Source organism: Streptomyces sp. NPDC048436 (assembly GCF_043200355.1).
Lineage (GTDB): Bacteria > Actinomycetota > Actinomycetes > Streptomycetales > Streptomycetaceae > Streptomyces.
The window spans coordinates 1-57671 of the sequence record NZ_JBICXP010000006.1 but is presented as its reverse complement, the minus strand read 5'-3'; the positions used below and the strand labels follow the sequence as shown (position 1 = coordinate 57671).

Sequence of the window (57671 nt, the reverse complement as noted above, 5' to 3'; positions counted from 1 at the left end):
CCTCGGTGAGGTCGGTGACCGTGTTCCGGTAGAACTCGTCGACGTCCCACGCGTCCCACATGTTCGGGAAGTCGGCGTGGATCTGCGGCAGGTTCGCCGCCTGGCCAGGTGCGACGGTCTCCCGGTCGGCCACGATGTCGTACGCCGAGACGATAAGGCCGCGCGCGTCGATCTCGACCCGCAGCAGACCGTTGTCGAGAACGTAGCCGCCCTCGGCCCGCGAGGCGATCGCCGACTGCCCGTCGATCGCGGCGGGGCGCGCGCCACCGGCGGGGACGCCGTCACGGGTGTGTGGGGTGGAGTTGAAGACAAGAGTGGCCGTGCCGCCCCCGCCCTCCCCCGCAAGCGCGCGCTGGGCCGCATCGATGATGCCGTTCAGCTCCTCGGCGACCGCCGCGTACGTCGCGCGCGCCTCCCGGTGCACCCAGGCGATGGACGAGCCGGGCAGGATGTCGTGGAACTGGTGGAGCAGGACCGTCTTCCAGATGCGGTCCAACTCCTCGTAGGGGTACGAGAATTCGGGTGCGCGGACCGCCGCCGTCGCCGCCCAGAGTTCGGCCTCCCGGAGCAGGTGCTCGCTGCGGCGGTTGCCCTGCTTGGTGCCCGCCTGGCTGGTGAGGGTGGCGCGGTGCAGCTCCAGATACAACTCGCCCACCCAGACGGGGGCGTTGGGGTACTCCGCCTCTGCCTTCTCGAAGAAGGCCGCCGGGGTCTCCCACTTGACGGTCGCCGAGCCCTCCAGGTCACGCAGGCGTCCCGCCTTCGCGATCATCTCGCGGGTGGTGCCTCCGCCTCCGTCACCCCAGCCGGTCGGGGCGAGGGAGTGCCGGGCGACTCCCTTGTCCTTGAAGTTCTTCGCCGCGTGGGCGATCTCGCTGCCCTTCATCGAGCAGTTGTAGGTGTCGACGGGCGGGAAGTGCGTGAAGATGCGGGTTCCGTCGATGCCCTCCCAGTTGAACGTGTGGTGCGGGAAACGGTTGGTCTGCGACCAGGAGATCTTCTGCGTGAGCAGCCACTTGGAGCCCGCCGCCTTGATGATCTGCGGCAGGCCCGCGGCGAACCCGAAGGTGTCGGGCAGCCACGCCTCGTCGTTCTCGATGCCGAACTCGTCGAGGAAGAACCGCTTGCCGTGCACGAACTGCCGGGCCATCGCCTCCGAGCCCGGCATGTTCGTGTCCGACTCGACCCACATGCCGCCCGCCGGCACGAACCGCCCGTCGGCGACCGCCTTCTTGACCTTCGCCCACACCTCGGGCCGGTGCTCCTTGACCCACGCCCACTGCTGGGCCTGCGACATGGCGAAGACGAAGTCCGGCTCGTCCTCGATGAGCGCGGTCATGTTGGACGTCGTACGCGCGACCTTGCGCACCGTCTCGCGCAACGGCCACAGCCAGGCGGAGTCGATGTGGGCGTGGCCGACGGCGCTGATGCGGTGCGCCGAGGGCTCGGCCGGGGTGGCGAGGACGCCTTCGAGCTCGGCGCGGGCCGCGGCCGCCGAGCCGTTCACGTCCTGGAGGTCGACGGCGTCCAGGGCGCGGCCGATGGCGCGTACGAGGGCGTAACGGCGCCCGGAGTCCTCGGGGAGTTCCAGCATCAGCTCGCCAAGGACTTCGAGGTCGATGACGAGCTGCCACACGGTCTCGTCGAAGACGGCGAGGTCCATACGGGCGAGCTTGTACTGGGGCTCGCTGCCTGCCGTCTCCTTGTCGCCGAGCTGGGTGGGCAGGAAGGGGTGGTAGTCGAGGATCACGGGGTTGGACGCGGCCTCGATGTGCAGGCGTACGTCTTCGCCGCCGGTCGCGGGGGTGGCGATGCGCACCCACTGGTTGCGGGGGTTGAGGCCCTTCACCGGGGTGCCGTCGGGGCGGTAGACCAGGCCTTCGCACTGGAAGCCGGGCATGTTCTCGTCGAAGCCGAGGTCGAGGATGGCCTCGACGGTCTTCCCCGCCCATTCCTTGGGCACGGTGCCGGTCACCTGGAACCAGCTGGTGGACCAGGGGGCGCCCCAGGGGGTGCCGACTTCGGTCGGCTGCGGGGTGGCGGCGAGGCCCTCTTCTACCGGCACAGGCTCACCCGGGGCGGTCCAGACGGCGACGTCCAGGGGGACGGATTCGGGGTAGACGGCGGGGCGGATCCGCTCGTCGAGGACGCGCTTGAGGCGGGCTTCTATGAGGGTGCGGTCGTCGTGCATGGTGCTCTCCGTGGTGTTGGTGCGGGTGGTGAGGCTGTGGTGGGTGGGGGTTCTTTCCCCAACCCCGCCCCTTCCCGAACTGGGGCTCCGCCCCAGACCCCGGTCCTCGAACGCCGGACGGGCTGAAAGATTCTCCCGGACCGGCGGGGCTCTCAGCCTGTCCGGCGATTGAGGACGAACTCGGCGAAGCCGGTGATGGCGGCACGCAAGGCCCCCGCGCCAGCGGGTTTTCGGGAAGGGGCGGGGTTGGGGAAAGATCTCGTTCCTAACCGACCTCCCCCGGCCGCACAACCTCCGTAATGCCCCGCGCAGCCAAATGCGCCGAGTCACCGACCCGACCGGCCAGCACGGTGGTAGGCCGCACCCCGTCCGCCACAAGTCGGACGAACGCCTCGAACACCGCTCCCCCAGGAGCACACGCCGACCGCGCGGAAGGCGAGTCCTCGACCACCACGGCGGTGGACCGAACCGCAGGCTCATACCGGCGCCCCCGCCACTCCTTGGCGATCCGAGCCAACACCTCACCCCCCGGCTTGACCCGCCCCTCGTTGGTCAACAGGCCCAGGCTGTACTCAAGTTCGGGGAAGTCCACCAGCGACCGCGACACATCGTGGGAGCACCACCACGTCACCCCCCACACATCCGCGCAGTCCAGCGCCGCCTCCACCGTCGCCTCGGTGAAGGAAGCCGCGTACTCGGCGGGAATGAGAGGAGCGGGAGCGCCGACCTCCTGGAGCCAGACGGGGCGGTGCGGGTCGTCCGCCCAGGCCTTGGACAGCTCGATCATGTACGCCGCGTGCTGCACGGTGGCGACCCCCTCCCGCCCGTGCCGCTGGGCCGTGCCGTTGAACACCCAGGAGTGCACGGCGGTCGCACCGCCGAGCCGGGTGGCCTGGGCAGGGGTGAAAGGCTGGTCGTCCTGGTACCAGGCGGCGTCGTACTCGGCGTGCAGATGCAGCTTGCCGGGAGCGCCCTCCTCGCACGCGGCGAGCACCCGCCGCAGCCACTGCTCCGCCTGCTCCTGGGTGATGCGGTCGGGATCGGGGTGCGGGCCCGCCGAGAACTGGTTGACCTCGTTGCCGATGGTCATGCCGATGAAGTTCGGCCGGTCAGCGAGCGCGGCGGCGAGCGTACGAAGGTACGTGACCTCCCCCTCCACCACGTCGGGGTCGGTGAATATGTTCCGCCGGTGCCAGGTCTGCGTCCACGCGGGCAGGAAGTCGAAACTGGACAGGTGCCCCTGGAGTCCGTCGACGCTCACGTCGAGCCCACGCTCACCGGCGGCATCCGCGAGGGCGACTAGCTGCTCCACCGCGCGTGGCCTGATCAGGGCACGATTGGGCTGGAAGTACGGCCAGATCGGGAAGACCCGGATGTGGTCGAGGCCGAGCGCGGCGATCGCGTCGAGGTCGGCGCGCACGGCGTCGAGGTCGAAGTCGAGCCAGTGGTGGAACCACCCTTGGCTCGGCGTGTAGTTCACGCCGAAACGCGGCGCGATCGAAGGCACATAGGGCACACGAGTCGTACGAGACATGCGAGTCCTGGTTCTCGGGGATGTGGGGGTCCGGTGCGGGTACGGGCGGGGCCGCGTCGGTTCAGCCCTTCACGGCGCCCTCGCCCACCCCGCGGAAGAAGTACCGCTGCAGACAGGCGAAGAGCACGATCAGCGGGAGTACGGCGATGACCGTGCCCGCGGCGACGAGCCGTTCGTCGTTGGCGAAGGTGCCGTGCAGATAGTTCAGGCCGATGGTCAGGGTGAACCTGTCGGGGTCGCTCAGCACGATCAGCGGCCACAGGAAGTCGTCCCACGCGCCCATGAAGGCGAAGATCGCCACCACGGCGAGGGTTCCCTTGACCGCGGGCAGGGCGATCCGCAGGAAGCGTTGCCATACGTTCGCGCCGTCGACGTACGCCGCTTCCTCGATCTCGTACGGCAGATTCAGGAAGGCGTTGCGCATCAGCAGGACGTTGAGCGCGGAGACGCAGCCGGGCAGCAGCACCCCGATGAGGGTGTTGTTCAGGCCCAGCTCCCGCATGGTCGTGAACTGGGCGATGATGATGCCCTCCACGGGCACCAGCATGGCGAGGATGAAGACGACCGTGGCGGCCTTGCGGCCCCGGTAGCGCAGGCGCGCCAGGGCGTAGCCGGCGAGGGTGGCGCCCACGCAGTTGGTCACCACGTTGGCGGCGGCCACCTTCAGGGAGTTGAGCGCGTAGTCCCAGACGGGGATGGTGTCGGCGACCCGCTCGTAGTTGTGGAGCGTCGGGCTGCTCGGCAGGAACTTGGGCGGGGAGCTGAAGATGTTCTCGTGCGGGCCCTTGAGGGAGGTGGAAAGCTGCCACAGGAAGGGGCCGATCATCAACGCCAGTACGGCGAGCAGGAGTCCGTAGCGCAGGACGATCTCCCACACCGGCATCCGGCGGCCGTTCTCGTCGGTGACCCGCCCGCGCTTGCGGGCGCCGGTTTTGCGGACCTTGCCCGCTGCCTTCCGCCCCGCCTGCTCGGTCTTGCGCGTGTCCGTCGCGATGCTCACGCGTCCTCCTTCCGGTCCGCGCGCAGCACCAGCAGCATCAGCGCGACGGTGACGACGAAGACGACGACCGAGATGGCCGACGCGTACCCGACGCGGCCGGTCAGGCCGGTGCCGACGCGCTGGACGAGCATCACGAGCGTGGTGTCCTCGCCCGCGGGGCCGCCGTTGGGCCCGGCCATCAGATAGACCTCGGAGAACACCTTGAAGGCGGCGACCGAGGACAGGGCGGCGACCAGGACCATCGTGGAGCGCACGGCGGGGACGGTGACGGTGAAGAAACGGCGTACCGCCCCCGCGCCGTCCACCGCGGCGGCCTCGTGCAGCTCGCGCGGCACGTTGGCGAGCGCCGCCAGATAAATGATCATGTAGTAGCCGAGGCCCTTCCAGACCGTGACCGCCATGGCGCTGAACAGCAGCAGCCACTGATCGCTGAGGAAGCCGACCGAGCCGACGCCCACCGCCTCCAACACCGCGTTGACCAGGCCCCGTTCATCCAGCATCCACACCCAGATCAGGCCCACCACGACGATGGACGCGACCACCGGCGTGTAGAACGCCGACCGGAAGAAGGTGATGCCGGGGATGTGTTTCTGGACGAGCATCGCGAGCAGCAGCGGCAGCAGCACGAGCGCGGGGACGACACCGACGATGTACAGCGTCGAGTTGCGAAGGCCGATCCAGAACATGTCGTCGTGCAGCAGCTCCCGGAAGTTGTCCAGGCCGACGTACTCCCCCGGGATCAGGGTCCGCTTGTCGGTGAAGGAGTTGATGAGCGTGCTGACGAACGGATAGAGGATGAAGATGCCGACGATCAGCAGTCCGGGCGCGGCGAACAGCCAGGGGCTGTGCGGCAGTTGGCGCCTGATGCGACCGCGCGGGGCGGCGTCACGAAGGGAGGCGGCGGCGCTGGAGCTTTTCATGGTGGTGGTCCCGTGTCGTCTTCTCAGCTCTGCTTCAGCAGCCGGTCACAGCTCTTGACAGCGTTGTCAAGCGCTTCCTTGGGACTCTCCTTGCCTTGCAGCGCCCGGGCGACCGCGTTGCGCAGCTCGATCTTCATCTGCTCGCTGAACAGCACGGGCGTGTAGTTCACCGCGGTCTTGATGGACTTGGCGGCGGCGATCCGCACGCGGGTGTCGTCGGTGCCGTCCTGCTTGGTGAAGTACGGGTCGTCGAGCGAACCCTGCGTACTGGGGAAGATCGCCACCTTCTTGGCGAAGGACATCTGGTGCTGTGCGTCCGTCACGTAGTGGGCGAAGGCCACGGCGGCGGGGGTCTGCTTGGTGCGGGTGTTCACCATCACCCCCATCACGTACATGTTGTCCTTGCCGGTGTTGGTGATCTGCGGCGTGATCCCGATGTTCTTGTAGAGGCCGGGGGCCTCCTTCTTGAACTTGCCGAGGTCCAGGGCGCTTCCGGGGTTCATGGCGACGGCCTCGGTGAGGAACTTCTTTCCCGTCGACTCGGGCGTCGCGGTGAGCGCCTGACCGTCCAGGGCCTTCTTGTCGTACAACTTCTTGTACTTGGTGAGGAGTTCGACGCCCTTCGCGCCGTTGAAGGTGAACCTGGTGCCGTCCTTGTCCATCAGCGGCACGCCGTAGCGCCCGAAGTCCTCGATGGTGGGGACGTTGGCGAGCGTGGCGGTCCTGCCCTTGCTCTTCTCCGCCAACGTCAGTGCGTCGTCGAAGAGTTGGCCGTACGTCTTCGGGGGCTTGTCGGCGTCGAGCCCCGCGTCCTTGAAGAGCCGCTTGTTGTAGAAGAGCGGCCCGGTGTTGAGGTACCAGGGGAAGGCGTACGTCCCTTCCGTGCCCGGTATCCGGTGGCTCTTCCACGCGCCCGGCAGGTACTCCTTCTCGTACTTCCCTGCGGCCTTGTCGAGATCGAGCGCGAGTCCGGCCTTGGCGAGCGGGGCGACCAGGTCGGGCGAGACGTTGACGACGTCGGGGAGGGTTCCGGCGGCGGCGTCGGCGCTGATCTTGTCGGCGTAGCCCTCGCCGGGCTGGTCGACCCAGTGCACCTTCGTGCCCGGGTACTTCTTCTCGAAGCCGTCGACGACGCCCTCGAAGTACGACTTGAAGTTGGCTTTCAGGTTCCAGGTCTGGAAGGTGATCTCGCCCTCGACCTTGCCGGAGGCGTCCGTGGAACCGCCTCCGTCACCTCCGTCGCCACAGGCGCTCAGCGGCAGGAGCACGGCGAGGACGGCGGCAGCGGCGGCTGCCCTTCGGGGGATGCGGGGATGGTGGGAGATGCGCACGGTGAAACGGCTCCTTTGCTCGGCCCAGCGTGAGGCAGACCTTGCATGGAAGTCCGGTAAAAAGTCAATGGATTAGCTGAACATTCGCTGCCGTACCCACCAACTGTGCAGGTCAGAGAGGTGCGTTGAACTTCTTGCAAGGATCGACTAATGCGCTTTAGAGTGGCTGGGCTCAAGCGCATTAGTCTGCGCGCACGAGGAAAGGGGCAACACGGGTGCAAGGCAAGCGGTCCCCGGCACGTCGGCCGACCATGAAGGACATCGCGCGCCGCGCCGGAGTCTCCGAGAGCGCCGTGTCCTTCGCGCTCAACGACCGGCCCGGAGTCTCCGACATCACCCGCGACCGGGTCCGCAGAGTCGCCGAGCAGCTGGGCTGGCACCCGAGCACGGCGGCGCGCGCGCTGTCCGGCGAGGGCTCGGCGACGGTGGGCCTCGTGGTGGCCAGGCCTGCCGGGACGCTCGGCGTCGACTCGTTCTTCCTGCAGCTGATCTCGGGCATCCAGGAGGTCCTGGCGGAGCGTCAACTGGGCCTGCTCTTCCAGGTGGTGGAGGATGTGGCCGCCGAGTGCGCGGTCTACCAGCGGTGGTGGGCCGAGCACCGGGTGGACGGCGTCCTGGTCGTGGACCCGCGCACGGACGACCCACGGCCGGCGCTCCTGGACGAGCTGGGGCTGCCCGCGGTGGTGACGGGCGGCGTGCCGGACCCCGACGCGTGCCACCCCCACCTCTCCACGGTCTGGGCGGACGACGCGGGGGCGATGGCATCGGTCGTGGACCATCTGCACGCCCTCGGTCACCGCCGCATCGTGCACATCGCGGGGCTGCCGGGCCTCGCCCACACGGAGCGGCGCATGCGTACGCTGCGGGCCGAGGCGAAGCGGCGCGGCCTGTCCGAGGTCCGCTCGGTGACCACGGACTACTCGGACGCGGAGGGGGCTGCGGTGACCCGCCGGGTGCTCTCGGCCGCGTCGCCGCCGACGGCTCTCGTGTACGACAACGACGTGATGGCCGTGGCGGGGGTCGCCGCGGCGGCCTCGCTCGGGTTCGGCGTGCCCAGGGACGTGTCGGTGATCGCGTGGGAGGACTCGGCGCTGTGCCGGATGGTGCACCCGTGGCTGACGGCACTCTCGCGCGACACGGTGTCCTTCGGCCGGACGGCGGCGCGCGAACTCCTGTCACTCCTGGACGACGGCCCCGCGGCCACGGTCCAGGTTCCCCTGCCGACGTTGATCGAGCGGGAGAGCACCGGCTCCGTACCGGGCTAACCGGCACCGGGCGGGGGCTTGTGCGACGCGCTGCTGGGGAGGGCCTCGCGCGCCGCGGGAACCTCGACCTCGCCTGGTGGCGGCGGGGTCGGCGGGCGTCCCCTGATGACCCGCGTCATGGGGAGTTCGACCAGCCGGTAGAGGGCCCAGGCGGTCAGAGCGGCCGCGGCGAGATAGCCGAAGAAGAAGCCGATGTTCGCCCAGACGGGCAGCGCCTGGTCCGGCCGGGAGATCAGACCGAGGTCGACGAGCCATGGCCGGATGCGGTCACGGGTGTGCAGCACGAAGAGCATGTGCACGGCGTAGAAGCAGAAGGAGATCTTGCCCAGGAACACCATGCGCGGCCCCCGGAAGGGCGTCCACTTCCCGGCCCGGTCCGCGGTGGCGAGCGCGGCGATCAGCAACGCGAACGGGATGAGCATGCCGGCCGCACGCTGCATGTGCGCCGGCAACTCCCGGTTCAGCACGAAGCCGACGACGCAGATGGCCAGCGAGAGGGACACGCCGGGCCCCGACCAGGCGTTCCGCCGGATCAGCAGCGCGATGATCACGCCGAGTGCGAATTCGGTCAGGCGCATCGGCGGGAAGATGTAGGTGAACCAGTACATGAACTGGTTGTCGAAGCCGTCGAGCGACACGAACATCGCGGGTTCGGGCGTGCGCAGCGCCAGAACCTCCCCCGCGAGGCCGGGCAGCACGAAGGTCAGCGCCACGCAGACCACGGCCGAGATCCACAGCGTCCGTGTCGCCGCGCGGGAGAGCACCAGGAGCAGGGCCGGGAAGCACAGGTAGAAGAAGGCCTCGCAACTCAGTGACCACATCACCGGGTTGATGCCGAGGAAGTAGGACTGGTCGGGAACCCACGCCTGCACCATGAACACCTGCGCGAGGACGACGCGCCAACTCGGCCACATCTGGGCGGTGATGATCAGCAGCAGGGCCGCGGCGAGCGAGCTGACGACGTACACCGGGAAGATCTTTGCCAGTCGCTTGCGCCAGAACTCGCCTGCCTTGCGGCCCTGCGGCGTCGACCAGGTCAGCACGAAGCCGCTGAGGACGAAGAAGAAGGAGACGCCGATGAATCCGGTGCGGAACAGGTCGTAAAGGGCACGGTCGAACGGCGCGGGGCTCCGCGCCCCGAGCTCCGTTCCCAGCCGCAGAGCGGTGAAGTGAAGCCCGAAGACCAGGAGCGCGGCGATCCAGCGCAGTCCGGTCAGGGACGGGAGTGTGTCACGCCGTGGAGGTTCGACCCCGTGTCCGCTGCTCATGCCAATGGGCCCTTTCCTGTACGACGTTCTTGCCCGAGGGCTGCCGGCCCGGCGAAGGAGCGCAAACTCACCGGCAGAAGTCGTGAACCAGACAGCTCGCCACAGAACCCCCGAGACCGGGAGTATCCTCTTCACGGCCGATCAAGCAGTCAAGGCGGCGCGCTCGCCCGGCGGCCGAAGGGGGCCTGATTACGACTGTGGACGAAATGCCGTGCCCCGCCGCCGACTTGACCGCGATCCCGCTGCCGCACACCTCCCCCTCCATATGCTCACGGAACGCCAACTCCCCGGCCATTCCACTCAATTTCGGCGTGAAATCGCCCGGCCCCGGATTCACACCGCCGACCGGTACAGGCCGAACCGCGCCACGCGCACCGCGCGCCGCGACCGGGTGACGCGCAGCCGCCACACCCGTGCCGTCACGGGAGCGGCGAGCAGCAGCACGCGGCTCGCTCCGACCGTGCCCACGTCGGCCACCCGCCGCCAGCCGTCGCCGGTCCTGACCTCGACGACGGCGTCCTCAAGCCGCTGGCCGTGCCGGATGTCCTCGGCGATCCTGATCCGGTCGACCTCATGGGGGCTGCCGAGATCGACCGTGACGGTGCCGCTCGCGTCATCCCTCCGAAGCCGCGCGCCCCGCGCCAGGTCCTTGGGCAGTTCACGCTGGACGCGCTCGTGGAATTCCCTCAGGCGCGCCACGTCGGCATCGGGCAGCAGACCCCGCTTGTCCGGCGGGATGTTCAGGAGCAGTACGGAGTTTCTGCCCACCGAGCGGAACCAGATGTCCGTCAACTCCTCGACCGACTTGGGCTGTTCATCCTCGTGGTAGAACCACCCGGGCCGGATCGAGACATCGCACTCCGCCGGCCACCACTGCACGTACTGGGCGACCGACCTCGCCTCGGCCAGCGCCTCCCTGCTCCCCTGGTCGGGTGCGTCGTACTTCAGGGCGTAGTCGATGCTCCCGTTGCCCGAGTCCCTGACCGGGACGACGCTCCACTCGTCCTCGCGTGCGAGCCCGCCCTCGTTGCCGACCCACCGGACGTCCGGGCCACGCACGGCGACGGTCGCGTCAGGGGCCAGGGCGCGGATGACCGCGTACCAGCTGTCCCAGTCGTACGTCTCGACCTTCTCCGGCGGGATGCGCCCCTGCGCCCCGTCGAACCACACCTCGTCGATGGGCCCGTACTCGGTGAGCACCTCGTACAGCTGGTTGAGCATGTGCGCGCCGTAGTCGGTCGCGTCGAGCGTGAACGACCGCGCGGCGCTGTCGTCCGCCCGGTCGTCGCCCTCCACCGGCGTGGGAATGGTCCGCTGCGAGCGCGCGCTGCCGTTGGCGTAGACGCCGTGCAGATACTGGTTCTCGTCGGCGGGCGAGATGTAGACGCCCACCTTGACCCCGTACCGCCGCAGCGAATCGGCGAACGAGCGCAGCACGTCACCCTTGCCGCCCCGCCAACTGCTGCTCACCACACTGTGCTTGGTGTAGCGCGACGGGTAGAGGACGAAGCCGTCGTGGTGCTTGACGGTGAGGATGGCCAGCTTGAAGCCGCCGTCGCGCAGGGCCCGCGCCCACTGGTCGGTGTCGAGTCCTGAGGGCTGGAAGACGTCGGGGTCCTCGTCGCCGGTGCCCCATTCGAGGCCGGTGAACGTGTTGACGCCGAAGTGCAGGAAGGCGGTCTGTTCCAGCCGCTGCCAGGCGATCTGCCGCTGAGTCGGCCGGACTTGGGCGGCCTTGGCGACGACTTCCTCCGGAGAGTCATCGGGGCTGATCGGGATGCGGTAGGGCGGCTCCGGAGCGGCGGCGGCACCTGTATCTGTGGCGCCTTGTGCCGCGAGCGCGAAGGAGCTGCTCGACGCGGCGACCGCCGTGGTGACGGCCGCGGTCACGAAGAGACGTCTGCTGACTGTCATGGGGGTGCGGGTCTCCCTGTCGGATCTCGGCGATGGGGCCAGTGGGGTTGCGGGGTCAGCGGGCGGTCAATGTCCAGGTCGCCGGAGGCCGTTGATCCGCCGGGTACTGCTGAAGCCGCCCGTCCTCGGTGACGTATACGGACATCCGCGTGATCGCGTTCGTCAGCCGGTAGCCGTCCGCCGCCTTCACCAGCTGCCACCTCTGCAGAGTGTTGGCCGCCTCGCAGGTCTCCCGTGTGACCGAACTTCCGGGCTCCAGCGGTACGTTGAGTGTGAGCTTGCCGCTGCGGGTCTCCAGGCAGGTACCGTCCGCCTCCGACCGCAGCGTGACGTAGCCGTCGGCGGTGCCCTTGATCGCGTAGGCCATGGGCTCCACGCGCCCCTCGGTGTCCCGCAACGTGTACGCCCCGTCGGCGATCGGCGACCGCGTCAGGTCCCGCCAACCAGGCGCGTGGCCCACAGACTTGGCGCGCGCGGTGAAGTCGCCGTACGTCGGGTCGGGGTGTGCGGCGCCCCAGGTGACCTGGGCGATGTGACTGAGCGGCATCGCCATGGAGGCCGCGACCTCGTTCTCGGTCTCGCCCCGGCCGTTGTCGGGCCACAGGCTGATCTTCGCCCCGGTGATGCCGTCCCGCGAGGCGAGCTTCTCGCCCTCGAAGCTGCGCGGGTCCCACGCCTTGTCGTACAGAGCCTTGGTGTCGGTGTGGAAACCGCCGCGGACCAGGTAGAGGGAGTAAGCGGCGTTCTGCAACGGGTAGCCCTGGGCGATGAGCCGGCTGGGTTTGGTCTTCACGTCGAGCCAGTGCTCCACGGTCGTCCCGGCGGCGACGGGGACAGTGTTGGCGCCGGTGAGCCCGTCGTTCCAGACGCGCAACCGCTTGCCCTTGCCCGCCGCGTACGCGTGCACCCGGTTCACGAAGTCGACGAAGGCGTCCTGCGGGGTGGCCGTCTCGCCGTACTTCTCCTTCGCGTAGCGCAGGATCTGCGGGTACTTGGCGAAGTCGGAGCCGAGCATGTACTCGTCGGCACCCATGTGCCAGCTCTTGGCGGGGAACACCTCGCCGTACTCGTCGATGAGGCTCGCGTAGTACGCGAAGGCCTCGTCCTTGGTGATGTCGAGGCGGGACGGCTGGCGCTTGCCGTCGGAGTCCGTGAGCTGGAGGTCGGTGCGGTTCTCCAGCCAAGGGTCCATATGGCCCGGTGAGTTGATCTCGGGGACGATCGTGACGTGGTACTTCTCGCCGAGGGCGACGAGGCGGCGTATCTCGCTCTTGGTGTAGTAGCCCCAGCTGTTGGCCTCGGGGTGCTTGTCGCTCTTCACCTTCAGTTCGAGGAGCAGCTGGTTCTGCTTGTTGTACGCCATGTCGCGTACGAGGTTCTCCAGCCAGGGCGTCGAGATGTGGATGTAGCAGGCGCAGACGCCCACCCCGCGCTCCTTGTACCGCGGCACGTCGACCGTGCGCCCTGCCGGTACGCGGTCGCTCCGGGCGAGGAGCTGGAGAAGGGTGCGGGTGCCGTAGAAGGCGCCCGCCTCGGCAGCTCCGGTGATCTCCAGGCGCTCGCCGGCGCGGAGTTCGTACCCCTCGGAGCCGAGCCGCTTTTGCGCGGGGTCCACGTCGATCACGATGTCGCCGTCGTGCGAGGCGCCGCCGGTGACCGGGACGCGGCCCCCGCCCGCCGCGCGCAGATCGTCGGCGAGAGTGCGGGCGACCTGGCGGGCCGCATGCCCGCGCGCGACGAGGCGGGCGCCGGGCCCGTAGGCGTAACTCCCCTCCCCCGGCGTCCAGTCGGTGAGCGCGGGGACGGTTCGGGGCGGCTCCGCGGCGGCCTGAGGCGTGGCGGACGCCTGAGCCGCCGGGGCGGGTACCACGAGCAGCAGCAGGGCCACCACGGAACCCGCAAGACGCCGCCGACCCGGGCGGGGCGCGAAAATCGAGCGCAGGTCAGTCATGACATCCGATGATTCAAGTGCCCCGGTGGGGTGTCAATGCATAGGTGACGCTGGGGACTTGGACATTTGCGCCGATCCATCGGATGAATGAACGGTCACGCCTTGCGGCCCCGGCGCACGAACCGACGTGCCAGCATATGGGCCCCGGCCGTGGCCGCCGCGGCGAGCACCAAACCCTGCACGGCATCGCGAGGGCGTGCGGGACGCAGGACCCCCGCGTCCCGCAGTCGGCCACGAGCCCAGAGTGTGAAGGGGATCACCACCAACGGCGAGGTGACGGAGCCAGGCGTATACCCCCGGACGGCGGCGGCCTGCGCCAGATGCACCAGGCCGTGCAGCCCGAACCCGTTGAGAGCGGCCTGGTAGAAGGCAGAGCGCCCACCGGTACGGTGTCCGTCAGCGGCCGCCGCGGCGACCACGATGCCCATCCCGGCGACCGCGGCCGTGAACTCACGCCGGTCGATGGAGTCCAGCTGCCGCCATATTCGCTCCGGCACCCGCGGGAACCGCTCTCGTAGCTCAGGCACCCGGCGATGGGCCAAGACCGGCACCAAGGCCACTTCCTCCGCGTCATGCAGGGTCCACGCGGCCAGCAGCCCGAACGTCACGCCGGCACCAACTCCGCTGCCCCCGGGGCCCGCTCCGTATCCGCTCATGGTCACGGAGTCTGCCAGTACGGGGCAGCGCCCGTGCCCCCCGACCGGAGCGGACGGGGGGCACGTGGCGAAGCGGTGGGATCAGTCGATTCCGGGGAGGATGTGCGGCTCCGCGAGGTCGTCCTCGTAGCCGGCGAGGCGAATCGGGGCCGCCTTGGCCCACGAGTCCAGGTTGCTGAGTTTGCCGGGTCTGCCGGGCCCGCCGGCCCGCTCGCCGCCGCGTTCCGCCGGTCGCTTTTCCTGCTTCGTCAAATCTGGTGTCACCGCGCACTCCTTTGTGTCGCGTAACGGAAGGACAAGGGCAGTTCGGTCGCGGTGGCGCCGTCGTTCGGGCGGGATCGCGACCGCGGTTGCGTGCCTGTCCCAGGGCGGCTGAGGGGCGTTTGTGGACCCCTTTGACGCCGTCCGTCCGCCCAGGTTAACCAAATGAGCGCGCCCGCGCTCGATGGGGGTCGGCGAAGCGGTGGATTTCAGACAGTTGGTGATGGTGTGGGCGTGACCAACGGGCAGCCAACGCCCCGGTGGTGTCGGCCCCATGGGCCTTTAGGGCACTTCATGGCACCGTACGAGGATGACGTCAGGGCAGGTGCGCGAGGGTGCGGTGGCTCTGGTGACCGGGGCATCGCGAGGGATCGGACTCGCCGTCGCGCGGGCCCTCGCGGAGTCCGGACACCGCCTTGTCATGACCGCCCGCGACCCGGACACACTGGCCGCGGCGGTGGCCGCACTGCGCGCGGACGGCGCCGAGGCGCTCGGATGCGCGGGCGGCGTGGCTGATTCCGGTCGGGCGGAGGCCTGCGTGGCCCTCGCCGTACGGGAGTTCGGGCGGCTGGACGTCCTGGTGAACAACGCCGCGACCAACGCTCCTTACGGCGCGCTGATGGACGTCGACCTCGCCCAGTGGCGCGCCGCCTTCACCGTGAACGTCGAGGCCGCGCTGCGCCTGACGCAACTCGCCTGGCGCGCCTGGATGGGCGAGCGCGGCGGCGCGGTGGTGAACATCTGCACCGAGGGCGCTTCCCACGTGGGCCCGAACGTGGGCGCGTACGGCACCAGCAAGGCGGCGCTCCTGCACCTGACCGCCCAACTGGCGGGTGAACTGGCGCCCTTGGTACGGGTCAATTCCGTCTCCCCGGGGCTCGTCCGCACCGAGATGGCCCGCTTCGTCTGGGACGGCGCCGAGGAACAACTGGCAGCGAGCCTGCCCCTTGGCCGCATCGGCGAACCGGAGGACGTGGCGCGGGCCGTGGCATGGCTGGTCTCGGATGCGGCCGAATGGGTGACGGGCGCGGATGTGCTGGTGGACGGCGGGACGAGAGTGCGGGCAGCATCCGGTGCGGCCTCCTCGTACGCCGTACACGAGCGGCTGCGGTCGACGACGGGCGAGGCCTGACGCTCCGGCCGGACGAACACGACGAGCCGCAGCACCACGAACCGGCCGAGCCCCGCGAGCCCGGAGGCCCCCAGATACACCGCCTGCTCGCCCAGCGCGCCGGGCTCCGGGCGGAGCCACTGCAGGACGCCCATCGCGAGGGTCGTCACGGCGTACGCGGCCGCCGCCGTCCCGGCGCTCTGCAGATGTGTCCGGACGCGGCTCGCACCCAGTACCCCGAAGGTGAACCGCCCGTGCAGCTCGGTGGCGAGCACCGTCGAGGCGAGGGTGATGAGCGCGTTGGCCACAGCCCACGGGATCACGGAGGCCAGCAGGAAGACCGCGCCGCCGGCGACGACGCCCACCCCGCCACCGCAGAGCGCGAAGCGCGCGAAGGTGGCCAGGGGGCCCGGCGATGCGGGGAGTCGGCGTGCCGCTGTCTGCGTCATGACGGCAACCATACGGTTGTCTATGACGCTTGTATAGGTCGCCCGTATAAGACGTCCGTTTATCCGCGGTGGACGGCCATCGGCCGCCCCCGCCCTACCACTTGCCGGGTGCGTAATCCTTCAGGAAGACGCCGTACAGGTCCTCGCCCGCCTCGCCCCGGACGACCGGGTCGTAGACACGCGCCGCGCCGTCGATCAGGTCGAGCGGGGCGTGGAAGCCCTCGTCGGCCAGGCGCAGCTTGTCGTAGTGCGGGCGCTCGTCGGTGATCCAGCCGGTGTCGATGGAGGTCATGAGGATGCCGTCGGTCTGGAACATCTCCTGGGCGCTGGTCCGCGTCACCATGTTCATCGCGGCCTTCGCCGCGTTCGTGTTCGGGTGCCCCGCGCCCTTGTAGCCGCGGCCGAAGACGCCCTCCATCGCCGACACGTTGACGACGTAGGAACGGCCGCTCGCCGCCTTCTTCGCGGCGTCGGCCATCGCCCGACGCAGCGCGCTGATCAGGATGAACGGCGAGGTGTAGTTGCACAGCTGGGTCTCGAGGAGCTCCACCGGGGAGATCTGCTCGATCGTCTGCACCCAGGTGTTGCTGTCGACGACGTCAGGGACCAGGCCGCCCGCGTCGATGGCGGTGCCGTCGAGGTGCCGGGCGACGCTGGCGTTGCCCGCGACGAGCGCGAGGTCGGCGACCTGTTGGGCGTCCAGGCCGCTGGTGCCGACGGGCAGCGCGGCCAGGCCGTCCACCGCGCCGGAGTTGAAGGCGCCGATGACGGAGTGGGCGGGCAGCTCCCCCGCGGGCAGCGGCGCGCCCTCGCCGTCGACCAGGGCGGCGTACGCGGAGGGCAGGCGGCGTACGGTCTGGGTCGCGTTGTTGATCAGGATGTCGAGCGGTCCCGCCGCGGCCATCTGCTCGGCGAGCGCGACGGACTGGGCCGGGTCGCGCAGGTCGATGCCGACGACCTCCAGGCGGTGCAGCCAGTCGGCCGAGTCGTCCATCGCCTTGAAGCGGCGGATGGCGTCCTTGGGGAACCGCGTCGTGATGGTGGTGTGGGCGCCGTCGCGAAGCAGCCGCAGCGCGATGTACATGCCGATCTTCGCCCGGCCGCCGGTCAGCAGCGCGCGCTTGCCGGTGAGGTCGGTGCGGGCGTCACGCTTGGACCGGTTCAGGCGGGCGCAGTCCGCACAGAGCTGGTGGTAGAAGTAGTCGACTTCCACGTACCGGGTCTTGCAGGTGTAGCAGGAGCGCGGGCGCTGGAGTATCCCCGCGATCCGGCCCTCCTCGGTCTGCGAGGAGGGCAGAAGACCCTCGGTCTCGTCGTCGATCCGCTCGGCGGAGCCGGTGGCGGTGGACTCGGTGACTGCCTTGTCGTGCGCGGTCTTGGCGGCCCTGCGCTCCTGGCGGCGGCGCTGCTTCACGGTCCGGTAGACCCCGGCCGTGGCCCGGCGCACCGCGATCGCGTCGGGGTGGTCGACGTCCAGCTTGTCCAGCTCGTCGAGCACGCTGAGACAGACGGCGAGCCGGTCGGGGTCGACCCCGGGGCCGAAGGTGTCCGAAGGCTCCACCGACCCGGCCTCATGGGATTCGGCCGAACCGGCAGCCTCCAGGCTGTCCTCTGTCACCGTCATCGCCGCTGTCCTCGCGTCACTCATGCCGCGGCTCGTCGATATGACCGCGGAAGCTCCAAAGAAGAGAACTTTACGTAGCGACGGCCCCCTCTACCAAACTCGAACGTTCTACGCACGCTCCGACGAGCCCCGCGAGCTCCTCCCGCACGCTCTCGGCGAGGAGATCCAGGTCCGGCACGGCCACCGCGTCGGCGACCAGACCGAAGTGCACCCGGCCCTGGTACGTGGACACCGCGACGGCGAGCGCCTGCCCCTGGGCGAGCGGCGCGAAGGGGTACACCTCGGTGAGCGGGCAGCCCCCGAGCCGCAGGCCGAGGCTGGGCAACGGCACGCTGGTGACGAGGATGTCGAAGAGCAGCCGGGCGGCCTGCGCGACGACGGGACCGCCGATGCGGTGCCCGAGCGGCGGCACGTGATCGGCGAGCAGGGCGACCGCACCCGCGCCGCGGCCCGGCCCCGCGTCCTTGTTCCGGTCCATGGCGGCCCGCACCGTCCGCAGCCGTGCGAGCGGGTCGGGCTCCCCCACGGGCAGCCGGACCAGATAGCCGGAGAGCCGGTTCCCCGGCGGCTGCGCGGTGCGAGGCCTGCGCCGCGAGACGGGGACCAGGGCGCGCGGCTCCACTCCCTCGCTGCCGTCGCCCCGCTCGTCGAGCCAGCGGCGCAGGGCTCCTGCGACCAGGGCGATCAGTACGTCGTTGACGGTGCCGCCCACGGTCTTGCGTACGCGGTGGACGTCGTCCAGATCGAGCAGCACCCCCGCGGTGCGCCGGGTGCCGGTGGCGTCCGACGTGAGGGCGGCCGAAGAGCGCGCGCCCCAGGTCGCGCGGGCCACCGACGAGCCGATGTCGAGGGCCTGCCCCACGTCGGTGACCGTGTCGCGGACAAGACCCGGCAGCTTGCGCGGGTCGGGCAGCCAGGACCACGGGGAAGCCTCGGGCACCGCGGGCGCCGGGCGCGGGGCGGGCAGATCGGCGGGGTCGACGGGATCCATGACCGCCGCCGCGAGCATCAGGGCGCGCAGCCCGTCCGCGAGGGCGTGGTGGAACTTGAACAGGACGGCGAAGGAGCTGCCGTCCTCGGCCGGCAGCACATGCGCCTCCCACGGCGGCCTGTCGCGCTCCAGGGGGCACTGCATGAGCGCGCCCGCCGCCGTGTGGAAGTCCTTCACCTGCGGGGCGAGGCGCACGTGGTCCTGCGGATCGAAGTCGGGCGTCGGCGTACGGACGGCGCCGCCGACCGGCAGCCAGACCGGACGTATCCGCAGCCGCAGTCCGGGCACATCGGCCGCCCGGGAGGCGAGGAGGCGGGCGGCGCGCTCGGCCGCGTACGGCGAGTCGGCCTCGAAGACGCCGAGTGCGCCCAGATGCATCGGGTGTTCGGCGGACTCTATGTTCCAGAAAGCGAGATCGAGAGGTGCGAGCAGGTCGGAGGGCTCAGTAGTCAACAGTCTGCTCTCGCGTCGAAGGCGATGCGGGGGGTGCGGTACGCAGGAGCAGTCAATCCTCGCGACGCGACTACGGTCAAGTACGATCAAGCTACGCTCAGTTAACAACAGATTAAGGCCCGCCTCCCTGAGGGAGACGGGCCTCGTGGTGCTGAAGTGGCGTATGTCTTACGTCACTTCAGCGGAATTCCGGTGTACGTCACTTCAGCGCGGGCGGTGCCGCGTCCGCCGACGTACCCCACTGGGAGGGCTTGTCGCCCACCGTGAAGGAGAGTTCGCGGGTGTCGCGGATGTCATCCGTCGTCAGGTACGTCTTGCCGTAGTCGGCGCCGTCCGCGCTCGCCGACTGGATGTACCGCTTGGTGTCCGATGTGCCCGGCGCCTTCACCGTGAGACGGCCCTTCGGGTAGTACCTGCGGTCCAGCGTGATGTCGACACGCTCGAAGACGGGCGTCGACAGACCCCAGGTGTCCGTGCCGGGCTGGACCGGGAAGACGCCGATCGAGGACAGCACGTTCCAGGCGGACATGGTGCCGAGGTCGTCGTTTCCGGTCATGCCGGTCGGGGTGTCCGTGAAGAGCGTGAGCGCGGCGTGCACGACATCAGTGGTCTTCCACGGCTGGCCCGTCGACAGGTAGGTGTACGGGGCGATGAGGTCGGGCTCGTTCTGCGGGTTGTACTTGTCCGCGTTGTAGTAGTCGTAGGGGCCGTTGACCCACACCTCGCGCGCGGTCTTCGCCGGGTCCTTCAGGAGTTCCTCGTACGCGAAGAAGGAGTCGAGCCGGTCGTTCGCGGCCTGCTTGCCTCCGATGAGACCGACCATGCCGGGCAGGTCCTGCGGGACGAGCCACTGGTACTGCCAGGACGTGCCCTCGTGGAAGCCCTCGCTCTTGGCCGGGTCGGCGGGGCCGGTGAAGGCGCCGGCGGCGTCCCGGGCGCGGAAGAACCCGGTCGAACCGTCAAAGATCTTGCGGTAGTTCTGCGCACGGTCCGCGTAACGCTTCGCGTCGGCGTCATGGCCCAGGTCCGCGGCCATCTCGCCGAGCATCGCGTCCGAGAGCGCGTACTCCAGGGTCGCGGACGCGCCGTGGTCATAGTCCGAGTCGCCGGGCTTCGCGTGCGGGCGGCCCTTGATGTACGGCGCGAAACCGTCGCTCAGGTACTCCTTGTTGGCCTCACGGCCGACGGGCGCCGAGTCGGCGGGCGGCACACCGTCCGCGTTCTTCTTCAACGCGCGGTACGCCTCCTCCTCATGGCCCTTGAGCAGACCCTGCTGGTAGGCGTTGGTGAGGAAGGGGGTGACCGGGTCGCCCGTCATGATGTTCGTCTCGACCGTGCCGTAGCCCCACTTGGGCAGCCAGCCGCTCTCCTCGTCGATCTTCAGGACGGAGAGCGCCATGTCACGGGACTCGTGCGGCGCGAGCAGGGAAAGGAGCTGGGCCTGGGTGCGGTAGGTGTCCCACAGCGACCAGTTCTGGTAGTACGTGAAGTTCTTGGCACGGTGGACCTTCTGGTCCCATCCGGTGTACCGGCCGTCGACGTCGCTGCCGATGTTCGGCGCGAGGAACGAACGGTAGAGGGACGAGTAGAAGGTGCGGCGCACGGTCTCGCTGCCGCCCTGCGCCTTCACGTCGTCGAGCCGGTCCTCCCACGCGGCCTGAGCGGCCTTCGCGACACGGTCGTACGAACGCCCGCCCTCCGAACGGAGGTTGAGCGCGGCACCCTTGGCATCGACGTACGACAGAGCGGTGGTCGCCTCGACGGTGCGGTCCTTGGAGGTGTCGAACCGGACGTAGGCGCCGTTGCGCTCCTCCCCCGCCGACGACGACTTGGAGCCCGCCGTGACGGTGTCGCCCTTCCAGGTGCCCGAGGTGGTGAAGGGGCGGTCGAAGCGGGTGATCGTGTAGACCGTGTACGGCTTGGTGTCCTGGCAGAAGCCGCTGCCGGTGATCGCCGTGCGGACCGTGCGGCTGTCCAGGATCTCGACCTTGGTACTGCCCGTCTTGTGCAGCGACTGACCCGCGTTGAGCAGGACGTTGGCCCTGTCGGTGGCGGGGAAGGTGTAGCGCTGCACGCCGGTGCGCTTGGTGGCGGTCAGTTCGGCGTCGATGCCGGACTTCAGGCCCACCTGGTAGGAGCCGGGGCTCGCCTTCTCGTCGTCGTGACTGAACTCGGCCGCGTACTTGGCGTAGTCCGTCTCCTTGACGTCACCCGTGGTCGGAAGCACCGGCAGGTCGCCGCCCAACCCGCAGCCCACTCCCGAGAGATGGACGGTCGAGAAGCCGCGGATGTGGGTGTCGGAGTGGTCGTAGCCCGTGTTGTGCCCGGTGTCGGGCGAGAACTGGACCATGCCGAAGGGCACGGCCGCGCCGGGGTAGGTGTTGCCCTCGTTCTCGGTGCCGATGAACGGGTTGACCAGATCGGTCAGTCGCCCGTCCCGCGCCGGGGCGGCCTGCGCCGCCGGAATGGCGATGGCTCCACCGAGGAGCGCGGCCGCCGCGACCGCCACCCCCGTACCGCGTAGCCGTTGGGTCCATCTCATGGGTGGGAACGCCTCCTTGGACAACGTTGTCAAAGCGCGGAACGCGATCATTCTTCGGGGATCGCGTTGCGCGCGTCAAGGGGTAGGAGGCAGCGACAGGGCCGTGCCTCTCAGCCGGTCAACCAGACCCGCAGCGGCCCGAGCCGGGATCAGCGCCCCGGCCCGCTGGGCCGGGGCGCTGATCACCGCGTCAAGAACCCTGAGGAACTCTCAAGGCTCCTCAGGAGCCGGAGCACCCCGCCGGGTCCGGCCGCGAGGCGTCGCCGATCAAGGCCTCATGGGCCGCCTTGAGCCGCTTCACATCGGGCTTGATGACCCTGCGGTCGTACGTCATCAGGCCGTTCAACTCGCCCTCCACATCCGAGATCTGGGTGTAGACGGCGCCGTTGCCGCCCTTGCAGGCGAGCTTGTGCACCTCGTCGAGCTTGGTGAGGTAGTCGTCCGTGTACGTCGCCGGGTCCACGTCGACGTAACTCTGCTGCACGGACCAGGCGTGCCCCGGCACCGCGAGTCCGAGGCCGCCGTACTCGCCGTTGATCTGCGCCCGTACGCCGTCGGGCCTGGGCGGCAGGGCAGGGCTCGGATAGCCGTGCTCGTCCATGATGTCGCCGGTGCCGCCGTCGGCGCCGAGGTTGAGGCCCGACATGCCGTTGACCAGGCGGGTCGGGTCCCAGGCCTTGGCCTGGGTGGCGATGCGGCCCTGGTCGTACTGGCCCCAGCCCTCGTTGAAGGTGACCCACATGACGATCGACGGGTGGTTCGCGTGCTGGTCGATCATCTGTTTCATCTCGTGCTCGTACTGGGCACGGGCCGCCGTGCTCGGGCTGCGGCCCGCGTCCATCGCCGGCATGTCCTGCCAGACCATCAGGCCCAGCTTGTCCGCCCAGTAGAACCAGCGGTCCGGCTCCACCTTGATGTGCTTGCGGACCGAGTTGAAGCCCATCTCCTTGTGCATCTTCAGGTCGTACGCGAGAGCCTCGTCGGTCGGCGCCGTGTGCAGGCCGTCCGGCCAGAAGCCCTGGTCGAGGGTGGCCATCAGGAAGGCGGGCTTGCCGTTGAGCATGGTGCGCGGGGTGCCGTTCACCTTCTCCACGGCGATGGAGCGCATCCCGAAGTAGCTCTTCACCTCGTCACGGCCGACGGTCACCTTGAGGTCGTAGAGGAACGGGTCGTCCGGTGACCAGAGGCGGGGCTCAGCGATCTTGAGCTTCAGGGGTTCGCCGGTGCGGCCCCTGACCTCCGCGACCTTCTTCTTGCCCTCGTACGCGACTGCCTTGACCGGCACTCCGTCGCGGACGCCCTTCGGCTCGACGGTGACCTGCTTGGTGGCCACGTCGGGCGTGATCTTGAGCGAGTCGGCGTGGTCGGCCGCCACCGGCTCCATCCACACCGTCTGCCAGATGCCGGACGACGGGGTGTACCAGATGCCGCTGGGGTCAAGGCGCTGCTTGCCTACGGGCGGGTTCTCGCCGCCCTTGGCGTCGGTCGGGTCATAGACGCCGACGATCAGTTCCTGGGTCTTGCCCGGCTTCAGGGCGTCCGTGATGTCGGCGCTGAACTTGTCGTAGCCACCCTTGTGTTCGGTGACCTTCTTGCCGTTGACGAACACCTCGGACTGCCAGTCGACCGCGCCGAAGTTGAGCTTGAGGCGCTTGCCGTCGCCGACCTTCCAGCCCTCGGGGACGGTGAAGGTCCTGCGGTACCACATGCGGTCCTCGTGCCGTTCGAGGCCGGAGAGCTGGGACTCCACCGGGTAGGGGACGAGGATCTTCTCGGCGAGCTTCTTGCCCACCGGGGGCTGCTCACCCTCCTTGGCCGAGGCGAACTGCCAGGAGCCGTTGAGGTTGCGCCAGGCGTCACGCGTCAGCTGGGGGCGGGGGTACTCGGGGAGCACGTTGCCCGGGTTCACGTCGTCGGCGAACTTGGTGCGCAGCTGGTGCTCGGAGTGGTTGGGGCCGCTGCTCCAGAAGGCGGCGACCGCCTTGCCGTCGTCGCCGGTCAGGCCGCCCTTGCCGTCGTAGCGGAGGTCGGCGGTGCCCTTGGCCGTGCCGGTCTTGTTCCCTACGACGGGTTCCTTGAGGCCCACGAGAAGGGCGCGGGAGTCCTTGGGGTCGGCCTTGACGGTGCTGATCGGCCACTTGGCGCCGCCGATGACCGCTTCGATGTGGCCCGCGAGGCCCGCGGGGGGCGCGCCGAGCTTCTGGGCGAAGTCGAGCTTCAGGGTGCGGCCGTCCTTGAGGACCGTGGCCGCGGTGGCGCCGTCGTAGTCGAAGCCGTCGGGGAGGCGGAAGGCCGACTGCGGGACGGCTTCCTTGCTGCCGCCGGGCTCGGTCCAGCGCAGGTGGAGGTTGGAGCCGCCGTAGTGCTCGAAGTACTCGACCTTGATGTCGTAGGCATTCCCGGCGGTCAACTCGACCGGCTTCGCGGTCTGTTCCTTGTCCCAGTCGTCGACCCAGTGGTCGATGGCGAGCTTGCCGTCGACCCAGAGCCGGAAGCCGTTGTCGCCGATCATGGAGAAGGTGTGGGACCCGGTCTTCTCCGGGACGACCTTGCCGGTCCAGCGGACGGTGGCGTCGTCGGCCTTTCCGGTGGCGAAGGTCAGACGCGGGTCGAGGTTGTCGAAGTCGATCTTCTGGTCGAAGCCGGTCGCCTTGAGCTTGTGGAAGTCGAAGGCTCCTGGGGCGGACTGGGTGTAGTACTCGCCCTTCAGGCCGTGGATCTCGGGGGTTTCGTCGGCGGCCGTGGCGGCCGGGACGGCGGTCAGTCCGGCGCAGGCGAGGGCGATGGTGAGCAGCAGTATCAACCGCTGCCTGACTCGCCTGGGTCTCATGGGGCGCACAGATCCTCCTTGCTCGAAGCGGTGCTTCGAAGGGCCGGGGAAGGGGGTGGCGGCTCGCCGCCGCAGTCTGTACAACGAATCTGTACAACGTTGGAAGGAACGGCAGTTGGCATGACAGCACGCTCTCCGGCGCGCTGTCCAGGGTCATGACAATCACCCCAGGGCAGGGGTGGACCTCGACGCAGGGAGCTGCAGGTGCGGGTAAGCCTCAAGGACGTCGCGGAGCGCGCGGGCGTCTCGATCAAGACCGTCTCGAACGTGGTGAACAAGTATCAGCACGTCACCCCGGCGATGCGGGCTCGCGTACAGGAGGCCATCGACGAGCTCGGCTACCGACCGAACTTGACGGCGCGTCATCTGCGCAAGGGCCGTACGGGAATCATCGCGCTGGCCGTCCCCGAGCTGGGCAACCCGTACTTCGCCGAACTGGCAGGGGCGGTCATCGACGCGGCGGCCGAACACGACTTCACCGTCCTGCTCGACCACACCCGCGGCGAGCGCGAGCAGGAGGTCCTTGTCAGCCAGGGCTTTCGCGCCCGCGTCATCGACGGGCTGATCCTGAGCCCCCTGGAGCTGGAGTCGGACGACCTGCGGGGCCGCGAGGACGACGTACCGCTGGTGCTGCTCGGCGAGCGGCAGTACGACCTGCCGTACGACCACATCGCGATCGACAACGTGGCGGCGGCCCGCACGGCGGTACGCCACCTCATCAGCCGCGGCCGCACCCGGATCGCCTATCTCGGCGCCCGCACGGACTCCGCGAACCGCCCCGCGCACCTTCGACTGCAGGGCTGGCGCGAGGAGTTGACGCAGGCGGGGATCGCCGCTCCGGACAGCCTGGTGGGCCCGGTCGGCGGCTGGAACCGCTGGGACGGGGCGAAGGCTATGGCGCGGATGCTGGACGCGGGGGTGCGGCCCGACGCGGTGTTCGCGTACAACGACCTGGTGGCGATCGGCGCGATGCGGGTGCTGAGCGAGCGGGGTCTTCGTGTGCCGTGGGACGTGGCGGTGGTCGGCTTCGACGACATCGCGGAGGGCCAGTTCGGGGCGGTCACGCTGACCACGGTCTCACCGGACAAGCAGGCCATCGCACGCCTGGCGGTGGCCTCACTGCTTCGGAGCCTGGAGGGCGCCGCGGAGCCCGCGGGGCGCGAACTCGGCGCGGAATTCCGCCTGGTGGAGCGGGAGAGCACACTCGGCCGCCGCTGAGAAGACCGCGGCCCGCCTTTGCGCGGAGGGTTTACAGCCCCCTTCCAACGATGTAAAAAGCTCCCCGTACCGCCGAGTTGACCGTAAGTGCCGATCTTCCCGTGAGCGCTCTCAGCGCCGGGGCCGTGCCGTTTTGGGGACTCCATGAAGCCGACCACACTCCTTAGCCGTACCTCAGCCAGGACCCTCCTCGCCGCCGGTCTCGCCGCGAGCCTCGCGCTTGCCGCCGGGTGCGCGAAGTCGGAGGACGACGGCGACAAGAGCTCCGCGTCACAGGACCAGGGCGACTCGGGCCAGGTCGTCTCGGAGCCGAGCGCGGGCAGCGGCCCGTCCTGCGCGATAGACGCGTACGGCGGCAAGAAGCTGGACCTCAAGACCGCCACCGTGGGCTTCTCCCAGTCCGAGAAGGAGGCCAACCCCTTCCGCATCGCGGAGACGGCGTCCATCAAGGCCGAGGCCAAGAAGCGCGGCGTCAAGCTGCTCACCGCCAACGCCCAGTCGCAGTTCTCCAAGCAGATCAGCGACGTCCAGGACCTCATCGCCAAGGGCGCCGATCTGCTTGTGATCGCGCCGCTGAACTCCGACGGCTGGGAGCCGGTGCTTCGCTCGGCCGCCGCCAAGCACATCCCGATCATCACCATCGACCGCAAGATCAACGCCAAGGCCTGCAAGGACTACGTCAGCTTCATCGGCTCCGACTTCGTCGAGCAGGGCAAGCGGGCCGCCGACCAGATGATCAAGTCGACGGGCGGCAAGGGCAAGGTCGCGATCCTCCTCGGCGCCGCGGGCAACAACGTGACGACCGAACGCACCAAGGGCTTCCAGGACCGCATCAAGGAGAAGGCCCCCGACCTGAAGGTCGTCTTCAAGCAGACGGGCGAGTTCGCCCGCGAGAAGGGCCAGCAGGTCACCGAGCAGCTCATCCAGTCCAAGCCGGACATCAACGGGATCTACGCCGAGAACGACGAGATGGGCCTCGGCGCCGTCAACGCCCTCAAGGGCGCGGGCAAGAAGCCCGGCGACGTGAAGATCGTGACGGTCGACGGCACGCGCAACGCGGTGCAGGGCATCGTCGACGGCTGGATCGACGGCGTCATCGAGTCGAACCCGCGCTTCGGCCCGCTCGCCTTCCAGACCCTGGACACCTTCACCAAGGGCACGAAGGTGTCGCAGGACATCGTCATCAAGGACAGCGCGTACACGAAGACCAACGCCAAGGCGGACCTCGGCAAGGCGTTCTGAGATGACGGACGTCCTCTCGGTTACCGGCCTCACCAAGACGTTCCCGGGCGTACGAGCCCTGGACGCGGTCGACTTCACCGCACGCGCGGGCGAGGTGCACGCCTTGATCGGCGAGAACGGCGCGGGCAAGTCAACCCTGATCAAGATCCTGACAGGCGTGTACGCCCCGGACGCCGGCGACCTGACGTACAACAGCGAACAAGTCACCTTCTCGACTCCCCTCGAGGCCCAGCACGCGGGCATCTCCACGATCTACCAGGAGGTCAACCTCGTCCCCCTGATGAGCGTGGCCCGCAACCTCTTCCTGGGTCGCGAGCCGCGTAACAGGCTGGGTCTGATCGACTTCCGCCGCATGCACCGAGAGGCGGACGAGGCACTCCAGCGGCTCGGCGTACGCGTCGACGTACGCCGCCCCCTGCGCGAACTCGGCGTAGGCGCCCAGCAGATGGTGGCGCTGGCCCGGGCGGTCTCGGTCGACGCGCGCGTCGTCATCATGGACGAGCCGACGTCGTCCCTCGAACCCCGCGAGGTACAGACCCTGTTCGGCGTGATCCGCATGCTGCGGGACCGCGGGATCGCGGTGATCTACGTAAGTCACCGCCTCGACGAGCTCTACGAGGTGTGCGACACGGTCACCGTGCTGCGCGATGGCAAGCGGGTGCACACGGGACCGATAGCCGAGCTCGACCGGCTCCGTCTGGTCTCCCTGATGCTGGGACGCGAGCTCGGCGAAGTACGCGAAGAGGGCGTCACCAAGTTCTCCGGCGAACACGCTCCGGAAACCCAACCCGTGCTCCAGGCAAGCGATCTGACGATGCGCCACTACCTTCACGGCGTGTCCGTCGACATCCGCCCCGGTGAGGTGGTGGGCCTGGGCGGCCTGCTCGGCTCGGGCCGCAGCGAGACGGCGAAGGCCATCGCGGGAGCGCTGCCGCCCGACTCGGGCGACGTACTGATCGCCGGCACCCCGGTCCGCACCGGCTCGCCCCCCGCCGCCATCCGCGCCGGCATCAGCCTCCTCCCCGAGGACCGCAAGGCGGAGGGCATCGTCCCCGGCCTCTCGGTCCGCGAGAACATCGCCCTGGCGGCCCTGCCCCGCCTCTCCCGCTTCGGCCTGGTGGACGAGTCGGCGATCGACGCCATAGTCGCCAAGTTCATGAAACGCCTGCACATAAAAGCCTCGAGCCCTCACCAAAAAGTAGGCGAACTCTCGGGCGGCAACCAGCAAAAAGTACTCCTGGCCCGCTGGCTGGCGATGAACCCAAAGGTTCTCCTCCTGGACGAGCCCACCCGAGGCATAGACATAGGCGCGAAGGCCGAAGTCCAGAAGCTGATAGACGAGTTGGCCAACGACGGCCTGGCAGTCCTCCTCATCTCCTCCGACATGGAAGAACTGATAGAGGGCTCCGACCGAGTCATAGTCCTCAAGGACGGCAAGGTGATCGAAGAACTCACCGGCTCCTCGGTCACAGAAGCCGCTCTGATGCGAGCCATAGCGACGACCGGTGACCCGCATGAATAGACCAACCCGCGGCCGCCAGACCGACCGGAGGGGACGTGTCGGTATTTCCGCCCGGAGCACGGTTCGCGGCACTCCGGAGCCGAAGTACCCAGGCGGCCACCGGACGATGGCGAGGACGGACATACCGGCGCGGCCCCGCCCCACAGACAAGCCCAGGCGTACCCGCAGCCGGCTCACCCGGAGTTCCCATGACTGACCTCGCCCTCGGCGGAAAGACGCAGGCCGACCGCGACCGCCTTCTCCACCTTCTCCAGTCCTACGGCGTCTACATCGGCGTAGCGGTCCTCCTCCTCGTCAACATCATCGCCACCCCGAACTTCGTCTCCGCCGAGAACTTCCGCACCCAGGCCGTCCAGGTAGCCCCCGTACTCATAGTGGCCCTCGGCATGGCCCTGGCCATCGGCAGCGAGGGCGTAGACCTCTCCGTAGGTTCGGTGATGGCCCTCTCCACATCACTCCTCTCCCTCTACCTCGGCTACGGCCTAGGGACAGCGCTCCTGGTGGCGATCATCGGCGGCGCGGTCATAGGAGTGGCCAACGGCTCCCTCATCGCCTTCATCGGCGTCCAGCCCATCGTCGCCACCCTCGCGCTGATGGTCGCGGGCCGCGGCCTGGCCCTCGTACTCCTCCCCCAGCTCAAGGACGTACGCGACCCGGGCATGGCCTCGCTGGGCTCCGGCGACCTGCTCGGCATCCCCTACCTCGTACTGATCGCGGCAGCCCTCGCACTCCTCGTGGCCTTCGTCGTACGACGCACCACGTTCGGCCGCCAGCTCCTCGCCATCGGCGACAGTCGCCCCGCCGCCCGCCTCGCGGGACTCCCCGTACGACGGGTCCTGATCCTCGTGTACGTCTGCTCCGGAGCACTGGCCGCCATCGCGGGCGTCCTCGCGACCGCACGCCTCACCGCCAGCGACCCCACCTCGCTCGGCAACCTGATGGAACTCTCCGCGATCACCGCGGTCGTGGTCGGCGGCACACCGCTCAGCGGCGGACGCATACGCATAGGCGGCACCGTCGCGGGCGCCGTACTGATCCAACTGCTCACCGCCACGCTCATCAAGCACGATCTGCCGCCGTCGTGGACGCAGATCGCCCAGGCCGTGGTGATCGTTCTCGCCGTCTACGCGGCACGGGAGAGGGGCAAACGGTGACCGGCACCGTGGCATCCGATGCGAAGCACACAAGACAGAAGCCGATGAAGAAACAACCCGAGGACGACTACGCGAACACGCCGCGGCCCAACCGCTCCGAGCGGATCAGCGCCCTGGCCCAACAGCACGGCGCCCTGGTCACCCTCGTCGTCGCCGTCACAGCGGCGACCCTCAGCTTCGACACGTTCATGACCGGCGACAACATGGAGAACATGGCGGTCTCCTCCGCCTTCCTCGCGGTCGTCGCGCTCGGCATGACCTTCGTGATCATCACCGGTGGCATCGACCTGTCGGTCGGCTCGCTCTTCGCGCTCGGCGGGGTCCTCGCGGCCTGGGGCTCGCAGTACGGGACGGCGGTGGCGCTGCTTCTGCCGCTCGCCGTCTGCGGACTCATCGGCCTGGTCAACGGCCTGCTGATCGCCCGCTCCCGTCTGGCTCCCTTCATCGTGACGCTGGCCGCGATGCTCGGCGCGCGCGGCATCCTTCTCTCGGTCACGGACGAGGGTTCGAAGACCTACCTCGTCGACAAGGATTCGTTCTTCGCGACCCTCGGACAGGGCAAGATCCTCGGCATCGGGGCGCCGGTCTGGATCACTCTCGTCCTGTTCGTCGCCGGCGCGGTGATCCTGCGCCGCAGCCGCTTCGGCCAGTACGTCTACGCGGTGGGCGGCAACGAGGACGCGGCGGCCCTCATGGGTGCCCCCGTGGCCCGCACGAAGATCACCGTCTACACCCTCTCCGGCCTCTGCGCGGGCCTTGCGGGCGCGCTCAACGCGGCCTGGCTGGTCTCGGGTGTCACGATCCTCGGCTCAGGCATGGAACTGGAGGCCATCTCGGCGGTCGTGATCGGCGGCACGCTGCTGACGGGCGGCTTCGGCTTCATCAGCGGATCGCTCGTGGGCGTACTGCTCCTGAAGGTCATCCAGAACGTCATCAACCAGATAGGCTCGCTCGACTCGGCCTACCAACAAGTGGTCAGCGGCGCCTTCTTGGCCCTTGTCGTGATCGCCCAGACGTGGCTCGGCCGCAGGCGCAGAGTGCTCTAGCGCCACGCCTAAAGGGGAACCACCTGCCCCTTCCCCAGCGCGATCACCCCACCCTTCGACACCGTGTAGAGCGCCTCGTCCCGCTCCGGGTTGACCCCGATCGTCGCCCCGGGCGGGACGTCCACGTTCTTGTCGAGGACGGCGCCCCGCACCACGGCGCCCCTGCCCACGCGTACGTTGTCGTGCAGCACCGAGCCCTGCACGACCGCCCCCTCCTCGATCGTCACCCCGGGCGAGAGCACGGAGCGCGTCACCTGCCCTCGGATGACGCAGCCCGGACTGACGATGGACTCGCTCGCGATGCCGCCCGCGCAGAACTTGGCGGGCGGCAGGCCGCCCGGGTGGGTGTAGATGGGCCAGCGCCGGTTGTCCAGGTTGAAGACCGGCTGGTCGGAGATCAGATCCATGTGCGCTTCGTAGTACGCGTCGAGGGTGCCGACATCGCGCCAGTAGCCGTGGTCGCGCGTGGTCTCCCCCGGCACGTGGTTGTCGTCGAAGTCGTACACCTGGGCAAGGCCGCGCTCGGTGAGCATCGGCAGGATCGAACCGCCCATGTCGTGCTTCGAGTTGGGGTCCTCGGCGTCCTGCTGGATCGCGTCGACGAGGGTCTTCGTCGTGAAGACGTAATTGCCCATGGAGGCGAACACCTCGTGCGGCGATCCGGGCAGGCCGGGCGGATCGGCGGGCTTCTCTAGGAATCTGTCGACCCGCAGGCCGTCCCTCGCGGGTGTGATGATGCCGAAGGAGGACGCCTCCGCGCGCGGCACACGGATCCCGGCGACCGTCACCCCGGCGCCGCTCTCGAAGTGCTGGTTGAGCATCTGCCGCGGATCCATGCGGTAGACGTGGTCGGCGCCGAACACGGCGATGTAGTCGGGCTGTTCGTCATGGACGAGGTTGAGCGACTGCAGGATCGCGTCCGCGCTCCCCAAGTACCAGCGTGGTCCCAGGCGTTGCTGCGCGGGCACGGGCGTGACGTAGTTGCCCAGGAGGCTGGACATCCGCCAGGTGGTGGTGACGTGGCGGTCCAGGGAGTGCGATTTGTACTGGGTCAGTACGCAGATCCGCAGGATGTCGCCGTTGACGAGGTTGGAGAGCACGAAGTCGACGAGGCGGTACGTGCCGCCGAACGTGACCGCTGGTTTGGCCCGGTCGGCCGTGAGGGGCTGCAGGCGCTTCCCCTCACCTCCCGCCAGGACGATTCCGAGCACCGAAGGTCCACCGCGCATCGCGCCGCCCCCTTAACTGGCATCACTTGGACTCGAGTAACTCCTCGTACACGTCGGTCGTGCGCCGCGCGACCGCGTCCCAGCCGAACTCCCTCAGCGCACGGTCGCGTCCGGCCGCGCCCATGCGGGTCGCGGCGCCCGGATCGGCGACCACTTCGTTCAGGGCCTGCGCCAGCCGCGCCTCGAAGGCCGCCGGTTCCTGCTCCTCGTACGGAACGAGGAGCCCTGTGCTGCCGTCGTCGACGACCTCGGGGATACCGCCGACGTCCGATGCCACGACCGCGGTGCCGCAGGCCATCGCCTCCAGGTTGACGATGCCGAGCGGCTCGTAGACGGAAGGGCAGACGAACGCCCTTGCGTGGGTGAGGAGTTGGATCACCTGCGGGCGCGGGAGCATCTCCGGGATCCAGTGGACTCCCCCGCGCGCGGCGCTCAGCTCGTCGAAGAGGGTGCGGAACTCGGCGTCGATCTGGGGGGTGTCGGGGGCTCCTGCGCAGAGCACGAGCTGCGTGGCGGGATCCAACTCCTTTGCCGCGCGCAGCAGATGGGGGACGCCCTTCTGCCGGGTGATGCGGCCGACGAACAGGACGTAGGGCCGCTCGGGGTCGATCCCGAGGCGCTCCAGGACGTCCGTGTCCGGGTCGGGGCGGTACAGGGCGGTGTCGATGCCGTTGTGGACGACGCGCACCTTCGCCGGGTCGATGGCCGGATAGCAGCGCAGGATGTCGGCGCGCATGCCGTGCGAGACGGCGATCACGGCGTCCGCCGACTCGGCGGCGGTGCGCTCGGCCCAGCCGGATAATGCGTATCCGCCGCCCAGTTGCTCGGCCTTCCAGGGGCGCAAGGGCTCCAGGGAGTGCGAGGTCATGACGTGCGGAATGCCGTGCAGGAGCTTGCCGAAATGGCCCGCGAGGTTGGCGTACCAGGTGTGGGAGTGGACGAGGTCGCAGCCCGTGAGGGCGGCGGCCATGGACAGATCCACGGAGAAGGTGCGCAGGGCGTCGTTGGCGCCGTCGAGCGCGTCCCACGCCGCATGGCGCCTGAGACCGTCGGCGACGCCCTGCTTTCCCCAGCAGTGCACGTCGACGTCGACGAACGCACGTAACTCTTGTGCGAGGAACTCGACATGGACTCCGGCGCCGCCGTAGACATCCGGCGGATACTCCCGGGTGAGCAGTCCAACTCGCACGCAGAACCCCCCGTCCGTCCGCCCCTGCCGTCGGCCGCCCGCCCCCTCATGGTCACCCAGAAGCGCCCGGTGGGGAAGAGGGCCGCACCGACCTCTGGGGCGGACGCTCGAAGCAACAGTCGCCACACAGGCCCCCGTTGGGGCATCGGTAGTAGAGGCAGCAGCTGCGGCGGCGGAACGCGGTGCCGCGCAGTGTTCCGGTGTCGCGCAGGTCGGGATGGGCGAAGAGTTCGGCGGCCAGCGCCTTGGCGCGCTCCCCCACTTCGGTACGTCCCGTGCGCCGCCCCCAGGCGTCGAGTTCACGGGCCGCGCCCGCCAGAGCGGATCCCGCGTTGCCCCACAGCAGAGGCGCCGAGATGCGGTACCGCAAGCGCAAGGCGTCGGCCAGGGGCGCCAGATGGGCGAGTTGTACGGCGTCCCGGATGCTTGCGGCATCGGCGGGCCGCGTCCGCAGGACCGTCAGCCACAGGTCGTCGGGCGTGCTGCCGTCGGCGTCCCAGTGGAGCAGCGCCGGGTCGAGATCGGGCACCTCGCCGTGCAGTGCCGCCGAGCCGAGCGCCACGGACCACAGCCGGGCCGCGAGCCCCAGCTGCGCCACGGACACCGCGACGCGCGCGTCGGGCGCCCCGAGCCGGGCGGCGACCTTGTCGACGCGGAACGCGAGGGGCCCGCGGTCCCCCGCGTACACCCGTGCCAGAGGCGCCACTTGAGCGCCGCCCGGCGGCGCCCCCGTGCGCAGGGCGAAGAATCCGCCGACGGAACCGACTTCTGTCAGGTCGAGAGGGGCTTTCACGACAGCAGAGCCTAGAGGGGCCTGCGGAACAGGGCCGTCCACAGGAACGGCTCACCGAAGTGCGCGGACTCGGCGGGTTCGTCGCGCATACGGCGCAGCTCGACCTCCGTGAGGTCACCGAAGATCCAGCGCAGGGACTCCGGGGTGTAGGCGAGGCCGCCCTTGAGCCCGGCCTCGCGATAGAACTCCGCGTCGGGCAGCTCGGAGCCCGAGCCGCCCTCGCCGGCGGCGAAGCTGGTGAGGGCGAGGTGGCCGCCGGGGGCGAGGGCGCGGTCAAGCAGGTCGAGGTAGCTCACCCGGCGGTGGGGCGGCAGGTGGTGGAAGCAGCCCGAGTCGTAGATCAGGTCGTAGGGGCCGCGCAGTTCGGCCGCCGCCGGTTCGAAGGCGTCCCCGCGGTAAGACTCGAAGGCGTCCCCGCGGTAGAACTCGAAGGCGTCCCCGCAGTGGAACCGGATGTCCGCCCCGGCCTCGCGGGCCCGCTCCCCGGCCCACTCGACGGCCGTGGGCGAGAGGTCGACGGCGTCCACCTGGAACCCCAGGGAGGCCAGATACAGGGCGTTGCGGCCGGGCCCGCAGCCCAGATCCAGGGCCCGGCCCGGGACGAGCAGGCCCCGGTCGACGTACGAGGCCAGGTTCTCGTCCGGCTTGGCCACGAAGAACGGCACCGGCCGGGAGCGGTCGGTGTAGAAGCCGTCCCACCAGCTCGCCGCGTCGGCGGTCCAACGGTCGGCCCCCGGCGCGAACAGGCCGTCCATGAGCTTCAGTACGTCGTCGACGCTGCGTATGTCCCGGCGCATCCGGACCCCTTTCCACGAGGGTCAAGAATACGGGCGGGATCCATAAAAGCCCAGGTCAGACGGCTTCTCGTAAGCTCGCAGAATGGCGTTCAGGACGCCGGGAGCGGCACGGAAGGGCGGGCACCCCGCGAGCCCCGCGCTGGGGCGCCCACACTGGGTCCAGAGGCCCGCAAGGGGGCTCTTCCGAGGGTGCTCACGCAAGGATTTTCGAGATTCTGGATGATCCACCGAACTACCGCGTAACCCACCCGGGGGAGGACATCTTCGGGGAAGTACTCCATCGGTAGTAGGACGCAATGCCTGCTGAGGGACGACGACGCGGAGGGAAATCCGCGAGATCGTAGTGAGTATGGAAGCCGACCGTTCGCCGAGCCGGACGCCCCGGGCCCACCACTGGGCGCACCGCATGCCGTGGAGCACATCATGAGTGCCCTCACGGTGGCCGTGCTGCTCTCCGTCGTCTCCGCCGCCGCCTACGCGGGCGGGGCCATTCTGCAGGAGCGCGTCGCCGTCAGCACCCCGGAGCGACGGTATGTACCGCTGCGCCGCGGCGCATGGTGGGTCGCCATCGCACTGAACGCCCTCGGTGCGCTGCTGCACGTGGTGGCGCTCGCCTACGGGCCGCTGAGCCTGGTGCAGCCGCTGGGTGCGCTGACCATCGTCTTCGCCCTGCCGATGGCCGCTCTCTTCGTCCGCCGCAAGGCAGGGGCCACCGCGTGGCGCGGCGCGATCATGGCGACCGTGGGCCTGGCCGGTCTGCTCTCGCTGACGCAGTCGGCCGACGCGCAGTCCCTGGCCGGCACGGAGCGGGTCATGGTGGCGCTCGCCACCGCCGGTGCCGTGGTGGCGCTGATGGTCGTGGCGCACGCGGTGCACCGGCACCCGGTGGTGCGCAGCGTCCTGCTCGCCTGCGCGGCGGGCATCGCCTTCGGTATCGCCTCGGTGTTCACCAAGACGGTGGCGGTGGACCTGGACGCGAGCGTGCCGCTGACGCGACAGGCGCCGAGCCTCGCCGTGATCGCCGTCCTGGCCGGTGCCGGTGTGCTGATCTCGCAGGCCTCCTACCGAGGCGCGGGTCTGGCGGCGCCGCTGTCGACGGTGACGGTCATCAACCCGGTCGTGGCGGCCGCGGTGGGCCTCACGCTCTTCGAGGAATCGTTCCGCTACGGCACGGCGGGCACGGTCATCGCCCTCGGCTTCGGCGTCGTCGCGGCGGGCGGACTGATCCTGCTGACCACGGAGCGCATCGGAGCGGCACAGGGTGCGCAGGCGTCGGCGGTGCCGGTTGCCAAGGGCGGCCCGGTGGCCCCGGAGGTCCCGGCCCCCGAGCTGCGGGCGGACGAACTGCCGGCCCTGCCCTCCCAGCCCGTGACCGGGACGCACCGGCGGGTGCTGTTCCGCCACGGACGCGAACGCATCGGTTCCTGAAGCCGCCGCGTCATGAAACCGTGAAGCCCCTGGGGGATCCCCCAGGGGCTTTCTTGGCTGTGCCCGCCTCAGAGGCTGTGCTCGCCTCAGATCCGTACGCCGCCCGCCCGCAGATACGCGAGCGGGTCGACATCGGAGCCGAATCCAGGTCCCGTGCGCACCTCGAAGTGCAGATGCGGGCCCGTGCTGTTGCCCGTGGACCCCGACCGCGCTATGCGCTGCCCCGCGCCCACCTTCTGCCCGGCCTTCACGGTGAGCGCCGACAGATGGCCGTACTGGGAGTACTTGCCGTCGGCGTGCCGGATCACCACTTCGTAGCCGTACGAGCCGCCCCAGCCGGACGACACGACCGTGCCCGCGGTGACCGCCTTCACGGAGGTGCCGGTGGCCACGGGGAAGTCGACTCCCGTGTGATAGCCCTTCGACCAGGAGCCGCCCGCGGCGCGGTACGGGGTGCTCGGCGACGCGGACACGGGTGCGGAGAAGCCATGCGAGGCCTGGGCGGGCTTCGCGGCGGGCTTCGCCTTCTTGGGCTCGGCCGCCTTCGGCTTGGGCTTCGCCGCCTCCGTACGCTGCTTCGGTTCCGTCCGCTGCTTCGGTTCGGCCCGCGGTTTCGGTTCGGCCCGCTGCTTTCCGGCCTTCCGCTCCTGTGCCTGGAGCGCGAGCCGCTGGCCCGGCGTGATCAGGTCGGGGTCGCCGCCGATCGTCTCGCGGTTGGCCTCGTACAACTGCCGCCAGCCGCCGCCGGCCCGGCGCTCGTCCGCGATCCCGGAGAGCGTGTCACCGCGTACGACCGTGTACATCTGGCCGCGGCCCGCGGTGGACTGCGGCGTCACCTCCGGCTTGACGTCCTTGACCTCGCGCTTGGGGGTCTTCGTCGCCGCCTTGGGGGCACTCACCGGCGTGACGTCCGGCGCGTCACCGCCCCGCGTCAGGCCCGCCCGCTCCGAGCAGACCGGCCAGGCCCGGGGGCCCTGGGCCTTGAGGACCTTCTCGGCCACGGCGATCTGCTGGTCCTTTGTGGCGCGGTCGGCGCGCGGGGCGTAGGCCGTGCCGCCGTACGCCTCCCAGGTGGACTGCGTGAACTGGAGGCCGCCGTAGTAGCCGTTGCCGGTGTTGATGCTCCAGTTGTTGGTGGACTCGCAGGCCGCGACCTTGTTCCAGGTGTCGACGTCGGCCGCGTCCGCCGTGCCGGTGCCGATCAGCGGCAGCGCCATTCCGGCGCCGCCCGCCGTGACGGTCAGCGACGCGCGATTGATCCGGTTCGGCTGATACCGGCGGTGCCGACCGCGTACGGCCATGAGAAGCCCCCTCAGACACACACATCACAGTCACGTCAGAGTCACGTCAGACACACGACAAGGCGGCAAGTTAGCCGCTGGAACCGATCCGTGACAAGGGTGCGCGACCGAGGGGACCTCAGAACGGTCAGCCCTTCAAGTGCTCCGGTACCCAACGGAGTTGGACACCCTGCTGGTAGGGGCCACCGCCCTCATGATCGTTGAAGGCGTACACCTCCATCGAACGCTCCGACCCCGCATAGGCGTTGTGGGCGGCGAACACGGTGGACGGCGGGCACGTCATGTCCTCAAGAGCCGCCGAGAAGAGCGCGGGCGCCGTGCCACGCGCCGCGAAGTGCACGCCGTCGAAGTAGGAGAGCGTACGGAAGACCTGCTCCTCCGAGCCGCGCTTCGCCTTCATGTAGAGGGCGATCTCACGGTACGGCGGCCGTTCCGTGATGGTCGTGGAGCGCGGGAAGTCGCACAGGAACGGCACGTCGACCGCGATCGCCGCCAGGTCGGGGACGAGCCCGCCCACCGCGAGCGTGATCCCGCCGCCCTGGCTGCCGCCGACAGCGGCGACGCGCGATGCGTCCACCAGCGGGTGCGCGCGGGCCGCCTCCACGGCCCGTACGCCGTCGGTGAAGACGCGGCGGTAGTAGTACTCGTGGGGGTCCTCGATGCCGCGCGTCATATAGCCGGGGTACGCGGGCCCGCTGCCCACCGGGTCCGGGGTGTCACCCCCCGAGCCGCCGATGCCCTGCCCCCGGGTGTCCATCAGGAAGTGCGCGAAGCCCGCCGCCGACCACAGCAGGCGCTCGTGCGGCAGGCCGCGGCCGCCGCCGTACCCGATGTACTCCACGACGGCCGGCAGCGGCTCGCTCGTCCCCGCGGGGAGTATCAGCCAGCCCTTGACCGGGTGACCGCCGAACCCGGCGAACGTCACGTCGAAGACGTCCACCGTGCTGAGGTGCGCGTCGACGGGGACGAAGCGCGCGTCCAGGTCATGCTCACGTGCGGCCGAAAGGGTCTTCTCCCAGAACGCGTCGAAGTCCTCGGGCTCCGTCAGCTCGGGCCGGTAGCGGCGCAGTTCGTCGAGCGGCATGTCGAAATGGGGCACGGGCGGCTCCTTCGTCGTACACAGTGTCGTCAATGTCACGCTACGCCGCGGGGCGATACTGGCGAACACCACCGGCACTTCCACTTCCAGGAGCCACGGCATGAGCAGCACGTCAGCCCAGATCGGTGTCACAGGCCTCGCGGTCATGGGGCGCAATCTGGCCCGCAACTTCGCACGCAACGGCTACACCGTCGCCGTCCACAACCGCACGTCGGCCAAGACCCGGGCGCTGGTCGAGGAGTTCGGCCACGAAGGCGACTTCGTCTCCACCGAGACCGCCGAGGAGTTCGTCGCGGCCCTTGAGCGCCCGCGCCGCCTCGTCATCATGGTGAAGGCGGGTGAGCCCACCGACGCCGTCATCAAGGAGTTCGCCCCGCTTCTCGAAGAGGGCGACATGATCGTCGACGGCGGCAACGCGCACTTCGCGGACACCAGGCGCCGCGAGCGTGAACTGCGCGAGCAGGGCATCCACTTCGTCGGCACGGGTGTCTCGGGCGGCGAGGAGGGCGCGCTGCTCGGCCCGAGCATCATGCCGGGCGGCTCCGAGGAGTCGTACGCCTCGCTCGGTCCGATGCTGGAGAAGATCTCGGCGAAGGCCGAGGACGGCGCGCCCTGCGTGACCCACGTCGGCCCGGACGGTGCGGGTCACTTCGTGAAGATGGTGCACAACGGCATCGAGTACGCGGACATGCAGCTGATCGCCGAGGCGTATCAGCTGCTCCGCGAGGTCGCGGGCTACTCCCCCGCCCAGATCGCGGACATCTTCCGCACCTGGAACACGGGTCGTCTCGACTCCTACCTGATCGAGATCACGGCGGAGGTCCTGAAGCACGTGGACGCCGCGACGGGCGAGCCGTTCGTGGACGTGGTCCAGGACCAGGCCGAGCAGAAGGGCACGGGCCGCTGGACCGTGCAGATCGCCCTCGACCTGGGCGTTCCGGTGTCCGGGATCGCGGAGGCGGTGTTCGCACGCTCCCTCTCGGGCCACTCCGAACTGCGGGCGGCTTCGAGGGAGTTGCCTGGCCCGACGGCACGTCCGCTGGGTGAGGCCGAGGCCGGGGCGTTCGCCGACCAGGTCGAGCAGGCGCTGTACGCGTCGAAGATCGTGTCGTACACCCAGGGCTTCCACGAGGTCGCCGCGGGCAGCGAGGAGTACGGCTGGGACATCGACCTCGGTGCGGTGGCGTCGATCTGGCGCGGCGGCTGCATCATCCGCGCCGCCTTCCTGGACCGCATCCGCGCCGCGTACGACGCGCGCGCGGATCTGCCGAGCCTCCTCTCGGACAAGACGTTCGCCGAGGAGATCGGTGCGGCCCAGGACGACTGGCGCGCGGTCCTGGTCGCGGCCACCCGGCAGGGTGTCCCCACGCCAGGCTTCTCCGCCGCCCTCGCGTACTACGACGCGCTGCGCGCGGACCGGCTGCCCGCCGCGCTCACGCAGGGGCAGCGCGACTACTTCGGGGCGCACACCTATCGGCGTACGGACCGCGAGGGGTCGTTCCACACGCTGTGGGGCGGGGACCGCTCCGAGGTACAGGCTTAGGCCCTGCTGAAGTACAGGCTCAGGCCCTGACGGCCTGCCTCAGACGTCAGACCGGCTTCGGCTCAGGGTCCGGGGCCGGTCCCGGCGGCGGGAGCGGGGTCGGCGGCGGGTCCGGTGTGGGACGCGGCACCGGCCCCGGGCCCGGACCCGGTGTGGGCCGTTCGGGGTCCGGGACCGGGTTCGGCCCGTTCGGGTCGGGGATCGGGCTCGGTGGCAGGGGGTCGGGGAACGGAACAGTCATGGTCTCCTCCATCGAGGTCGGAGAGGGGTCGTGACCACTCTCTCCCGCCTCGCGTGCCCACGCCCGCCGAGTCCACGCGTCCCCGCGCCGTCCGACCTCAGTCCTGGGTGCGGGTGAGCCGTACGACGGGGATGTCCCGGTCCGTCTTCTGCTGATAGTCCGCATAGGGGGCGAACAGCTCGACGAGGCCCGGCCAGACCCTGGCCTTCTCCTCGGCCGGGAGGGTCTCGGCGTGGGCGGAGAACCGCTCCTCGGTGCCCACGCGCAGCCGTACGTCGGGGTTGTCCACGAGGTTGAGGTACCACAGGGGGTGCTCGTCGGCGCCGCCCTTGGACGCCACGATCAGATAGTCGTCGCCGTCACGGCCGTAGATCAGTACGGTGCGGCGCCACTGCCCGGTGCGCCGTCCGCGGTAGTCGAGCAGCAGGCAGGGGGCGCCCTGTATCTCGGCGCCCTTCGTGCCGCCTGACTCTTCGTAGAGGTGGGCCTGTTTCGCCACCCAGCCGGTGGGACTGATCACGGCCTCTTCGTCCTGCTGCGCCATGTCCGCTCCTGCGATGTGTCGATGCGGTCTGTGCGTGTGCGCGGGAGGTGGGCGGTCACTCGCTCACCTCCCGTGTGCACCCTACGACTTGACCCCGGCCCCGTCGTGGAGAACGGCCGCGCGCAGGCCGGGACGGGGGCTGGAAATGACCGGGACACGCAGGGTCGTACGGTCCGCCGCGTCCGCCATGGAGGCCTGGGCGAGGACGACGGCGTCCACTCCTTCCAGGGTGTCGACGGCGGCGGCGACCAGCACGGTACAGCCCTCCCGGTCGCCGGCCAGGAACCGCTCCCAGGCGCCTTCGACCACAAGGGTGGTGACGTCCACGGGGCGCCCCGCGCGGGCGGCCTCCTCCTCGACGAGGGCGACGGTCGGCTCAAGCGTGCTCCGCACGGTGGCGACGACGGCCACGGACCGCCCTGCCGCCACGGCGAGGGCCGCCATGGGCCGGTCGACGCGCAGCACCGGCACGCCGACGGCGGCGGCGCAGGCCTCGGCGATACCGCCGATGGTCGAGCACGTGCAGAGCACGGCGTCCGCCCCGTCGGCTACGGCACGGACGATGACCTCGCGGACGTCGTCGGCCACCGCCTGCGGCCCTTCGGCGCCGGCCCGCGTGAGCAGGTCCTCGTGCACGAGGTGCCGCAGCTCGACGCCGGGGTGGTCCTCGTCGCGCAGCCCTTCGAAGACGGGGATGTGCGCGGGCGAGGTGTGCAGCAGGGCGAGCGTCCCGGTCACCATGCCGTGGGGTCCGACTTCGCCTTGGCCAAGGCGGCCTCGACGAGCTCGCCGGAGGGTACGGGCGCCTCGTCGCGATGCCGCTCGGCCCACTTGACGACGTACGGACACAGGGGCGCGACGGCGACGCCTTCCCGCGCCGCCATCGCGTACAACTCCCTGGCCAGCGAGCCCGCGATGCCCTCGCCCTCGTGCGCGGGCTCCACCTCGGTGTGCACCGGCACCAGGGCGGACTCGGGCACGTCGAGGGTGAAGTAGACGATCTGCCCGACGACTTCACCCCCGGCACGGGCCTCAAGGACGCCGCGCGCCCGGTCGTCGCGGATCTCGGTCCCACTGCTCATCGGCTCTCCTGGAGGGCTCACACGGCCTGCGGGCTGCGCGCCATGTCGTCGGAGCCGGGCACCGGAGCGGCGGCGTCGTCACCGAGGGCCACGATGCGGTTGTCCTGACCGTCCACGTGCACGACCTTGGGCCGCAGGGTGCGGGCCTCGGCGTCCTCGACCTGGGCGTAGCTGATGATGATCACCCTATCGCCGGGGTGCACCAGGTGGGCGGCGGCGCCGTTGATCCCGATGACGCCGCTGCCGCGCTCGCCTTCGATGGTGTACGTCTCCAGGCGGGCACCGTTGGTGATGTCGACGATGTGTACGAGCTCGCCGGGCAGCAGGTCGGCGGCGTCGAGAAGATCGGCGTCGATGGTGACGGAGCCCACGTAGTGCAGGTCAGCCTGGGTCACCGTGGCGCGGTGGATCTTGGACTTGAACATGGTGCGCAGCATTCGCCACTCCAGAATTCCGCTCCCTGCCTGCTTTGCAGGTCAAGGGCTACTCTCTCGGATTACAACGGCCCGCCTCCACTATGCGGCGCCGTTCGGTTCTGCACCAGAGATCTCTGTCACGTCGCGTACGGGCGAAAGGTGGAGCGGCGAGGTGCGCTCAGCGGTCCACCCGCTTCTCGTGCGGTCCTTTGTCCGGGACCTCGCCCATCTCCGCCGCCGCAGGATCGAGTACGCGCGCCAGGAACGTCCGGGTCCGCTCGTGCTGCGGGTCGCCCACCACACGTTCGGGCGTGCCCTCCTCGACGATCACTCCGTCGTCCATGAAGACCACCCGGTCGGCGACCTCGCGCGCGAAGCTCATCTCATGGGTGACGACCAGCATCGTCATCCCCTCCTGGGCGAGCGAGCGCATCACCGCGAGTACGTCCCCGACCAGTTCGGGGTCGAGCGCGGAGGTCGGCTCGTCGAAGAGCATCAGCTCGGGGTCCATGGACAGCGCCCGGGCGATCGCGACCCGCTGCTGCTGGCCGCCGGAGAGCTGCAGCGGATAGGACTGCTCCTTGTCGACGAGGCCCACCCGCGCGAGGTTGGCCCGCGCGATGCGCTCCGCCTCCTCCTTGCCGCGCCGCAGCACGCGGCGCTGCGCGATGGTCAGGTTCTCCAGCGCCGTGAGGTGCGGGAAGAGGTTGAAGGACTGGAAGACCATGCCGATCCGGCGGCGTACGCGATCGATGTCCACATCGGGGTCGGTGACCTCGGTGCCGGCCACCGTCACCGTGCCCGACGTGGGCTCTTCCAGGAGATTGACGCAGCGCAGCAGGGTCGACTTGCCGGAGCCCGAAGGGCCGATGACACAGACCACGTCACCGCGCCCGACCGTGAAGTCGATGCCCTTGAGCACCTCCAGATCACCGAACGACTTGTGCAGATCGCGCACCTCGATCGCCTGCCCCGAAGGTGCGGGCGCATCGGGTGTCTTGTCCAACTTCACGGTGCTCACCTGGCTTTCGCCGTACGGGCCTCGAGCCGCCGCACCAGATGGCCGAGCGGGAGGGTGATGACGAGATACAGCAGTCCGGCGATCAGGATCGGGGTCAGGCTCTTGTGCTCGTTCAGCGCGTCCCGGCCGAAGTTGGCCAGCTCGAACTGGCCGAGCGAGAGGCCGAGCAGATACACCAGTGAGGAGTCCTTGGTGAGCAGGATCAGCTCGTTGGTCAGCGGCGGCAGCACGATCCGGAACGCCTGCGGCATCACGATCGACACCATCGCACGCCCCGGTGACATACCAAGCGAACGGGCCGCCTCCGTCTGCCCCTTGGGCACCGCCAGAATGCCCGCGCGGATCGTCTCGGCCATATAGGCGGCGCCCACCAGGCCGAGCGACAGCATCACCGTGATGTCCATGTCGAGCGCGACCTCGAAGGCCAGCGGCACACCGAAGCCGAGCGCGATGAACACAAGGAGGGAGGGAACGCCGCGGAAGAATTCGATAAAGGCGATCGCGATCCAGCGGTACGGAGGCACCGGGGACAACCGCATCAGCGCAAGGACGATGCCGAGTCCCAGGCCGAAGCCGAAGCCGAGCAGCGTGTAGTAGGCGGTGTTGACCAGTGCGGTGGTGATCACCTCGGGGAACAGCGCCTTGGCGATCTCCACGTCGAAGAACGCCTGGCGCAGTGTCCCCCAGTCGGCCACCAGGGCGAACACGGCTATGGCGATGAAGAGCACGGCGTACTGGACGCCGCGGAACAGCCGTGCCCGCTGCCGTCGGGACATGGACATACGTGCAGAACTCCTCTGGTCAGCCGTTTGAATGCTCGAGGTCAGCTCTGCGGAGTGGTGCCGAACCACTTCTTGTAGATCTTGTCGTAACTGCCGTCGGCCCGCGCTTTCTTGAGGACCTTGTTGGCCTTGGTGCGCAGTGCGTCATTGCCCGTACGGAAGCCGATTCCGTACTCCTCGCCGGTGTCGAACTCCGCGGTCACCTCGGTGTCCGGGTTCTCCTTGACGTACTTGAAGAGCACGCCGTTGTCGTTGATGCCCGCATCGACCTTGCCTGCCTTGACGGCGGTGAGCAGCAGGCCGACGTCCTCGTACTCCACGAGCTCGATGTCGAGGCCCTTGCTCTGCTTCTTGGCGTAGATGCCGCCGGTGGTGGCCTTCTGGTAGCCGAGCTTCTTGCCCTTGAGGTCATCGAAGGTCTTGTAGGGATCGCCCTTCTTGGTGATCAGCGCCTGGGTGGCGTTGAAGTAGGGGACCGAGAAGTCCATGACCTTGTCACGCTCGTCGGTGATCGTCATGCCCGCGGCGGCCAGGTCGCACTTGCGGATGTTGAAGTCCTGGCCGGTCTCGATGCCCTCGAAGGGCGTGTTGACGATTTCCTGCTTCACCCCCAGTTCCTTGGCGATCAGGTCGACCAGATCCACGTCGAAGCCGACGATCTCGCCGTCCTGCTTCGACTGGAACGGGGGGTAGGGCAGGTGCGTGCAGGTCTTGAGCGTGCCGGACGAGACGAGCTTGATCCCCGAGCCGCCCGTGTCGTCGGACTTGGTGCTGGTGCAGCCCGCCGCCAGCAGGCCGGCGGCTGCGGTCAGGGCTATGGCAGCCACCGGGGAACGAACGGACTTCGGGGGACGAGCGGACACAGAACCTCCAGGGCAGGCTCGAACCGGGGCGCGAGCGAGATCAACAGCGCTGTGTGCTGCGCACGCTGCGGTGCATCCTGCCACCGGCCAGGGCTCTTGTCCTGTCCTCGGGATTGCGTATGGGTAACACACTCGATCTCCGCTACATCAACTCCTCTATGCGAGCGGGCACTTACTGAGCGTCAGCTTCCGAGTCGACGCCGAGGGGCGCCCCGAGCGTGTTTGCCTAGTTCACGGCCTGCCTGATGCCTGGGTGGTGTTCCCGCTGTGCGAGATGCACTGACGCGGCGCTCGGCCGCTCGCCGCGCGGGTGTTCCATCGGGCTCAGGTAGGGCAGATCGGTGAGGGGCCGGCCCGTGCAGAACCGCAGGATGAGATCGGCGTGGGCCGAGTCCTGTTCCAGGGGGAACATGTGGTCGGCGTCATGGAACGTGGCGAAGGGAGCCCGCAGCTCCTCGGCCAGCTGGCGGCCAAGCGCCGGTGTGGTGAGGTGGTCGTGCTCGCCGGTGTACACCAGCGTCGGGACGTCGAGTCCGTGGGGTTCGTACCACGCGTGTTCGGTCATACGCGCGTTGTGATCGCAGGCCTTGTCCAGATCCTGCGCGCTCTGGGTACGGAACTGGTGGCTCAGGAGGCGCCAGATCGCCGCGTGGCGTCGCACTCGCGTGTCATTGGGCGTGACGAAGGTGCGCAGGAGGCTGTCGGCGAGGTCGTCGCGCCGGTTCTCGGCGACCATGCGCTGCCAGTGCGGGATCTGGCTCACGTACGACGGGGGAAGGTACCCGGTCATGGCGCCGAGCAGCAGGCGCGTCACGTGCTCGGGGTAGAGCTGGGCGCAGCGCAGTGCGATCGCCCCGCCGTAGCACGTGCCCAGGAGGTTCGCGCCGCCCATGCCAAGGGTGTTCAGGAGGTGCCGCAGGGCCGCGGCCAGGAAGTCGTATCCGTAGCTTGCGGGCAGGGCGTCGGCCGCGCCGAAGCCGGGGAGTTCGACGGTCACCAGCGAGGCGTGGGGCAGCAGATGTTTCTCGTAGTTGGTCCACGAGTGGCGGTCCTGCATCATGCCGCCGACCACGACCACGGGCTCGGTCACCGCGGACGGGGACTCCACGATGCGGCAGGGGAACCTGAAGCCCTCGAACTCCAGCCAGTGCTCTCGTCCTTGCCCCGTCATCGCTGCCCCGTTCCGGTGGTTGTTCCGGCGGCTGAGCACCCTGCCTGCCGGCCAGGGACCCCAGGTGGGCAACACAGGGCGCGTTCCCGTTGCTTTGACGAAGTCGCAAGATGGCGCAGAGAACCGTTCATGCTCCGCAAACGTGGCGACGGTTCATGTCGTTACGGTCTAACCGGCGGTTTTGTGAGACAGGTTGAGGCATTCCTCTCCGCCGGTGGTCCGAACTCGCGGCCAACTCCGGCTCAGGCGACCACCTCCACCGCCTCGACCGCGTCCGTCTCCTCGCCCGTCTCCACCGTCTTCACGGCGAACTGCGTGCGGTAAAGCTCCGCGTACCGGCCCTCCGCCTCCAGCAACTCCTCGTGCGTGCCCCGCTCCACGATCCGGCCGGCTTCGACGACGAGGATCTGGTCGGCGGACCGAACGGTCGACAGGCGGTGGGCGATGACGATCGCCGTGCGTCCCTCAAGGGCTTCCGCGAGCGCTTCCTGGACCGCCGCCTCCGATGTGTTGTCCAGGTGGGCGGTCGCCTCGTCCAGGATCACCACCCGCTGCTGGGCCAGGAGCAGTCGGGCGATCGTCATGCGCTGGCGCTCGCCGCCCGAGAGGCGGTAGCCGCGCTCGCCGACCACGGTGTCCAGGCCGTCCGGCAGGGAACGTACGAGGTCTTCGAGGCGGGCCCTGCGCAGGACGTCCCACAGGTCGTCCTCGGTGGCGTCGGGACGGGCGAGCAGGAGGTTGGCGCGGACCGACTCGTGGAAGAGGTGGCCGTCCTGGGTGACCATGCCGAGGGTCTGGCGAATGGACGCCGCCGAGAGGTCACGGACGTCGACGCCTCCGATGCGTACGGTTCCGCCGTCCGTGTCGTACAGGCGCGGAAGCAGTTGCGCGATCGTTGACTTGCCCGCTCCGGATGAGCCGACGAGTGCGACCGTCTGGCCCGGCTCGGCGCGGAAGGAGAGGCCGTGCAGGACTTCCTCGCCGCCGCGGGTGTCGAGCGCGGCGACCTCTTCGAGGGATGCCAGGGAGACCTTGTCAGCGGACGGGTAGCCGAAGCGCACGTCGTCGAACTCCACCGCCACCGGGCCCGGCGGGACCTCACGTGCTTCCGGCTTCTCGTCGATCAGCGGCTTCAGGTCGAGGACCTCGAAGACCCGCTCGAAGCTGACGAGCGCGCTCATGACCTCGACTCGTGCTCCCGCCAGGGAGGTCAGCGGCGCGTAGAGGCGGGTCAGGAGCAGGGCGAGGGAGACGATCGCGCCCGCGTCCAGGGTGCCCTTCAGCGCGAAGTAGCCGCCGAGTCCGTAGACGAGGGCCAGCGCGAGGGCAGAGACCAGCGTGAGCGCGGTGATGAACGCGGACTGCGCCATGGCCGTGCGTACGCCGATGTCCCGCACCCGGTGGGCCCGAGCGGCGAACTCGGCCGACTCGTCGCCCGGCTGCCCGAAGAGCTTGATGAGCGTGGCGCCCGGCGCGGAGAAGCGCTCGGTCATCCGCGTGCCCATCGCCGCGTTGTGGTGCGCGGCCTCGCGCTGGAGCTTCGCCATCCGGGAGCCCATGCGGCGCGCGGGGACGATGAAGAGGGGGAGCAGGACGAGGGCGAGGAGCGTGATCTGCCAGGAGAGCTTCAGCATCACGGCCAGGGTCAGGAGCAGCGTGACCACGTTGCCGACGACGCCGGAGAGCGTGTTGCTGAACGCGCGCTGGGCGCCGATCACGTCGTTGTTGAGGCGGCTGACAAGCGCACCGGTGCGGGTGCGGGTGAAGAAGGCAACGGGCATGCGCTGTACGTGATCGAAGACGGCCGTCCGCAGGTCGAGGATCAGCCCCTCCCCCAGGTTCGCCGACAGCCAGCGGCTGAGCAGTCCGAGGCCCGCTTCGGCGACGGCGATGGCGGCGATGAGCAGGGCGTAGCGGACGACGAGCGAGGACTCGCCGTCGGAGACGATCGCGTTCACGACGTTCCCCGCCAGGACGGGCGTCGCCACGGCGAGGAGCGCGGTGGCGATGCTCAGGAGGACGAATTGGACGATGCGGCGCTTGTGCGGGCGGGCGAAGGTGGCGATGCGGCGCAAGGTGGTGCGGGCGAAGGGACGGCTGTCCTGCTGGGCGTTCATGACGCTGTGCAGCTGCATCCAGGCTGTCGTTTCCATGCTCATGAGAAGAACCTAGAACCTCAAGCTTCCTTCAGGTCAAGCATGGGGGCGCGCGGCGGTGCACCCGCTCCCCGCGCGTCCCTGTCGCATCCCTTGACCCGCGTGTAACAGGAACGTACTTTCGCTTCAACTCTTGTGGCCATCACACGGGTTGCCGACTTCCTGATTCGAGAAGGCGAACGCATGCGAGAGCTACGAAGGCGTACTCTGCTGTCCGCGATCGGCGGCACGGCCGTCGCGGGAGGTGGCCTCACCGCTGCCGGTACCGGAACCGCCCAGGCCGCCGAAGCCGCTCAGGCCGCGGCACAGCGCCCGAGCCCCCTCGACCCGAAGATCAAGAAGCTGCTCGACCGTATGACTGTCGAAGAGAAGCTGGGGCAGCTCCAGCAGCTCCCGTGGGCCGTCAGCACGGGTCCTGGCGGCAGCGAGACGAAGGACGTCGAGGACGCGGCGCGCGCCGGGCGGCTCGGTTCCGTCCTGAACATCTTCGGCGCCAAGAGCAGCAACGCCCTCCAGCGCATCGCCGTCGAGGAGTCCAGGCTCGGCATTCCGCTGCTCTTCGGGCTCGATGTCATCCATGGCCTGTGGACGACGTTCCCCATCCCCCTTGCCCAGGCGTCGAGTTTCGACCCCGAGGTCACCAGGCGGGACGCCGAGGTGTCGGCGAAGGAGTCGCGCTCCAACGGTGTGCACTGGACGTTCTCGCCGATGATGGACGTCACGCACGAGCCGCGCTGGGGCCGGATCGCCGAGGGCTGCGGCGAGGACCCGTACCTCACGACCGCGTTCGCCGTGGCCAAGGTGGAGGGCTACCAGGGCCGGAAGGGTGCGACGGAGTCGAAGGGGTCTAAGGGGTCCAAGGGCTCCGGGCTCGCAGGCAAGGACCGCATCGCCGCCTGCGCCAAGCACTTCGTCGCGTACGGCGGGGCGGAGGGCGGCCGGGACTACAACACGGTCGACGTGTCGAAGTCGCGGCTGCGCAACCACTATCTGCCGCCGTTCAAGGCCGCGTTGGACGCGGGCGTGGCGACGGTGATGGCCTCCTTCAACACGATCAGCGGCGTCCCCGCGCACGGCAACTCCCACACCCTCACCGACGTACTGGTCAAGGAGTGGGGCTTCGACGGCTTCGTCGTCAGCGACTGGAACGGCGTCGACGAGCTCGTCGCGCACGGTTTCGCCGAGGACGGCGCCGACGCGGCCCGTCTCGCGCTCAACGCCGGGGTCGACATGGAGATGGCGAGCACGGACCTCGCCAAGAACGGCAAGAAGCTGCTGAGCGGTGGAAAGATCAGCGAGAAGCGGCTCGACGAGGCGGTCGCGCGGATCCTGCGCCTGAAGTTCGCCCTTGGACTCTTCGAGAATCCGTACGTCGATGAGGGCGACGCCATCGAGAAGCCGTCCGCCGACGCGCGCGAGGCGGCCCGTGAGACCGCCGCCCGCTCGATGGTGCTGCTGAAGAACGACGGCGAGGCGCTTCCGCTCAAGAGGTCGGCCGGGTCCATCGCGGTCGTCGGTCCGTTCGGCGACTCCGACGATCTCCTTGGCACCTGGACGTTCCCCGGCGCGGCCAAGAACTTCCCCTCGGGAAAGGTGCTCGCGGCGGTGAAGGCCGCGGCTCCACGGGCGAAGGTGACGTACGCGAAGGGCGTCGACGCCGAGGGCACCGACACCGGCGGGATCGCGGCGGCGGTCGACGCGGCCAAGGGCGCCGATGTCACCGTCGTGGTGGTCGGTGAGCCACCGGCGATGAGCGGCGAGGCGGCGGCGCGCAGCGACATCGGTCTGCCGGGCGCGCAGGAGAAGCTGATCGAGGCGATCGCGGAGACGGGCAAGCCGTTCGTGGTGGTCCTGGTCAACGGGCGCCCGCTGACCGTCGGCGACTGGCTGAAGTCGGCGCCCGCCGTCCTTGAGGCCTGGCACCCGGGCCTTGAGGCCGGGAACGCGATCGCCGACGTGCTGTTCGGCAAGGTCAACCCGGGCGGCAAACTGCCCGTCTCCTTCCCGCGCACGGTCGGCCAGATCCCCATCCACTACAACCACGAGTCGACGGGCCGCCCCTACAACGCCGACAACAAGTACACGTCCAAGTACCTCGATCTGCCCCCGGACCCGCAGTTCGCCTTCGGCCACGGCCTCAGCTACACGGAGTTCGAGATCGGCGCGCCGAGGCTGAGCCGCGACCGCGTGCCGGCGCGGGCGCTGCGCGAGGGCGACACCCTGGAGGTCTCGGTCACCGTAAGGAACACGGGTGACCGCAAGGGCGACGAGGTCGTCCAGCTGTACGTCCACGACATCGCGGCGAGCATCGCGCAGCCGGTGCGCAAGCTGCGCGGGTTCCGTCGCGTGACCCTGGAGGCGGGCAGGTCGACCACGGTCCGATTCCAGCTCGGGGCCGATGACTTCGGGTTCTGGACGAACGCGGACGGCGGGGAGTTCCGCGTCGAGGAGGGGGCCGTGGACGTGTACGTCGGCAACAGCTCCGAGGCCAAGTCGAAGAAGCGGCTGACGATTACGTAAGGGCTATGTGAGGAGAGGGGGCCGGGCCCGCCGGGCTCTGCCCCCTCGCCGCGTCAGCCGAGTTCCAGGGTCGTGACCCCGAACACCCGCTCCTGGGCGAGCTCCCGCACGGGGCCGGTGTACATACGGGCGGTCGCGAACACGGGCTTCATGCCGCGCTCCTCGGCCATGGCGATGGCATGCGGCTGGGTCTCGGGGACGTCGATGACGACGGGCGCGCCGTCCGCCTCCGCGGTGAGCGCGTCGAAGAGCGCCTCGGCGTCCACGCGCGAATCCGCGAACAGGGGCCCGATGCGCAGGGCGTCGCGGGCCGGGCGGAGCACGCCGTATCCGGTGACGCGGCCGTCGACGATGCGGGCAAGGGCGCGGTGTCCCGGCGCGGTGAGCCAGGAGTCGAGGAAGCGCGGGCGGTCGGCCGGATAACTCGCGGCGTCGTAGGCGGTGATCGCCTTCAGGCCCGCTGCCTCGACCGGCAGGACGTGGGCGGGCGTTGAGGCGGGTCTTGGCACCGGCCCCTGGTAGCGCATGGTGCGGTGGGCGAGCTCGAAGCCCGAGCGGCGGTAGTTGTCCTGCTGGGCGACCACGCCGTCGAGGCCGACGGTCCGGGTGCCCGCGTGGGCGAGGGCCGCCTGCCAGGTGGCGAGGCCGTGGCCGCGGCCTCGCTGGTCGGGGCGGACCAGGTAGAAGCCGAGGAAGGCGTACAACTCGTCGTAGTTGACGACCGAGATCGCGGAGACCGGCTCCGCCGGTTCGTCGGCGAGCCGGCCGATGAAGAACCCGTCGGGGTCCTGCGCGAAGAAGCACGGGCCGTCCCGCAGCCCCGGGTTCCAGCCCTCGTCCGCCGCCCATCCGCTGACGACCCGCCAGTCTTCGGGCGTCGCCCGCGAGATGATGAGCCGCCCAGGTCCCGAATCTGTCATTACCGCACCCTTCGTACGCCGGAGGTCCCATCCTGCCCGCCTCCGCGGCTCGCCATCCGCCATCCACCGCGAACCGAGTCATAAGCACTTCTTGCAGGGGCACTCAGGTCCGGTATTGAGGTGCTTTGAGCCTGATTTCCGGCGTACGGGGACGTCCCTGCAGCGGGCTGGAAGGGTGGCCCGGGGGTGCGGGGCCGACTGTCCGGCTATTTCACGCCCTTTCCCAACTCTCCCTGAAAAACACCCACTTGTGGTCACGGAACAGACGAGAAGACGATCGGCGCCACATGCCCCCGTGGCAGCCAAGCAGTCCGTTCTTCCAGGAGGTTCCAGTGAACGACCGGCTCTCACTCGGCCCGGACGCCGCACGGCAACTGGCGACGACCACCAAGACCACCCCGCAGATGCGCGGCATCACCCCGCGCTATCTGCTGCGCGCGCTGCCCTGGGTGGACGTCGAGGCGGGCACCTACCGGGTGAACCGCCGCCGTACGTTCGTGCTCGGCGACGACCGGATCACCACGTACGACGAGAACGGCTCGCACCGCGTCGTGCCCGGCGACTTACGCGAGGTCCCCTACCTCCGTGACGCCGACGACGCGCTGCTCGCCGAGCTGGCCGGTGCCTTCACCGAGGTCACCTTCGAGGCCGGGCAGGTCCTCGCCCAGGAGGGCGACGCCGCCGACCGGCTGTGGGTCGTCGTGCGGGGCAGGGCCGAGAAGCGGGTGACCGGGCGGTACGGCGAGGACGCGCTGCTCGAAGTGATCGGCGACGGCCAGTTCTTCGACCTGGACGCATGGACCCGGTCGGACCCGATGCCCTACCGCGTCAAGGCGCTCACCCCTGGCGTTGCCCTCTGCGCGGACCGCGGCGAGCTCGCGAGGCTCGCCGACCGTGACGAGGCGCTGGGGGGCGCGGTCACCGCGTACCGCGCAGGCGACACCGTGACGCCCGGCTCCGAGGTACCGGTGGATCTGACCGCCGGACATGTCGGGGAGCCCGATCTGCCGGGGACGTTCGTCGACTACGAGGACGCGCCGCGCGAGTACCACATGACGCTGGCGCAGACGGTGCTCCGCGTGCACACCCGGGTCGCCGACCTGTACAACGGGCCCATCGACCAGACCCGCGCGCAGTCCAACCTCACCATCGCGGCACTGCGGGAGCGGCAGGAGTCCTCGCTCCTGAACCACCCGGAGCACGGCCTGTTCCACAACGTCTCCCCCGGGCAGCGGGTCCAGTCGCGCACCGGCGCCCCCACCCCCGACGACCTCGACGAACTCCTGGCGAGGGTGTGGAAGCAGCCTGGCTTCTTCCTCGCGCATCCCCGGGCGATCGCCGCCTTCGGCCGGGAATGTACGCGCCGTGGCGTGCCCCCGGTGACGGACGGCCGCTTCGGCAGCCCGCTCCTGACGTGGCGCGGGGTGCCGCTTCTCCCCTCGGACAAGGTGCGGTTCTCGGGCGGCTCGGGCCTCGACGCCGGCACCACCGAGATCCTGCTGATGCGGACAGGCGAGGCCGAGCAGGGTGTGGTGGGGCTGCGTCCGGCGGGTGTCGCGGACGAGGTCGAACCGGGCCTGTCCATGCGGAACATGGGCGTCGACCAGAAGGGCATCACGTCGTACCTGATGACGGCGTACTTCAACACCGCGGTCCTGGTCGAGGACGCGATCGCCGTCCTGCAGAACGTCGAGGTGTCGAACTACCATGACTATTCCTGACGTTGTAGGGCGGAGGGCCGGGCTGCCAGCGGCCCCCGCTCCGCAGGCCCCAGCTCCCCGTGCGGACGCGCTTCCGCAGCTCCAACCCCCCGGCTACTCCCCCGAGTCGGCCCGCCAGGACATCCCGATCCTGCACCGGAGCGTCAACGGCCGGCCCCTCGTCTGGCTGGACAACGGCGCCACCACGCAGAAACCGCGCCAGGTCATCGAGGCGCTCGCCGCCTATTACGGCGCCGCCAACTCCAACATCCACCGCGGCGCGCACACCATGGCGCGCGAGGCGACCGAGTTGTACGAGGCGGGGCGGGCGGCGGTCGCGCGGTTCCTGGGGGCCGGGTCGCCGGACGACATCGTCTTCGTACGCGGCACGACCGAGGCCGTCAACCTCGTCGCGCAGAGCTGGGGGCGGGCGAACCTGGGGCCCGGGGACGACATTCTGGTGGCCGTCCTCGAGCACCACTCCGACATCGTCCCCTGGCAGTTGATCGCGGAGGAGAGGCGGGCGCGGGTCGTCCCTATCCCCCTCACGCCGGACGGGGCGATCGACCAGGACGCCTACGCCGGTCTCCTCTCCTCCCGCACCCGGATCGTCGCCGTCAGCCACGCGTCGAACGTCCTCGGGACGGTCCCGCCGGTGAAGGAGATGACCGCGCTCGCCCACCGTTACGGCGCCAAGGTCCTGGTGGACGGCGCGCAGGCCGTCGCGCACTTCCCGGTCGACGTGCGGGACCTGGACGCCGACTTCTACGCCTTCTCGGGGCACAAACTCTTCGCCCCGACCGGCATCGGCGCGCTCTACGCCAAGCCGGAGATCCTGCGGGACATGAGGCCGTGGCAGGGCGGCGGCAACATGATCGAGTCGGTCGACTTCACGCGGACCACGTTCGCGCCGGTACCGCACCGCCTGGAGGCAGGCACGGGCCACATCGGTGGCGTCGTCGGCCTGCTGGCGGCCCTGAACTGGTTCACGTCGTTCGACCGGGAGGCCGTCGCGGCGTACGAGACCGCGCTCATGACGTATGCGCAGCAGGCCATGGCCACGGTCCCCGGCCTGGATGTCCTCGGGACGGCGCCGGAGCGGATCGCGGTGCTCACGTTCACGCTCGCGGGCCACGACCCGGCCGGTATCGCGGACTGGCTCGACCGCGACGGCATCGCGATCCGCGCGGGCCACCACTGTGCCCAGCCCGCGCTCGCCCACTACGGCCTGGAGAGCGCCGCCCGCGCGTCACTCGCCCTCTACAACACGTCCGAGGAGGTGGATCAGCTGGTGGCTTCCTTGCGGCGGCTTCAGGAGGCGCCGCCGGAGGTGAAGACGCCGCAAGGGGCTTAGCGGCGGGGTGTCCGGTTTCCGTCGGGGCGTGGTCGGATAGGTGGCGTACATCGACTGAGCTTCGGGAGGCAGGATGTTCGTCCCGTTCGGGGCCCTTGATTTTCTGGACCGCGCCACGGCCGTATACGGGTACCGGGTCGGCATCGTCGACGAGAGCGATCAGCCCGCCGAATCCTGGCAGGACCTCACCTACCGGCGTGTGGGTGAGCTGGCGCGGGCCCAGGCCGCCGGGCTCGACGCGCTCGGGGTGCCGCACGGCGCACGGGTGGCGGTTGTCTCGCCCAACAGCGCACGGCTGCTGACGTCGTTCTTCGGCGTCAGCGGCCACGGCCGGGTCCTCGTGCCGGTCAACTTCCGTCTCTCGGCGGAGGAGGTGAGCTACATCGTCGCGCAGTCGGGGGCGAGCGTCCTGCTGGTCGACCCGGAACTGGAGGACCGCCTCTCGGGGGTGACCTGCAAGCACCGTTTCACTCTCGGGGCCCAGGCCGACGCGGAGCTGTACCGGTTCGACACCGAGCCGGAGCCCTGGGAGCACGACGAGAACGCCACCGCGACCATCAACTTCACCAGCGGTACGACGGCTCGGCCCAAGGGCGTACAGATCACGCACCGCAACATCTGGGTGAACGCACTGACGTTCGCGCTGCACGCAGGCGTCACGGACCGGGACGTGTACCTCCACACCCTGCCGATGTTCCACGCCAACGGCTGGGGCATGCCCTTCGCGATGGCCGGCATGGGCGCGCGCCAGGTCGTCCTGCGCAAGGTGGACGGCGCGGAGATCCTGCGCCGCGTGGCCGAGCACGGGGTCACGGTGATGTGCGCGGCGCCCGCCGTGGTCAACGCGGTCCTGGCCGCCGCGCAGTCGTGGGACGGGGAGATCCCGGGGCGGGACCGGGTGCGCATCATCGTGGCGGGAGCACCGCCGCCCACCAGGACCGTCGCCCAGGTGGAGTCCGAGCTGGGCTGGGAGTTCATCCAGATCTACGGCCTCACCGAGACCTCTCCCCTGCTCACCATCAACCGCACCCGCGCCGAATGGGACGGCCTCGACCCGCAGCGGCGCGCGGAGAAACTGGTCCAGGCCGGGGCCCCGGCCCTGGGCGTGACGCTGCGTACGTCGGACGAGGGCGAGATCCTCGCCCGCTCGAACGTGATCCTGGAGGGGTACTGGGATCAGCCGAAGGAGACCGCCGAGGCCCTGGAAGGGGGCTGGTTCCACACGGGCGACGGCGGGACGATCGGCGCGGACGGGTTTCTGACGATCAGTGACCGCAAGAAGGACGTCATCATCACCGGCGGTGAGAACGTCTCCTCCATCGAGGTGGAGGACGTGCTGTTCAGCCATGCCGCCGTCGCCGAGGTCGCGGTGATCGGGGTGCCGGACGAGAAGTGGGGCGAGACCATCAAGGCGCTGGTCGTCCTGGCTCCCGGCGCGAGGGCCACGGAGGAGGAGCTCATCCGGCACTGCAAGGAGCACCTCGCCGGGTTCAAGGCGCCGACCTCGGTGGAGTTCCGCGCCGGACTGGCCCGCACGGCCACCGGAAAACTCCAGAAGTACAAGCTGCGCGGGCCGTACTGGGAAGGGCGCGAGCGGGGCGTCAACTGATCGGCGGCGCTCAGTACCAGTCGTCGCCCACGTTCGTCTCACAGAGTTCGAAGACGATCTCCCCGGACTCCGTGTCGGCTCCCGCCACGGGGCGTACTCGTGCGCCGACCCACACCAGATGCGGCGAGGCGCCCACGACACGGCAGCGGAACACGAACCCTTCGGGGAAGCGGACGAGGGACTCGTTGCGTGCGGTGCCGGTGTAGCGGTTCACCACGCTGGACTGGACGACGACGCCTTCGCCGTCGCTCCGCTCGGTCTCCAGCTCGCTGGACGCGCACACCGGGCACAGCATGCGCCGGAACGATGCGGTGTTGCACCATCGGCAGCGCTGGTAGATCAGGCCGGTTCGCCCGGTTCGCTCGTGCTCTGTCGGAGCGATGCTCAAATTCTGCTGGGACACGTCTCGACCCCCTGCGCTCGGCTCGGATGCGCCGCGCTCGGCGTCGACGCACCCGCACCATATGGCACTGAGTGCCAGCAGGTAAAGGTACTGAGTGCTACTTCCTTCATCCCGGCTCTCGTAGCCCGTTCGGAGCCCGCCCCTGGAGCTCAGTCCTCGCCGAGGGCCGACTCGACCCGCTGCACCACACGCCACATGGGGGCGCGCTTCGAGACCACCATGACGACGACCTCCTCATCGGCATCGGGGGCCGTCTCTCCGCTCTTCCCCCACCCGTCGCGCACGAGCCCGAGCGCGTGATCAACGGCGGCATCGGCATCGCCCTCGCCGCCCGAACGCAGCCAGGAACGCAGGGCGTTGTTGTGCGCGGCGACCACGGAGGCGGCGATCACCTCGGCGCGCAGGGAGCCGTCCTCGGCCTCGGAGTAGCGGCCGCGGAGGTAGCCGGCCATGGTGCGTTCATAGCGGCGCACCACCGAGAGTTCATACGTACGAAGGCCGGGGACCTCCTGCGTGAGCCGGTAACGCTGCACGGAGAACTCCGGGTTCGCGGTGTACATCCGCAGCACGAGCCGCGCCGCGTCGCACACCGCGCCCACGGGTTCTTCGTCGCCGGCCGCGTCCAGGAACGCCGTCATGTCGGCCAGGCAGCGCTCGTGATCAGGAAAGACCGCGTCCTCTTTGGACGGGAAGTACCGGAAGAAGGAACGGCGCCCGACCCCGGCCCGCGCCACGATGTCGTCCACCGTGGTCTGCTCGAAGCCCCGCTCCAGGAACAGCTGGAACGCCGCCTCGGCGAGCACCTCCCGCATGGGTGCCTTCTTCGCTGGTCCGCGCGCCTCAGTCATGCGGGGAACGTAGCACCGCGAAGGCCTTTCTGGCACTACGTACCTTTACAGAGGGTACTGAGTGCCATATGGTCGCCCTGACGAACAACACCAGGTAGGAGAGCCGGCGTGAGCTTGAGGATCGTTGTCACCGTGAAGTACGTGCCTGACGCCACCGGCGACCGGCACTTCGCCGATGACCTGACCGTC

At 69.5% G+C, this 57671-nt stretch carries 45 protein-coding genes and 1 pseudogene (1 of these 46 running past the window's edge); 14 read left to right on the top strand and 32 right to left on the bottom strand.

What is annotated here, in order from left to right; all coding sequences use genetic code 11:
* The 5 genes from ACGFX9_RS21540 to ACGFX9_RS21520 form a co-directional block, all read right to left on the bottom strand.
* Nucleotides 1-2191 carry the 5' portion of an alpha-mannosidase gene (locus ACGFX9_RS21540; RefSeq protein ID WP_393474167.1) on the bottom strand. Its footprint begins 839 nt before the window's first position, so the window shows 2191 of its 3030 coding nt (coding positions 1-2191); its start codon is at nucleotides 2189-2191; the stop codon falls past the left edge of the window.
* 265 nt (nucleotides 2192-2456) lie between these two features.
* Nucleotides 2457-3725, bottom strand: a complete 1269-nt coding sequence (locus ACGFX9_RS21535; protein ID WP_393474164.1) for a glycosyl hydrolase — start codon at nucleotides 3723-3725, stop codon at nucleotides 2457-2459.
* Between the two features lie 61 nt (nucleotides 3726-3786).
* The gene (locus tag ACGFX9_RS21530; protein ID WP_393475365.1) at nucleotides 3787-4608 is read right to left on the bottom strand and encodes a carbohydrate ABC transporter permease; all 822 of its coding nucleotides are present in this window, start codon (nucleotides 4606-4608) and stop codon (nucleotides 3787-3789) included.
* A 113-nt stretch (nucleotides 4609-4721) separates the two neighbouring features.
* Nucleotides 4722-5645 carry a carbohydrate ABC transporter permease gene (locus tag ACGFX9_RS21525; protein WP_393474161.1) on the bottom strand — a complete coding sequence of 308 codons (924 nt, stop codon included), beginning with the start codon at nucleotides 5643-5645 and terminating at the stop codon, nucleotides 4722-4724.
* 23 nt (nucleotides 5646-5668) lie between these two features.
* Nucleotides 5669-6976 carry an extracellular solute-binding protein gene (locus ACGFX9_RS21520; protein WP_393474158.1) on the bottom strand — a complete coding sequence of 436 codons (1308 nt, stop codon included), beginning with the start codon at nucleotides 6974-6976 and terminating at the stop codon, nucleotides 5669-5671.
* 251 nt (nucleotides 6977-7227) lie between these two features.
* Between ACGFX9_RS21520 and ACGFX9_RS21515 the strand changes: the two genes are divergently transcribed.
* Complete coding sequence (locus tag ACGFX9_RS21515; RefSeq protein ID WP_393474155.1) at nucleotides 7228-8241, top strand: LacI family DNA-binding transcriptional regulator; 1014 nt, start codon at nucleotides 7228-7230, stop codon at nucleotides 8239-8241.
* Here the strand turns inward: ACGFX9_RS21515 and ACGFX9_RS21510 are convergent.
* The 5 genes from ACGFX9_RS21510 to ACGFX9_RS21490 form a co-directional block, all read right to left on the bottom strand.
* Nucleotides 8238-9509, bottom strand: coding sequence for an acyltransferase family protein (locus tag ACGFX9_RS21510; RefSeq protein WP_393474152.1), 1272 nt, complete (start codon nucleotides 9507-9509; stop codon nucleotides 8238-8240). The genes ACGFX9_RS21515 and ACGFX9_RS21510 overlap by 4 nt on opposite strands.
* A gap of 333 nt (nucleotides 9510-9842) precedes the next feature.
* The gene (locus ACGFX9_RS21505; RefSeq protein WP_393474150.1) at nucleotides 9843-11423 is read right to left on the bottom strand and encodes an alpha-L-fucosidase; all 1581 of its coding nucleotides are present in this window, start codon (nucleotides 11421-11423) and stop codon (nucleotides 9843-9845) included.
* A 55-nt stretch (nucleotides 11424-11478) separates the two neighbouring features.
* On the bottom strand, nucleotides 11479-13374 hold the full coding sequence (locus ACGFX9_RS21500; RefSeq protein ID WP_393474147.1) for a family 20 glycosylhydrolase: 1896 nt from the start codon (nucleotides 13372-13374) through the stop codon (nucleotides 11479-11481).
* Between the two features lie 95 nt (nucleotides 13375-13469).
* Nucleotides 13470-14030 (bottom strand): HXXEE domain-containing protein, encoded by a 561-nt coding sequence (locus tag ACGFX9_RS21495; protein WP_393474144.1) that lies wholly within the window; start codon nucleotides 14028-14030, stop codon nucleotides 13470-13472.
* An 81-nt stretch (nucleotides 14031-14111) separates the two neighbouring features.
* Nucleotides 14112-14294: a hypothetical protein gene (locus tag ACGFX9_RS21490; RefSeq protein WP_393474141.1), complete on the bottom strand. Its 183-nt coding sequence runs from the start codon at nucleotides 14292-14294 to the stop codon at nucleotides 14112-14114.
* A gap of 307 nt (nucleotides 14295-14601) precedes the next feature.
* On the opposite strand from ACGFX9_RS21490, the gene ACGFX9_RS21485 reads away from it, so the two are divergent.
* Nucleotides 14602-15423 (top strand): SDR family oxidoreductase, encoded by an 822-nt coding sequence (locus ACGFX9_RS21485; protein WP_393474139.1) that lies wholly within the window; start codon nucleotides 14602-14604, stop codon nucleotides 15421-15423.
* A gap of 522 nt (nucleotides 15424-15945) precedes the next feature.
* Here the strand turns inward: ACGFX9_RS21485 and ACGFX9_RS21480 are convergent.
* From ACGFX9_RS21480 to ACGFX9_RS21465, 4 genes are all read right to left on the bottom strand, one after another.
* Nucleotides 15946-17475 carry an SDR family NAD(P)-dependent oxidoreductase gene (locus ACGFX9_RS21480; protein WP_393474136.1) on the bottom strand — a complete coding sequence of 510 codons (1530 nt, stop codon included), beginning with the start codon at nucleotides 17473-17475 and terminating at the stop codon, nucleotides 15946-15948.
* Between the two features lie 70 nt (nucleotides 17476-17545).
* Entirely contained in the window at nucleotides 17546-18919 is a 1374-nt protein-coding gene (locus ACGFX9_RS21475) for a wax ester/triacylglycerol synthase family O-acyltransferase (protein WP_393474134.1), read from the bottom strand.
* 199 nt (nucleotides 18920-19118) lie between these two features.
* Nucleotides 19119-21461 (bottom strand): GH92 family glycosyl hydrolase, encoded by a 2343-nt coding sequence (locus ACGFX9_RS21470; RefSeq protein WP_393474131.1) that lies wholly within the window; start codon nucleotides 21459-21461, stop codon nucleotides 19119-19121.
* 220 nt (nucleotides 21462-21681) lie between these two features.
* A complete protein-coding gene (locus tag ACGFX9_RS21465; protein ID WP_393474129.1) occupies nucleotides 21682-24291 on the bottom strand; it encodes a PA14 domain-containing protein in 2610 nt (869 codons plus the stop codon).
* A gap of 204 nt (nucleotides 24292-24495) precedes the next feature.
* On the opposite strand from ACGFX9_RS21465, the gene ACGFX9_RS21460 reads away from it, so the two are divergent.
* The 5 genes from ACGFX9_RS21460 to ACGFX9_RS21440 all read left to right on the top strand — a co-directional run bounded on the left by ACGFX9_RS21460 (nucleotide 24496) and on the right by ACGFX9_RS21440 (nucleotide 30473).
* A complete protein-coding gene (locus ACGFX9_RS21460) occupies nucleotides 24496-25509 on the top strand; it encodes a LacI family DNA-binding transcriptional regulator (protein WP_393474126.1) in 1014 nt (337 codons plus the stop codon).
* Nucleotides 25510-25653: 144 nt separating this feature from the next.
* Nucleotides 25654-26751 carry an ABC transporter substrate-binding protein gene (locus ACGFX9_RS21455; RefSeq protein ID WP_393474123.1) on the top strand — a complete coding sequence of 366 codons (1098 nt, stop codon included), beginning with the start codon at nucleotides 25654-25656 and terminating at the stop codon, nucleotides 26749-26751.
* 1 nt (nucleotide 26752) lies between these two features.
* Complete coding sequence (locus ACGFX9_RS21450) at nucleotides 26753-28273, top strand: sugar ABC transporter ATP-binding protein (RefSeq protein ID WP_393474121.1); 1521 nt, start codon at nucleotides 26753-26755, stop codon at nucleotides 28271-28273.
* Nucleotides 28274-28461: 188 nt separating this feature from the next.
* Nucleotides 28462-29427: an ABC transporter permease gene (locus tag ACGFX9_RS21445; RefSeq protein WP_393474119.1), complete on the top strand. Its 966-nt coding sequence runs from the start codon at nucleotides 28462-28464 to the stop codon at nucleotides 29425-29427.
* A 44-nt stretch (nucleotides 29428-29471) separates the two neighbouring features.
* Nucleotides 29472-30473 carry an ABC transporter permease gene (locus ACGFX9_RS21440; protein ID WP_393474116.1) on the top strand — a complete coding sequence of 334 codons (1002 nt, stop codon included), beginning with the start codon at nucleotides 29472-29474 and terminating at the stop codon, nucleotides 30471-30473.
* Between the two features lie 8 nt (nucleotides 30474-30481).
* On the opposite strand, the gene glgC is transcribed toward ACGFX9_RS21440, so the two are convergent.
* From glgC to ACGFX9_RS21420, 4 genes are read right to left on the bottom strand one after another with little or no spacing between them, the layout of a single operon-like run.
* The gene (gene glgC, locus ACGFX9_RS21435) at nucleotides 30482-31702 is read right to left on the bottom strand and encodes a glucose-1-phosphate adenylyltransferase (RefSeq protein ID WP_393474113.1); all 1221 of its coding nucleotides are present in this window, start codon (nucleotides 31700-31702) and stop codon (nucleotides 30482-30484) included.
* Between the two features lie 22 nt (nucleotides 31703-31724).
* On the bottom strand, nucleotides 31725-32891 hold the full coding sequence (gene glgA, locus ACGFX9_RS21430; RefSeq protein WP_393474111.1) for a glycogen synthase: 1167 nt from the start codon (nucleotides 32889-32891) through the stop codon (nucleotides 31725-31727).
* A gap of 52 nt (nucleotides 32892-32943) precedes the next feature.
* On the bottom strand, nucleotides 32944-33684 hold the full coding sequence (locus ACGFX9_RS21425) for a (2Fe-2S)-binding protein (RefSeq protein WP_393474109.1): 741 nt from the start codon (nucleotides 33682-33684) through the stop codon (nucleotides 32944-32946).
* A gap of 11 nt (nucleotides 33685-33695) precedes the next feature.
* The gene (locus tag ACGFX9_RS21420; protein WP_393474107.1) at nucleotides 33696-34481 is read right to left on the bottom strand and encodes a class I SAM-dependent methyltransferase; all 786 of its coding nucleotides are present in this window, start codon (nucleotides 34479-34481) and stop codon (nucleotides 33696-33698) included.
* Nucleotides 34482-34904: 423 nt separating this feature from the next.
* Here ACGFX9_RS21420 and ACGFX9_RS21415 point away from each other — a divergent pair, with 423 nt between their 5' ends.
* Nucleotides 34905-35909 carry a DMT family transporter gene (locus ACGFX9_RS21415; RefSeq protein WP_393474104.1) on the top strand — a complete coding sequence of 335 codons (1005 nt, stop codon included), beginning with the start codon at nucleotides 34905-34907 and terminating at the stop codon, nucleotides 35907-35909.
* 86 nt (nucleotides 35910-35995) lie between these two features.
* Here ACGFX9_RS21415 and ACGFX9_RS21410 read toward each other — a convergent pair whose 3' ends face one another.
* Together ACGFX9_RS21410 and ACGFX9_RS21405 are read right to left on the bottom strand one after the other, a co-directional pair.
* Nucleotides 35996-37210 carry a transglycosylase family protein gene (locus ACGFX9_RS21410; RefSeq protein ID WP_393474101.1) on the bottom strand — a complete coding sequence of 405 codons (1215 nt, stop codon included), beginning with the start codon at nucleotides 37208-37210 and terminating at the stop codon, nucleotides 35996-35998.
* A 127-nt stretch (nucleotides 37211-37337) separates the two neighbouring features.
* On the bottom strand, nucleotides 37338-38309 hold the full coding sequence (locus tag ACGFX9_RS21405) for an acetylxylan esterase (protein ID WP_393474098.1): 972 nt from the start codon (nucleotides 38307-38309) through the stop codon (nucleotides 37338-37340).
* A gap of 100 nt (nucleotides 38310-38409) precedes the next feature.
* On the opposite strand from ACGFX9_RS21405, the gene gndA reads away from it, so the two are divergent.
* Nucleotides 38410-39852 (top strand): NADP-dependent phosphogluconate dehydrogenase, encoded by a 1443-nt coding sequence (gene gndA / locus ACGFX9_RS21400; protein WP_393474095.1) that lies wholly within the window; start codon nucleotides 38410-38412, stop codon nucleotides 39850-39852.
* 338 nt (nucleotides 39853-40190) lie between these two features.
* Here the strand turns inward: gndA and ACGFX9_RS21395 are convergent, their stop codons facing one another.
* From ACGFX9_RS21395 to ACGFX9_RS21355, 9 genes are all read right to left on the bottom strand, one after another.
* Nucleotides 40191-40637 (bottom strand): nitroreductase family deazaflavin-dependent oxidoreductase, encoded by a 447-nt coding sequence (locus ACGFX9_RS21395; RefSeq protein ID WP_393474092.1) that lies wholly within the window; start codon nucleotides 40635-40637, stop codon nucleotides 40191-40193.
* An 81-nt stretch (nucleotides 40638-40718) separates the two neighbouring features.
* Nucleotides 40719-41378 carry an aspartate/glutamate racemase family protein gene (locus tag ACGFX9_RS21390; RefSeq protein WP_393474089.1) on the bottom strand — a complete coding sequence of 220 codons (660 nt, stop codon included), beginning with the start codon at nucleotides 41376-41378 and terminating at the stop codon, nucleotides 40719-40721.
* On the bottom strand, nucleotides 41372-41719 hold the full coding sequence (locus ACGFX9_RS21385) for a GNAT family N-acetyltransferase (protein ID WP_393474086.1): 348 nt from the start codon (nucleotides 41717-41719) through the stop codon (nucleotides 41372-41374). The genes ACGFX9_RS21390 and ACGFX9_RS21385 overlap by 7 nt, the downstream gene beginning before the upstream one ends.
* Before the next feature lie 17 nt (nucleotides 41720-41736).
* Nucleotides 41737-42156, bottom strand: coding sequence for an aspartate 1-decarboxylase (gene panD, locus ACGFX9_RS21380; protein WP_393474083.1), 420 nt, complete (start codon nucleotides 42154-42156; stop codon nucleotides 41737-41739).
* Between the two features lie 157 nt (nucleotides 42157-42313).
* Nucleotides 42314-43141, bottom strand: a complete 828-nt coding sequence (locus ACGFX9_RS21375) for an amino acid ABC transporter ATP-binding protein (RefSeq protein WP_393475362.1) — start codon at nucleotides 43139-43141, stop codon at nucleotides 42314-42316.
* Between the two features lie 11 nt (nucleotides 43142-43152).
* A complete protein-coding gene (locus ACGFX9_RS21370) occupies nucleotides 43153-43938 on the bottom strand; it encodes an amino acid ABC transporter permease (protein ID WP_393474080.1) in 786 nt (261 codons plus the stop codon).
* A gap of 41 nt (nucleotides 43939-43979) precedes the next feature.
* Complete coding sequence (locus tag ACGFX9_RS21365; RefSeq protein ID WP_393474078.1) at nucleotides 43980-44765, bottom strand: basic amino acid ABC transporter substrate-binding protein; 786 nt, start codon at nucleotides 44763-44765, stop codon at nucleotides 43980-43982.
* 262 nt (nucleotides 44766-45027) lie between these two features.
* Nucleotides 45028-45972 (bottom strand): alpha/beta fold hydrolase, encoded by a 945-nt coding sequence (locus tag ACGFX9_RS21360; protein WP_393474075.1) that lies wholly within the window; start codon nucleotides 45970-45972, stop codon nucleotides 45028-45030.
* Between the two features lie 242 nt (nucleotides 45973-46214).
* Entirely contained in the window at nucleotides 46215-48131 is a 1917-nt protein-coding gene (locus tag ACGFX9_RS21355; protein WP_393474072.1) for an ABC transporter ATP-binding protein, read from the bottom strand.
* Between the two features lie 180 nt (nucleotides 48132-48311).
* On the opposite strand from ACGFX9_RS21355, the gene bglX reads away from it, so the two are divergent.
* A complete protein-coding gene (bglX, locus tag ACGFX9_RS21350; RefSeq protein ID WP_393474070.1) occupies nucleotides 48312-50648 on the top strand; it encodes a beta-glucosidase BglX in 2337 nt (778 codons plus the stop codon).
* A gap of 53 nt (nucleotides 50649-50701) precedes the next feature.
* Here bglX and ACGFX9_RS21345 read toward each other — a convergent pair whose 3' ends face one another.
* Nucleotides 50702-51568, bottom strand: coding sequence for a GNAT family N-acetyltransferase (locus ACGFX9_RS21345; protein WP_393474067.1), 867 nt, complete (start codon nucleotides 51566-51568; stop codon nucleotides 50702-50704).
* Nucleotides 51569-51900: 332 nt separating this feature from the next.
* On the opposite strand from ACGFX9_RS21345, the gene ACGFX9_RS21340 reads away from it, so the two are divergent.
* From ACGFX9_RS21340 to ACGFX9_RS21330, 3 genes are all read left to right on the top strand, one after another.
* Nucleotides 51901-53289 (top strand): family 2B encapsulin nanocompartment shell protein, encoded by a 1389-nt coding sequence (locus ACGFX9_RS21340; protein ID WP_393474065.1) that lies wholly within the window; start codon nucleotides 51901-51903, stop codon nucleotides 53287-53289.
* Nucleotides 53276-54622: a SufS family cysteine desulfurase gene (locus ACGFX9_RS21335; protein WP_393474057.1), complete on the top strand. Its 1347-nt coding sequence runs from the start codon at nucleotides 53276-53278 to the stop codon at nucleotides 54620-54622. The genes ACGFX9_RS21340 and ACGFX9_RS21335 overlap by 14 nt, the downstream gene beginning before the upstream one ends.
* A gap of 73 nt (nucleotides 54623-54695) precedes the next feature.
* Nucleotides 54696-56231, top strand: coding sequence for an AMP-binding protein (locus tag ACGFX9_RS21330; RefSeq protein WP_393474055.1), 1536 nt, complete (start codon nucleotides 54696-54698; stop codon nucleotides 56229-56231).
* Between the two features lie 10 nt (nucleotides 56232-56241).
* Here the strand turns inward: ACGFX9_RS21330 and ACGFX9_RS21325 are convergent, their stop codons facing one another.
* Complete coding sequence (locus ACGFX9_RS21325) at nucleotides 56242-56619, bottom strand: Zn-ribbon domain-containing OB-fold protein (RefSeq protein ID WP_393475359.1); 378 nt, start codon at nucleotides 56617-56619, stop codon at nucleotides 56242-56244.
* A gap of 164 nt (nucleotides 56620-56783) precedes the next feature.
* Complete coding sequence (locus ACGFX9_RS21320) at nucleotides 56784-57482, bottom strand: TetR family transcriptional regulator (protein WP_393474052.1); 699 nt, start codon at nucleotides 57480-57482, stop codon at nucleotides 56784-56786.
* A gap of 108 nt (nucleotides 57483-57590) precedes the next feature.
* On the opposite strand from ACGFX9_RS21320, the pseudogene ACGFX9_RS21315 reads away from it, so the two are divergent.
* Nucleotides 57591-57671 (top strand): annotated as a pseudogene (locus ACGFX9_RS21315) (electron transfer flavoprotein subunit beta); the annotation flags it as partial.

What these genes read in the sequence shown, in the direction of transcription:
- ACGFX9_RS21505 (WP_393474150.1), bottom strand. Translation starts at nt 11,423, where the DNA reads ATGACAGTCAGCAGACGTCTCTTCGTGACCGCGGCCGTCACCACGGCG.
- ACGFX9_RS21410 (WP_393474101.1), bottom strand. Translation starts at nt 37,210, where the DNA reads ATGGCCGTACGCGGTCGGCACCGCCGGTATCAGCCGAACCGGATCAAT.
- ACGFX9_RS21495 (WP_393474144.1), bottom strand. Translation starts at nt 14,030, where the DNA reads ATGAGCGGATACGGAGCGGGCCCCGGGGGCAGCGGAGTTGGTGCCGGC.
- ACGFX9_RS21415 (WP_393474104.1), top strand. Translation starts at nt 34,905, where the DNA reads ATGAGTGCCCTCACGGTGGCCGTGCTGCTCTCCGTCGTCTCCGCCGCC.
- bglX (WP_393474070.1), top strand. Translation starts at nt 48,312, where the DNA reads ATGCGAGAGCTACGAAGGCGTACTCTGCTGTCCGCGATCGGCGGCACG.
- ACGFX9_RS21480 (WP_393474136.1), bottom strand. Translation starts at nt 17,475, where the DNA reads ATGACGGTGACAGAGGACAGCCTGGAGGCTGCCGGTTCGGCCGAATCC.
- glgC (WP_393474113.1), bottom strand. Translation starts at nt 31,702, where the DNA reads ATGCGCGGTGGACCTTCGGTGCTCGGAATCGTCCTGGCGGGAGGTGAG.
- panD (WP_393474083.1), bottom strand. Translation starts at nt 42,156, where the DNA reads ATGCTGCGCACCATGTTCAAGTCCAAGATCCACCGCGCCACGGTGACC.
- ACGFX9_RS21525 (WP_393474161.1), bottom strand. Translation starts at nt 5,645, where the DNA reads ATGAAAAGCTCCAGCGCCGCCGCCTCCCTTCGTGACGCCGCCCCGCGC.
- ACGFX9_RS21445 (WP_393474119.1), top strand. Translation starts at nt 28,462, where the DNA reads ATGACTGACCTCGCCCTCGGCGGAAAGACGCAGGCCGACCGCGACCGC.
- ACGFX9_RS21515 (WP_393474155.1), top strand. Translation starts at nt 7,228, where the DNA reads ATGAAGGACATCGCGCGCCGCGCCGGAGTCTCCGAGAGCGCCGTGTCC.
- ACGFX9_RS21320 (WP_393474052.1), bottom strand. Translation starts at nt 57,482, where the DNA reads ATGACTGAGGCGCGCGGACCAGCGAAGAAGGCACCCATGCGGGAGGTG.
- ACGFX9_RS21360 (WP_393474075.1), bottom strand. Translation starts at nt 45,972, where the DNA reads ATGACGGGGCAAGGACGAGAGCACTGGCTGGAGTTCGAGGGCTTCAGG.
- ACGFX9_RS21355 (WP_393474072.1), bottom strand. Translation starts at nt 48,131, where the DNA reads ATGAGCATGGAAACGACAGCCTGGATGCAGCTGCACAGCGTCATGAAC.
- ACGFX9_RS21450 (WP_393474121.1), top strand. Translation starts at nt 26,753, where the DNA reads ATGACGGACGTCCTCTCGGTTACCGGCCTCACCAAGACGTTCCCGGGC.
- ACGFX9_RS21455 (WP_393474123.1), top strand. Translation starts at nt 25,654, where the DNA reads ATGAAGCCGACCACACTCCTTAGCCGTACCTCAGCCAGGACCCTCCTC.
- ACGFX9_RS21370 (WP_393474080.1), bottom strand. Translation starts at nt 43,938, where the DNA reads ATGTCCATGTCCCGACGGCAGCGGGCACGGCTGTTCCGCGGCGTCCAG.
- ACGFX9_RS21510 (WP_393474152.1), bottom strand. Translation starts at nt 9,509, where the DNA reads ATGAGCAGCGGACACGGGGTCGAACCTCCACGGCGTGACACACTCCCG.
- ACGFX9_RS21535 (WP_393474164.1), bottom strand. Translation starts at nt 3,725, where the DNA reads ATGTCTCGTACGACTCGTGTGCCCTATGTGCCTTCGATCGCGCCGCGT.
- ACGFX9_RS21440 (WP_393474116.1), top strand. Translation starts at nt 29,472, where the DNA reads ATGAAGAAACAACCCGAGGACGACTACGCGAACACGCCGCGGCCCAAC.
- ACGFX9_RS21345 (WP_393474067.1), bottom strand. Translation starts at nt 51,568, where the DNA reads ATGACAGATTCGGGACCTGGGCGGCTCATCATCTCGCGGGCGACGCCC.
- ACGFX9_RS21330 (WP_393474055.1), top strand. Translation starts at nt 54,696, where the DNA reads ATGTTCGTCCCGTTCGGGGCCCTTGATTTTCTGGACCGCGCCACGGCC.
- ACGFX9_RS21420 (WP_393474107.1), bottom strand. Translation starts at nt 34,481, where the DNA reads ATGCGCCGGGACATACGCAGCGTCGACGACGTACTGAAGCTCATGGAC.
- ACGFX9_RS21485 (WP_393474139.1), top strand. Translation starts at nt 14,602, where the DNA reads ATGACGTCAGGGCAGGTGCGCGAGGGTGCGGTGGCTCTGGTGACCGGG.
- ACGFX9_RS21465 (WP_393474129.1), bottom strand. Translation starts at nt 24,291, where the DNA reads ATGAGACCCAGGCGAGTCAGGCAGCGGTTGATACTGCTGCTCACCATC.
- ACGFX9_RS21470 (WP_393474131.1), bottom strand. Translation starts at nt 21,461, where the DNA reads ATGAGATGGACCCAACGGCTACGCGGTACGGGGGTGGCGGTCGCGGCG.
- gndA (WP_393474095.1), top strand. Translation starts at nt 38,410, where the DNA reads ATGAGCAGCACGTCAGCCCAGATCGGTGTCACAGGCCTCGCGGTCATG.
- ACGFX9_RS21500 (WP_393474147.1), bottom strand. Translation starts at nt 13,374, where the DNA reads ATGACTGACCTGCGCTCGATTTTCGCGCCCCGCCCGGGTCGGCGGCGT.
- ACGFX9_RS21530 (WP_393475365.1), bottom strand. Translation starts at nt 4,608, where the DNA reads ATGCCGGTGTGGGAGATCGTCCTGCGCTACGGACTCCTGCTCGCCGTA.
- ACGFX9_RS21390 (WP_393474089.1), bottom strand. Translation starts at nt 41,378, where the DNA reads ATGGTGACCGGGACGCTCGCCCTGCTGCACACCTCGCCCGCGCACATC.
- ACGFX9_RS21385 (WP_393474086.1), bottom strand. Translation starts at nt 41,719, where the DNA reads ATGAGCAGTGGGACCGAGATCCGCGACGACCGGGCGCGCGGCGTCCTT.
- ACGFX9_RS21395 (WP_393474092.1), bottom strand. Translation starts at nt 40,637, where the DNA reads ATGGCGCAGCAGGACGAAGAGGCCGTGATCAGTCCCACCGGCTGGGTG.
- ACGFX9_RS21335 (WP_393474057.1), top strand. Translation starts at nt 53,276, where the DNA reads ATGACTATTCCTGACGTTGTAGGGCGGAGGGCCGGGCTGCCAGCGGCC.